General features: G+C 62.8%; 56 protein-coding genes, 1 tRNA gene and 2 other RNA genes (1 of these 59 only partly in view). 27 read left to right on the top strand and 32 right to left on the bottom strand.

The window, feature by feature from the left end:
* Nucleotides 1-73 precede the first annotated feature (73 nt).
* The 8 genes from queG to CKO11_RS02205 form a co-directional block, all read right to left on the bottom strand.
* On the bottom strand, nucleotides 74-1123 hold the full coding sequence (gene queG, locus CKO11_RS02170; protein WP_223632364.1) for a tRNA epoxyqueuosine(34) reductase QueG: 1050 nt from the start codon (nucleotides 1121-1123) through the stop codon (nucleotides 74-76).
* 103 nt (nucleotides 1124-1226) lie between these two features.
* A complete protein-coding gene (locus tag CKO11_RS02175) occupies nucleotides 1227-1892 on the bottom strand; it encodes a glutathione S-transferase family protein (RefSeq protein ID WP_223632366.1) in 666 nt (221 codons plus the stop codon).
* Nucleotides 1893-1972: 80 nt separating this feature from the next.
* Nucleotides 1973-2305, bottom strand: a complete 333-nt coding sequence (locus CKO11_RS02180; protein ID WP_223632368.1) for a TfoX/Sxy family protein — start codon at nucleotides 2303-2305, stop codon at nucleotides 1973-1975.
* Nucleotides 2305-2904: a recombination mediator RecR gene (gene recR, locus CKO11_RS02185; RefSeq protein ID WP_223632370.1), complete on the bottom strand. Its 600-nt coding sequence runs from the start codon at nucleotides 2902-2904 to the stop codon at nucleotides 2305-2307. The genes CKO11_RS02180 and recR overlap by 1 nt, the downstream gene beginning before the upstream one ends.
* A 1-nt stretch (nucleotide 2905) precedes the next feature.
* Nucleotides 2906-3250 carry a YbaB/EbfC family nucleoid-associated protein gene (locus CKO11_RS02190; protein WP_223632373.1) on the bottom strand — a complete coding sequence of 115 codons (345 nt, stop codon included), beginning with the start codon at nucleotides 3248-3250 and terminating at the stop codon, nucleotides 2906-2908.
* An 18-nt stretch (nucleotides 3251-3268) separates the two neighbouring features.
* Nucleotides 3269-5041 carry a DNA polymerase III subunit gamma/tau gene (locus tag CKO11_RS02195; RefSeq protein ID WP_223632376.1) on the bottom strand — a complete coding sequence of 591 codons (1773 nt, stop codon included), beginning with the start codon at nucleotides 5039-5041 and terminating at the stop codon, nucleotides 3269-3271.
* A gap of 86 nt (nucleotides 5042-5127) precedes the next feature.
* An RNA gene (gene ffs / locus CKO11_RS02200) (signal recognition particle sRNA small type) lies at nucleotides 5128-5226 on the bottom strand.
* Nucleotides 5227-5269: 43 nt separating this feature from the next.
* Nucleotides 5270-5962 carry a metal-dependent hydrolase gene (locus tag CKO11_RS02205; RefSeq protein ID WP_223632377.1) on the bottom strand — a complete coding sequence of 231 codons (693 nt, stop codon included), beginning with the start codon at nucleotides 5960-5962 and terminating at the stop codon, nucleotides 5270-5272.
* Between the two features lie 164 nt (nucleotides 5963-6126).
* Between CKO11_RS02205 and gatC the strand changes: the two genes are divergently transcribed.
* The 8 genes from gatC to rpmG all read left to right on the top strand — a co-directional run bounded on the left by gatC (nucleotide 6127) and on the right by rpmG (nucleotide 11411).
* Nucleotides 6127-6414: an Asp-tRNA(Asn)/Glu-tRNA(Gln) amidotransferase subunit GatC gene (gatC, locus tag CKO11_RS02210; RefSeq protein WP_223632379.1), complete on the top strand. Its 288-nt coding sequence runs from the start codon at nucleotides 6127-6129 to the stop codon at nucleotides 6412-6414.
* Nucleotides 6411-7889 (top strand): Asp-tRNA(Asn)/Glu-tRNA(Gln) amidotransferase subunit GatA, encoded by a 1479-nt coding sequence (gene gatA / locus CKO11_RS02215; protein ID WP_223632381.1) that lies wholly within the window; start codon nucleotides 6411-6413, stop codon nucleotides 7887-7889. The genes gatC and gatA overlap by 4 nt, the downstream gene beginning before the upstream one ends.
* Nucleotides 7890-7900: 11 nt before the next feature.
* The gene (locus CKO11_RS02220) at nucleotides 7901-8578 is read left to right on the top strand and encodes a hypothetical protein (RefSeq protein ID WP_223632383.1); all 678 of its coding nucleotides are present in this window, start codon (nucleotides 7901-7903) and stop codon (nucleotides 8576-8578) included.
* Nucleotides 8575-9264 carry an N-acetylmuramoyl-L-alanine amidase gene (locus tag CKO11_RS02225; RefSeq protein ID WP_223632385.1) on the top strand — a complete coding sequence of 230 codons (690 nt, stop codon included), beginning with the start codon at nucleotides 8575-8577 and terminating at the stop codon, nucleotides 9262-9264. Before CKO11_RS02220 ends, CKO11_RS02225 begins: the two co-directional genes overlap by 4 nt.
* A 171-nt stretch (nucleotides 9265-9435) precedes the next feature.
* An RNA gene (gene rnpB / locus CKO11_RS02230) (RNase P RNA component class A) lies at nucleotides 9436-9836 on the top strand.
* Nucleotides 9837-9925: 89 nt separating this feature from the next.
* Entirely contained in the window at nucleotides 9926-10312 is a 387-nt protein-coding gene (locus CKO11_RS02235; protein WP_223632387.1) for a DUF302 domain-containing protein, read from the top strand.
* Nucleotides 10313-10389: 77 nt separating this feature from the next.
* Nucleotides 10390-11100, top strand: coding sequence for a DUF533 domain-containing protein (locus CKO11_RS02240; RefSeq protein WP_223632390.1), 711 nt, complete (start codon nucleotides 10390-10392; stop codon nucleotides 11098-11100).
* 143 nt (nucleotides 11101-11243) lie between these two features.
* Entirely contained in the window at nucleotides 11244-11411 is a 168-nt protein-coding gene (gene rpmG / locus CKO11_RS02245) for a 50S ribosomal protein L33 (RefSeq protein ID WP_011750518.1), read from the top strand.
* Nucleotides 11412-11484: 73 nt separating this feature from the next.
* On the opposite strand, the gene CKO11_RS02250 is transcribed toward rpmG, so the two are convergent.
* The 4 genes from CKO11_RS02250 to CKO11_RS02265 form a co-directional block, all read right to left on the bottom strand.
* A complete protein-coding gene (locus CKO11_RS02250) occupies nucleotides 11485-12201 on the bottom strand; it encodes a hypothetical protein (protein WP_223632392.1) in 717 nt (238 codons plus the stop codon).
* 69 nt (nucleotides 12202-12270) lie between these two features.
* Nucleotides 12271-15336, bottom strand: a complete 3066-nt coding sequence (locus CKO11_RS02255; RefSeq protein ID WP_223632394.1) for an efflux RND transporter permease subunit — start codon at nucleotides 15334-15336, stop codon at nucleotides 12271-12273.
* Nucleotides 15333-16382 (bottom strand): efflux RND transporter periplasmic adaptor subunit, encoded by a 1050-nt coding sequence (locus CKO11_RS02260; RefSeq protein WP_223632396.1) that lies wholly within the window; start codon nucleotides 16380-16382, stop codon nucleotides 15333-15335. The genes CKO11_RS02255 and CKO11_RS02260 overlap by 4 nt, the downstream gene beginning before the upstream one ends.
* The gene (locus CKO11_RS02265; RefSeq protein ID WP_223632398.1) at nucleotides 16379-17455 is read right to left on the bottom strand and encodes an efflux RND transporter periplasmic adaptor subunit; all 1077 of its coding nucleotides are present in this window, start codon (nucleotides 17453-17455) and stop codon (nucleotides 16379-16381) included. Before CKO11_RS02265 ends, CKO11_RS02260 begins: the two co-directional genes overlap by 4 nt.
* A 212-nt stretch (nucleotides 17456-17667) precedes the next feature.
* Between CKO11_RS02265 and CKO11_RS02270 the strand changes: the two genes are divergently transcribed.
* The gene (locus CKO11_RS02270) at nucleotides 17668-19650 is read left to right on the top strand and encodes a vWA domain-containing protein (RefSeq protein ID WP_223632400.1); all 1983 of its coding nucleotides are present in this window, start codon (nucleotides 17668-17670) and stop codon (nucleotides 19648-19650) included.
* Between the two features lie 124 nt (nucleotides 19651-19774).
* Here the strand turns inward: CKO11_RS02270 and CKO11_RS17480 are convergent, their stop codons facing one another.
* Nucleotides 19775-19906, bottom strand: a complete 132-nt coding sequence (locus CKO11_RS17480) for a hypothetical protein (protein ID WP_263298379.1) — start codon at nucleotides 19904-19906, stop codon at nucleotides 19775-19777.
* Nucleotides 19907-19962: 56 nt separating this feature from the next.
* On the opposite strand from CKO11_RS17480, the gene CKO11_RS02275 reads away from it, so the two are divergent.
* On the top strand, nucleotides 19963-20331 hold the full coding sequence (locus tag CKO11_RS02275; RefSeq protein WP_223632402.1) for a helix-turn-helix domain-containing protein: 369 nt from the start codon (nucleotides 19963-19965) through the stop codon (nucleotides 20329-20331).
* Here the strand turns inward: CKO11_RS02275 and CKO11_RS02280 are convergent.
* From CKO11_RS02280 to CKO11_RS02290, 3 genes are all read right to left on the bottom strand, one after another.
* Nucleotides 20328-21554, bottom strand: coding sequence for an MFS transporter (locus CKO11_RS02280; RefSeq protein ID WP_223632404.1), 1227 nt, complete (start codon nucleotides 21552-21554; stop codon nucleotides 20328-20330). The two genes, CKO11_RS02275 and CKO11_RS02280, sit on opposite strands and share 4 nt — an antisense overlap.
* A 28-nt stretch (nucleotides 21555-21582) precedes the next feature.
* The gene (locus tag CKO11_RS02285; RefSeq protein WP_223632406.1) at nucleotides 21583-22038 is read right to left on the bottom strand and encodes a MarR family winged helix-turn-helix transcriptional regulator; all 456 of its coding nucleotides are present in this window, start codon (nucleotides 22036-22038) and stop codon (nucleotides 21583-21585) included.
* A 123-nt stretch (nucleotides 22039-22161) separates the two neighbouring features.
* Nucleotides 22162-23136, bottom strand: a complete 975-nt coding sequence (locus CKO11_RS02290; protein ID WP_223632409.1) for an MBL fold metallo-hydrolase — start codon at nucleotides 23134-23136, stop codon at nucleotides 22162-22164.
* 201 nt (nucleotides 23137-23337) lie between these two features.
* Here CKO11_RS02290 and CKO11_RS02295 point away from each other — a divergent pair, with 201 nt between their 5' ends.
* From CKO11_RS02295 to CKO11_RS02310, 4 genes are all read left to right on the top strand, one after another.
* Nucleotides 23338-24018: a dihydrofolate reductase family protein gene (locus CKO11_RS02295; protein WP_223632411.1), complete on the top strand. Its 681-nt coding sequence runs from the start codon at nucleotides 23338-23340 to the stop codon at nucleotides 24016-24018.
* A 4-nt stretch (nucleotides 24019-24022) separates the two neighbouring features.
* The gene (locus tag CKO11_RS02300) at nucleotides 24023-25396 is read left to right on the top strand and encodes an MFS transporter (RefSeq protein ID WP_223632413.1); all 1374 of its coding nucleotides are present in this window, start codon (nucleotides 24023-24025) and stop codon (nucleotides 25394-25396) included.
* 116 nt (nucleotides 25397-25512) lie between these two features.
* Nucleotides 25513-25890, top strand: coding sequence for a DUF2255 family protein (locus CKO11_RS02305; RefSeq protein ID WP_223632416.1), 378 nt, complete (start codon nucleotides 25513-25515; stop codon nucleotides 25888-25890).
* Nucleotides 25891-25975: 85 nt separating this feature from the next.
* Nucleotides 25976-26743, top strand: coding sequence for an SDR family NAD(P)-dependent oxidoreductase (locus CKO11_RS02310; RefSeq protein ID WP_223632419.1), 768 nt, complete (start codon nucleotides 25976-25978; stop codon nucleotides 26741-26743).
* A 53-nt stretch (nucleotides 26744-26796) separates the two neighbouring features.
* Here CKO11_RS02310 and CKO11_RS02315 read toward each other — a convergent pair whose 3' ends face one another.
* Genes CKO11_RS02315 through CKO11_RS02325 form a run of 3 tightly spaced genes read right to left on the bottom strand, consistent with a single transcriptional unit; the run spans nucleotide 26797 to nucleotide 28995 of the window.
* Complete coding sequence (locus CKO11_RS02315) at nucleotides 26797-26940, bottom strand: hypothetical protein (protein WP_223632421.1); 144 nt, start codon at nucleotides 26938-26940, stop codon at nucleotides 26797-26799.
* A gap of 27 nt (nucleotides 26941-26967) precedes the next feature.
* A complete protein-coding gene (locus CKO11_RS02320) occupies nucleotides 26968-28122 on the bottom strand; it encodes a MalY/PatB family protein (protein WP_223632423.1) in 1155 nt (384 codons plus the stop codon).
* Between the two features lie 3 nt (nucleotides 28123-28125).
* Nucleotides 28126-28995 (bottom strand): DUF3737 family protein, encoded by an 870-nt coding sequence (locus tag CKO11_RS02325; protein ID WP_223632425.1) that lies wholly within the window; start codon nucleotides 28993-28995, stop codon nucleotides 28126-28128.
* 484 nt (nucleotides 28996-29479) lie between these two features.
* Between CKO11_RS02325 and CKO11_RS02330 the strand changes: the two genes are divergently transcribed.
* Nucleotides 29480-31867 carry a calcium-binding protein gene (locus tag CKO11_RS02330; protein ID WP_223632427.1) on the top strand — a complete coding sequence of 796 codons (2388 nt, stop codon included), beginning with the start codon at nucleotides 29480-29482 and terminating at the stop codon, nucleotides 31865-31867.
* Between the two features lie 27 nt (nucleotides 31868-31894).
* Here CKO11_RS02330 and CKO11_RS17605 read toward each other — a convergent pair whose 3' ends face one another.
* The 3 genes from CKO11_RS17605 to CKO11_RS02340 all read right to left on the bottom strand — a co-directional run bounded on the left by CKO11_RS17605 (nucleotide 31895) and on the right by CKO11_RS02340 (nucleotide 32865).
* The gene (locus CKO11_RS17605; RefSeq protein WP_411741981.1) at nucleotides 31895-32158 is read right to left on the bottom strand and encodes a DUF6538 domain-containing protein; all 264 of its coding nucleotides are present in this window, start codon (nucleotides 32156-32158) and stop codon (nucleotides 31895-31897) included.
* A gap of 100 nt (nucleotides 32159-32258) precedes the next feature.
* Nucleotides 32259-32334, bottom strand: a tRNA-Ala gene (locus CKO11_RS02335).
* Between the two features lie 201 nt (nucleotides 32335-32535).
* Nucleotides 32536-32865 (bottom strand): TIGR02300 family protein, encoded by a 330-nt coding sequence (locus CKO11_RS02340; protein ID WP_223632429.1) that lies wholly within the window; start codon nucleotides 32863-32865, stop codon nucleotides 32536-32538.
* Between the two features lie 105 nt (nucleotides 32866-32970).
* Between CKO11_RS02340 and CKO11_RS02345 the strand changes: the two genes are divergently transcribed.
* From CKO11_RS02345 to CKO11_RS02355, 3 genes are all read left to right on the top strand, one after another.
* On the top strand, nucleotides 32971-33669 hold the full coding sequence (locus CKO11_RS02345) for a M48 family metallopeptidase (RefSeq protein ID WP_223632430.1): 699 nt from the start codon (nucleotides 32971-32973) through the stop codon (nucleotides 33667-33669).
* Between the two features lie 55 nt (nucleotides 33670-33724).
* Nucleotides 33725-34402, top strand: coding sequence for a GntR family transcriptional regulator (locus CKO11_RS02350; RefSeq protein ID WP_223632431.1), 678 nt, complete (start codon nucleotides 33725-33727; stop codon nucleotides 34400-34402).
* An 81-nt stretch (nucleotides 34403-34483) separates the two neighbouring features.
* Nucleotides 34484-34987, top strand: coding sequence for an acyl-CoA thioesterase (locus CKO11_RS02355; protein ID WP_223632432.1), 504 nt, complete (start codon nucleotides 34484-34486; stop codon nucleotides 34985-34987).
* Between the two features lie 76 nt (nucleotides 34988-35063).
* On the opposite strand, the gene ilvD is transcribed toward CKO11_RS02355, so the two are convergent.
* The 7 genes from ilvD to CKO11_RS02390 all read right to left on the bottom strand — a co-directional run bounded on the left by ilvD (nucleotide 35064) and on the right by CKO11_RS02390 (nucleotide 42733).
* A complete protein-coding gene (gene ilvD, locus CKO11_RS02360; RefSeq protein WP_223632434.1) occupies nucleotides 35064-36899 on the bottom strand; it encodes a dihydroxy-acid dehydratase in 1836 nt (611 codons plus the stop codon).
* Between the two features lie 78 nt (nucleotides 36900-36977).
* A complete protein-coding gene (locus CKO11_RS02365) occupies nucleotides 36978-38174 on the bottom strand; it encodes an acetyl-CoA C-acyltransferase (RefSeq protein ID WP_223632436.1) in 1197 nt (398 codons plus the stop codon).
* Nucleotides 38175-38185: 11 nt separating this feature from the next.
* Nucleotides 38186-38953, bottom strand: coding sequence for a 3-hydroxyacyl-CoA dehydrogenase (locus CKO11_RS02370; RefSeq protein ID WP_223632437.1), 768 nt, complete (start codon nucleotides 38951-38953; stop codon nucleotides 38186-38188).
* Between the two features lie 124 nt (nucleotides 38954-39077).
* Nucleotides 39078-39863 carry a FadR/GntR family transcriptional regulator gene (locus tag CKO11_RS02375; protein WP_223632439.1) on the bottom strand — a complete coding sequence of 262 codons (786 nt, stop codon included), beginning with the start codon at nucleotides 39861-39863 and terminating at the stop codon, nucleotides 39078-39080.
* A gap of 127 nt (nucleotides 39864-39990) precedes the next feature.
* On the bottom strand, nucleotides 39991-40659 hold the full coding sequence (locus CKO11_RS02380; protein ID WP_223632442.1) for an OmpA family protein: 669 nt from the start codon (nucleotides 40657-40659) through the stop codon (nucleotides 39991-39993).
* A 104-nt stretch (nucleotides 40660-40763) separates the two neighbouring features.
* Entirely contained in the window at nucleotides 40764-41714 is a 951-nt protein-coding gene (locus CKO11_RS02385; protein WP_223632445.1) for a methylated-DNA--[protein]-cysteine S-methyltransferase, read from the bottom strand.
* An 83-nt stretch (nucleotides 41715-41797) separates the two neighbouring features.
* A complete protein-coding gene (locus CKO11_RS02390; RefSeq protein ID WP_223632449.1) occupies nucleotides 41798-42733 on the bottom strand; it encodes a Hint domain-containing protein in 936 nt (311 codons plus the stop codon).
* Nucleotides 42734-42894: 161 nt separating this feature from the next.
* On the opposite strand from CKO11_RS02390, the gene nth reads away from it, so the two are divergent.
* Both nth and CKO11_RS02400 read left to right on the top strand, forming a co-directional pair.
* Nucleotides 42895-43539: an endonuclease III gene (gene nth / locus CKO11_RS02395; RefSeq protein ID WP_223632451.1), complete on the top strand. Its 645-nt coding sequence runs from the start codon at nucleotides 42895-42897 to the stop codon at nucleotides 43537-43539.
* A complete protein-coding gene (locus CKO11_RS02400; RefSeq protein WP_223632453.1) occupies nucleotides 43536-44522 on the top strand; it encodes an adenosine kinase in 987 nt (328 codons plus the stop codon). Before nth ends, CKO11_RS02400 begins: the two co-directional genes overlap by 4 nt.
* A 57-nt stretch (nucleotides 44523-44579) precedes the next feature.
* Here the strand turns inward: CKO11_RS02400 and CKO11_RS02405 are convergent, their stop codons facing one another.
* Complete coding sequence (locus CKO11_RS02405; RefSeq protein ID WP_223632456.1) at nucleotides 44580-45398, bottom strand: sulfotransferase family protein; 819 nt, start codon at nucleotides 45396-45398, stop codon at nucleotides 44580-44582.
* 148 nt (nucleotides 45399-45546) lie between these two features.
* Here CKO11_RS02405 and CKO11_RS02410 point away from each other — a divergent pair, with 148 nt between their 5' ends.
* From CKO11_RS02410 to CKO11_RS02420, 3 genes are all read left to right on the top strand, one after another.
* Nucleotides 45547-47121, top strand: coding sequence for a DUF5928 domain-containing protein (locus CKO11_RS02410; RefSeq protein ID WP_223632459.1), 1575 nt, complete (start codon nucleotides 45547-45549; stop codon nucleotides 47119-47121).
* 11 nt (nucleotides 47122-47132) lie between these two features.
* Nucleotides 47133-47516 carry an HIT domain-containing protein gene (locus tag CKO11_RS02415; RefSeq protein ID WP_223632462.1) on the top strand — a complete coding sequence of 128 codons (384 nt, stop codon included), beginning with the start codon at nucleotides 47133-47135 and terminating at the stop codon, nucleotides 47514-47516.
* A gap of 90 nt (nucleotides 47517-47606) precedes the next feature.
* Nucleotides 47607-47783 (top strand): zinc-finger domain-containing protein, encoded by a 177-nt coding sequence (locus CKO11_RS02420; protein ID WP_223632466.1) that lies wholly within the window; start codon nucleotides 47607-47609, stop codon nucleotides 47781-47783.
* Nucleotides 47784-47822: 39 nt separating this feature from the next.
* On the opposite strand, the gene CKO11_RS02425 is transcribed toward CKO11_RS02420, so the two are convergent.
* Nucleotides 47823-48203 (bottom strand): hypothetical protein, encoded by a 381-nt coding sequence (locus CKO11_RS02425; RefSeq protein ID WP_223632469.1) that lies wholly within the window; start codon nucleotides 48201-48203, stop codon nucleotides 47823-47825.
* A gap of 178 nt (nucleotides 48204-48381) precedes the next feature.
* Here CKO11_RS02425 and polA point away from each other — a divergent pair, with 178 nt between their 5' ends.
* From polA to cydX, 4 genes are all read left to right on the top strand, one after another.
* A complete protein-coding gene (gene polA / locus CKO11_RS02430; protein WP_223632472.1) occupies nucleotides 48382-51240 on the top strand; it encodes a DNA polymerase I in 2859 nt (952 codons plus the stop codon).
* Nucleotides 51241-51626: 386 nt separating this feature from the next.
* On the top strand, nucleotides 51627-53210 hold the full coding sequence (locus CKO11_RS02435; protein WP_223632475.1) for a cytochrome ubiquinol oxidase subunit I: 1584 nt from the start codon (nucleotides 51627-51629) through the stop codon (nucleotides 53208-53210).
* A gap of 4 nt (nucleotides 53211-53214) precedes the next feature.
* Nucleotides 53215-54372, top strand: a complete 1158-nt coding sequence (gene cydB, locus CKO11_RS02440; RefSeq protein WP_223632478.1) for a cytochrome d ubiquinol oxidase subunit II — start codon at nucleotides 53215-53217, stop codon at nucleotides 54370-54372.
* Nucleotides 54373-54384: 12 nt separating this feature from the next.
* On the top strand, nucleotides 54385-54504 hold the full coding sequence (cydX, locus tag CKO11_RS02445; protein WP_223632481.1) for a cytochrome bd-I oxidase subunit CydX: 120 nt from the start codon (nucleotides 54385-54387) through the stop codon (nucleotides 54502-54504).
* Between the two features lie 127 nt (nucleotides 54505-54631).
* Here cydX and CKO11_RS02450 read toward each other — a convergent pair whose 3' ends face one another.
* Nucleotides 54632-54702 carry the final stretch of an anti-sigma factor domain-containing protein gene (locus tag CKO11_RS02450; protein ID WP_223632484.1) on the bottom strand. It continues 607 nt past the right edge of the window, so the window shows 71 of its 678 coding nt (coding positions 608-678); its start codon lies off the right edge, out of view; its stop codon occupies nucleotides 54632-54634.

Genomic DNA, 54702 nt, shown 5'->3' on the forward strand with positions numbered 1-54702 from the left:
GGGCAGGGGGCCGGGGGGCACGGGATCGGGGCGCATGGCGCGAAGCTACAGGCTCGCGCCGCAAAGGAAAGGGCTATTGCGCCGCGTCGGCTGCAAGGCGGCCATGCGCCCAGCGCGCGGCCTCGGCCACTGTCGGGTCCGGATCGTCAAAAAGCGCGCGCACCGGGGGGATCAGAGCGGGCAGGCCGGAATTGCCCGCCGCATAAAGCGCATTGCGCACCATCCGATCGCGCCCGATGCGCTTGATCGGGCTGCCCGCGAACTGCGCGCGAAACGCGGCATCATCGAGCGCCAGCAAATCGGCCAGGGGCGGCGTGCCTTGGCGGTTGGCATAGCCGATTTCGCGCGCCTCTTGGGCGAATTTGTTCCAAGGGCAGGCGGCCAAGCATTCATCGCAGCCATAGATGCGATTGCCCAGCAACGGGCGTAAATCTTGATCGACCGGCCCGCGATGTTCGATCGTCAGATAGGAAATGCAGCGCCGCGCATCCATTTTGTAAGGTTCCGGAAATGCCCCTGTGGGGCAAGCCTCCAGACAGGCCCGGCAAGAGCCGCAATGGCTGATTTCGGCCGTATCGGGGGGCAAGTCGGCGGTGGTGAAGATCACCCCCAAAAACAGCCAATTGCCCAAATCGCGCGCCAAAAGATTGGTGTGCTTGCCCTGCCAGCCCAAGCCTGCCGCTTGCGCGAGCGGCTTTTCCATCACCGGGGCGGTGTCGACGAAAACCTTGATCTCGCAGGGCTCTTGTTCAATCAGCCAGCGACCCAGCCGTTTGAGCCGGCGTTTGACAAGGTCGTGGTAATCCTTGCCCTGCGCATAGACAGAGATCACGCCCCCCTCTTTCACCTGCGTTGCAGCGCGGGGATCTGTTTTCGGGGTGTAATTCTCGGCCAGCAGGATGATCGAGCGCGCCTCGGGCCACAGCGCGGCCGGATTGGCGCGCCAATGCATCCGCTCGGCCATCCATTGCATCTGGCCATGATAGCCCGCCCCCACAAAGGCCGAAAGCGCCTCTGGCAGATGCGGCACCGCATCGGGGCGGGTGATGCGCATCTTCGCAAACCCTTCAAAAAGGGCGCGCTTTTCCAGCCGTGTTTTCAGATCCGTCAGTTGTGCCTCCATCGGGCGGGGCAGGGGGCGCTGCCCCCTCGGGCCTGCGGCCCTTCACCCCGGGGATATTTCGACAAAGTCGAAGGGCTGAGGGCTAGGATGGGCCCGGCTGGTATCAGAAATCAAGCTCGGCATATTGCGGCGAGGGGGGCATGCCCGGCAATTGATCGGCCAAAAGCGAGCGGAAGGCCGGGCGCGACTTGATTTTCGCATACCATTGCTTCACGACATCCGAGCGGTGCCAATCCACATCGGAAATGTAGTCAAGGCAGCTCAGATGCGCGGCGGCCGCGAAATCGGCCAAGGTCATCACATCGCCCGCCAGCCACCGCCGCTGATCAAGCAGCCAAGCCATATAATCGATGTGATATTTGGTGGCGGCGAGCCCCTCTTTGACGGTCTTGCTGTCGGGATAGCCCTTCTTTTGGACTTTCTTCCAGACCCGCTCTCCCATCACTTTGGTGGTGACTTCCGCGTTGAACTTGTCATCGAACCACGCGCACAGGCGGCGCACCTCATAGCGCGCCTCGGGCTCGCGCGGCATCAAGGCCGGTTCGGGGATCATTTCATCCAGATATTCGCAAATCGCCTGACTTTCGGCAAACAGCCGGTTTTCGTAGCGCAGCACCGGCACCTTGCCCGCCGGGTTGCGGCGCAAGAAGTCGCTGTTTTGTTCCCAGTAGCGCTCTTCGACCAGCTCCACTTCGATCTTCTTTTCGGCAAGCGTCAGGCGGACCTTGCGACAAAAGGGCGAAAGGGCAACGTGATAAAGGCGGTTCATCGGCAACATCCAAACAGGTGTTTTGCACCTGATACCGGCGGGGGCGGGGCGGATCAATGCTTCTTGGGGCGGGGTTAACCTTATCCCTTTCGTTTGCGCGCTTTCGGCTTGGGCAGGTGAAGGTGTGTTTCCATCAAGGAAATCAAGCCCCAAAGCCAATCCGCGTCTTCCCATTGATCAGCGGAAATTGCGTAGTGCGGCTTTGCGCCCTTGTAGGGCGGGGCCTCATCGGGCGTGCCCAGATAGCTGCGCGCCTCGGGCAATTGTTTGACGAAAAGCGTGTCATCGCAAATGAGCGCGACGATTTTGCCGCCCGCATAGATGCCATATTCGCCAAACATCTTGCGCGCGGTGACGCCGCGCCCTTCAAGCTGTTCCAAAAAGAAGGCGATCGTGTCCGGGCTTGTCGCCATCACACCGCCCGCCGTGCGCGCAAGGCCGCCGAGATGGTGCCATCGTCAAGGTAATCCAACTCCCCGCCGATCGGCACGCCTTGGGCAAGCGAGGTGACGCGGGCCTGTGTCGGTTCCAGCGCTTCGGCGATATAATGTGCGGTGGTTTGCCCCTCGACCGTGGCATTCAGCGCCAAGATCACTTCGGCCACACCTTCCTCGGCGACGCGGGCAACCAGCCGGGGAATGCCCAATTCCTCGGGCCCGATCGCATCAAGGGCCGAGAGCGTGCCGCCCAAAACGTGATAGCGCCCCTTGAAGGCGCCGCCGCGTTCCATCGCCCAAAGATCGGCCACATCTTCGACCACGCAAATCTCGCCGATGGCGCGGGCGGGGTTTTCGCAGATCTCGCAGGCCCCGCCCACGGCGATATTGCCGCAAACGGGGCAATCGCGCGCGGTTTCCGCCACGCGCGCCAGCGCCGCCGCCAAAGGGGCCATCTGCCCTTCACGGCGGCGCAGCAAATGCAACACGGCACGTCGCGCCGAGCGAGGGCCAAGCCCCGGCAACCGCGCCATCAGCGCGATCAACGCCTCGATCTCGTCGCGGCTGCCGGTCATCTTAGCCGGGGAAATTCATGTCGGCGGGCAGACCCAGATCGCCCATCAGCTTGCGCTGTTCTTCGCCCGCCTTGTCTTGCGCGCGCGCTTGCGCGTCTTTCACGGCGGCGATGATCAGATCTTCGACCACTTCCTTTTCCGAGGGCACGAAGATCGACGGGTCGATATCCAGACCGGTCAATTCGCCTTTGGCGGTGACACGCGCCTTGACCAAGCCGCCGCCAGCCTCGCCCTCGACGATCATCCGGCCAAGCTCTTCTTGCAGTTCAAGCATCCGCTCCTGCATTTCCTTGGCGGCCTTCATCATCTTGGCCATGTCACCCAACTGGCCCAAACCTTTCAGCATTCTGTCTCTCCTCGATTGTCAGTTGTCCTCGAAAGGATCCCATTCGTCTTCCACCTCGGGCAGGGCTTCGGCGGCCTGTTCGGCCTCCAACTCTGCGGCAAGGGTGATCTGTTCGAAGCTGGCCTGCGGAAAGGCGGCAAAGATTGCCTGCACCACCGCATTTTCGGCCCGCGCCTCGGCTTCGGCGGCCAGTTTCGCGGCGTTTTCCCGCTCAAATATCGTGGGCTGCCCCCCCTCGGCCACGACCGAAACGCCCCAGCGCGCCCCGGTCCAGCCTTGCAGACGTTGCGCCAAGGTCTGCGCCAGATCGCGCGGGGCATCGGGGGCGGGTTCAAATTCGATCCGGCCCGGGGTGTAACTGACCAGCCGCACGCCGCGTTCGACTTGGTGTTTCAAAAGGCCATCGCGCATACGCCCGATCAATTCGACCACATCTTCAAAGGTCGCGTAACGCGCCAGCGCCGAGGTGGCGGGCTGCGCGGCCAAAGCCGTGGCGCCGGACAGATGCAAGGGCCGCCCGCCCAGCATGTGCCGGGTCGTGGCTTCGGCGCGGGGTCCGCCGCCGCCATTGCTGCCGCCCTGTGCGGGGCCTGCACCGCCCGCACCGCCAGCCCCCCCCATCACCTTGCGCATCAGCGTTTCGGGGTCGGGCAGATCGGCCACATGGGTCAGCCGAATAAGCGCCATTTCCGCGGCCATCATCGTATGGGGCGCGCCGGCCACCTCTTCAATCGCCTTGAGCAGCAATTGCCATAACCGCGACAGCACCCGCATTGGGATCGCTTCGGCAATCGCTTGTCCGCGCGTGCGTTCTTCGGGCGGCACGGTCGGATCATCGGCCGCTTCGGGGGTGATTTTGATCACCGAAACCCAATGCGTGATTTCCGCGAGATCGCGCAGCACCGCCATCGGGTCCGCGCCATCGCTATATTGCGCGCCCAGTTCCGTTAGCGCGGCGGCGGCATCGCCTTTCAGGATATAGTCGAACAGGTCAAGCACACGGGCCCGATCCGCCAGCCCCAGCATCGCGCGCACCTGTTCGGCGGTGGTTTCGCCCGCACCATGGGAAATGGCCTGATCGAGCAAAGACATCGCGTCGCGAACCGAGCCTTCGGCCGCGCGGGTGATCAGCGCCAGCGCGTCTTCGGCAATCGCGGCATTTTCCAGCCCCGCGATCTTTTGCAGATGGGCGATCATCACCTCTGGCTCGATCCGGCGTAAATCAAACCGCTGGCAGCGGCTCAGCACCGTTACCGGCACTTTACGAATCTCGGTCGTGGCGAAGATGAATTTCACATGCGCTGGCGGCTCTTCGAGCGTTTTCAACAAGGCGTTGAAGGCCGAGGTCGACAGCATATGCACTTCGTCGATGATATAGACCTTGTAGCGTGCGGACGCTGCCCGGTAGTTCACGCTTTCAATGATTTCGCGAATGTCGCCCACCCCGGTGCGCGAGGCGGCGTCCATTTCCAGCACATCCACATGCCGACCTTCGGCAATCGCACGGCAATGTTCGCATTCAAGGCAGGGCTCGGTTGTTGGCCCGCCGGTCCCATCGGGGCCGATACAATTGAGCCCCTTGGCAATGATCCGCGCGGTGGTGGTTTTGCCGGTGCCGCGAATCCCCGTCATGATGAAGGCTTGGGCGATCCGGCTGGCCGCAAAGGCGTTTTTCAGCGTGCGCACCATCGCCTCTTGCCCGATCAGATCGGCAAAAGTGGCGGGGCGGTACTTGCGGGCAAGAACCTGATAGCCCGAGGTGTTTTCTGCGGGGCTTTCGGCGTCGGACATGGGCGCTCCTGAATTGCCCGCGCAGTCTAGCGAGGCCGTTGGCCAAGTCAAACCGATGCCGGCGCCGGTTCTACAGGAAAGGGAAAGGGTGAGAGGTTGGACAGCGACCCAAGCGGGGCTCGTTGCGGCTGCTTCCTTCCGGACCTGACCGGGTTGGCGAGGCGCTCGCCCGCGCCAACCTCTCACGGCGTCATATAGTGCCCGCCGCTTTCCCTTGCAACCCTTCGATCACAGCGTGATCGGCGCCATCACTTCGGGTTCGATCACCTGCACATTGGGCAGCGCTTCGACAAGCGCCGCGGCCGATTGTTCCAGCAGCGGGAAGGTGCGGTAATGGCACGGGATCACGGTTTTGAAATCAAAGTATTTCTGCGCGGCCCAAGCGGCGGCGCGCATATCCATGGTGAAATGCCCCCCCGCCGACAAGATGCCGATATCGGGTTTGAAATATTCGCCCATCCACTGCATTTCCGCGCTGATGCAAGTGTCGCCCGACAGATAAATCGTATGACCTTCGCCTGCGATCATATAGCCCGACTCGGCCCCGGCATAAATCGGCCCGGTCGGCCCGCTGATCGACGAGGAATGCACCGCCGGCACCATCGTCACCTTGGCGCCGCCCAGATCGACCGTGCCGCCCTTGTTGAAGCCGACGCCGTCAATGCCGTCATGCGCTTCCCAGTGGCTAACGATGTCATAGATGCCGACGACGGGCACCTGAAGCTCTTTTGCCAAGGCCAGCGTGTCGGCGGAATGGTCGCCATGGCCATGGGTCAGCAGGATATGCGTCGCCCCGGCCAAAGCCTCGGCGCGTTTGTCCTCGGGAAAGACCGGGTTCCCGGTCAGCCACGGGTCGATCAAAATAACAGCCTGCTCGATTTCGAGCCGAAAGCCGGAATGGCCAAGCCAGGTCAGTTTCATGTCATCCTCTTTCTGTCACTTCAACGAATCTACGGCAGGCAAGCTAGCGCGCTTATGTGACAAGGGAAGGGGCGCAGGCGTCACAGGGGCTGGTGGGAAGCCGCGCTTGAAAGCGCCCGCCCCGGACGCTAAACCCGCATCAAGACAAGCGGAGACACCCACCCATGTCCATCGACATTGATACCGCCCGCAAGGTGGCGCATCTGGCGCGCATCCGCGTGGCCGAAGACGACCTGCCGAAACTGGCCGAGCAACTCTCGGGCATCTTGACCTTCATGGAACAGCTCAACGAAGTCGACGTGGAGGGCATCGAGCCGATGACCTCTGTCACGCCGATGCGGCTTAAACGCCGTGTTGATGAGGTGACCGACGGTGATTACCCCGAGAAAATTCTCGCCAATGCCCCCGATGCCCGCGAGGGCTTCTTTGCCGTGCCGAAGGTGGTGGAATGAGCCTGAACAAACTGACCATTGCCGCCGCCCGTGATGGGTTGAAGGCGGGCGAGTTTACTTCGGTCGAACTGACCGAAAGCTGTCTGTCGGCGATTGAGGGCGCGGATGCGCTAAACGCCTATTGCGCCAAAACGCCCGAGATTGCGCTGGAGCAGGCCAAAGCCGCCGATGCACGGCTCAAGGCGGGCGATGCGCCTGCGCTGTGCGGCATTCCGCTGGGCATCAAGGACCTGTTCTGCACCAAAGGTGTGGCCTCTCAGGCCGCGTCGCGTATTCTTGAAGGCTTCAAGCCGGAATACGAATCCACCGTGACGCAAAACCTGTGGGATTCGGGCGCGGTGATGCTGGGCAAGCTTTCCATGGACGAATTCGCCATGGGGTCCAGCAACGAAACCGCCTGCTATGGCCCGGTTGTGAACCCGTGGAAGGTTGATGACCGCAAGCTGACGCCCGGCGGCTCGTCGGGCGGGTCGGCGGCGGCTGTTGCGGCGGACCTGTGCCTTGGCGCGACCGGCACCGATACCGGCGGTTCGATCCGCCAACCGGCGGCCTTCACCGGCATTGTGGGCATCAAGCCGACCTATGGCCGGGTGTCGCGCTGGGGCGTGGTGGCCTTTGCCTCTTCGCTTGATCAAGCCGGGCCGATGACCAAATCGGTGCGCGATGCGGCGATCATGCTGGGCACGATGGCCTCGAACGACGTGAAAGATTCGACCTGTGTCGATTTCCCGGTGCCCGATTTCGAAGCGGCGCTGACCGGCGATATTCGCGGCAAAAAAATCGGTATTCCGAAAGAATACCGCATGGACGGCATGCCCGCCGAGATCGAAAAGCTTTGGAACGATGGCGCGGCAATGCTGCGCGACGCGGGCGCCGAGATCGTCGATATTTCGCTGCCGCACACCAAATACGCGCTGCCCGCTTATTATGTGATTGCGCCGGCAGAGGCCTCGTCCAACCTCGCGCGCTATGACGGGGTGCGCTATGGCCACCGCGCGACTCTGTCGGCGGGCGAGGGCATCGTCGATATGTATGAAAAGACCCGCGCCGAGGGCTTTGGCCCCGAGGTGCAGCGCCGGGTGATGATCGGCACCTATGTGCTCAGCGCCGGGTTCTACGATGCTTACTACAACCGTGCGCGCCGCGTGCGCGCGCTGATCAAGCGCGACTTCGATCTGGCCTTCGAGGCCGGGATCGACGCGATCTTGACGCCCGCCACGCCCTCGTCGGCCTTTGGGCTGGGCGAGATGAAAGACGCCGATCCGGTGGAAATGTATCTCAACGACGTGTTCACCGTGACGGTGAACTTGGCCGGTCTGCCGGGCATTTCTGTGCCGGTGCGCCTGGATGCCAAGGGCCTGCCGATGGGGCTGCAACTCATCGGGCGCCCGTGGGGCGAGGGCGATCTGCTCAATCAGGCGATGGTGCTTGAACAAGCGGCGGGCTTCACGGCGAAGCCCGAAAAGTGGTGGTAAGGAGTGTGCCGATGCGCAAATCGGTGGTGTTTGGTCTGTCTGCGCTGGCGTTGATCGCCTGCGATCCGGTGGTGCCCAATTCCGGCGCGGGTGTCGGCTTTGGCGATTACCAGACCTACTTGCGCATGCGCGAGGCGGAATTACGCGGCGAACCGGCCCCCGCTGCCGCACCGGCTCCCACCACCTCGGCCCCTGCGGCCCCGGGCGGGGCCTATGGCCGCACAGGCTATGGCGCGACGCCGGTGACCTCTGCCGCTGGTCAGGCGCAGGCGGCCGCGGCGCCAGACGCTTCGGACGGCTCGATCGGGGCGCAGACGCTGGCCACCTTGCGCGCCACATCGCCCGCGGGCGAAACCGCTTCGGCCGCCCCGGCTTCCACCGATCCGGGCGCGCCGCTTGATGCAATGGCCCCGGGGGGGGCTGCGGTGACCCAAGGCGCGGCGGGACCGAATTTGGCGGCCTATGCGCTTTCGGTGCGCAATGCCTCGGGTCAGCCGGTCTACAAGCGTAGTCGCTTGAAGTTGACCAAGACCGAGCGTGCCTGCGCGAAATACTTCTCGCCCGATCTGGCGCAGATGGCGTTCTTGGAACGTGGCGGGCCGCAGCGCGATCCGGGCAATCTGGACCCTGATGGCGATGGGTTCGCCTGTGGCTGGGATCCGCGCCCGTTTCAGGCGGCGCGACAGTGACAGACGCCCCCGCCTCGCCCAATTTCACCGCGCGGCGCGGGGGCGCGCAGCCCGAACTGATCGTTTTGCATTATACTGGCATGGAAAGTGCCGCGGCTGCGCGCGCGCGGCTATGTGATCCGGCCGCCGAAGTGTCTGCCCATTGGCTGATTGCCGAGGATGGCACGATCGAGGCTTTGGTGCCCGAAGAGATGCGTGCATGGCATGCGGGCGCAGGCGCTTGGGCAGGGCGCGAGGATGTGAATTCCCGCTCCATCGGCATCGAACTGGCCAATACGGGCGATGCCCCCTTTCCCGAGCCGCAAATGGCGGCTTTGGAACGCTTGCTCGCAGAAATCATGGCGCGCTGGGCGATTGTGCCCGAGGCGGTGATTGCCCATTCGGATATGGCGCCGGGACGCAAATGCGACCCCGGCCCGCGTTTCGATTGGGCGCGGCTTGCCCGCCAAGGGCTGGCGGTGATGCCCGAGGCCGGCGGGATGGCCCCGCCGGTGGCCGAGGCGGGCTTTCTGGCGATGGCCGAAACATTCGGCTACCCTGAAGCCCCCTTTGAGGTGTTGCTCGACGCGTTTCGGCTGCGGTTTCGGCCACGGCATGTGGGCCCGCTTGATGCCACGGATATGGCACTGATCACCGATCTGGGCCTGCGCTTTGGGGCTGATGGGGGGGCGTGGCGGTCAAGCTAGGCGGGGCACTGCCCAGTCCTGCTGACGCCCCCGGGATAGTTTCGCAAAGTCGACGGTAAAAACGCCTGCCCTCGACTTTGTCCAAATATCCCGGGGGTGAATTTGGCGAAGCCAAAGAGGAGGCAGCGCCCCATTGACCTGCGCCCCCCGCGCAGCGTAAGGCAGGCACGCGCGGAGGACCGGATGACCGCGGCGGCCCATAGCTCCGTTTTGCGGATAGCTGGGCGGTCGAGGAAAGTCCGGACTCCATGAAGCAACGGTGCCGGGTAACGCCCGGCGGGGGCAACCCTAGGGAAAGCGCCACAGAGAACAGACCGCCTTCGCTTGCGGGGGTAAGGGTGAAACGGTGGGGTAAGAGCCCACCGCGGGACTGGCAACAGGACCGGCACGGCAAGCCCCACCGGGAGCAACGCCGAATAGGGACCGCGCGCCAGCGCAAGCTTGGTAGGGGAGCTTCGCCCCGAGCGGTCCGGGTTGGCGGCTTGAGGCTGCGGGTGACCGCAGGCCCAGAGGAATGGTCATCCACGGGGGCAACCCCGGGACAGAATCCGGCTTACAGGTCCTCCGCGCATATTCGCTTCGTGATCGAAGGTGGTTCCGCCACGCCCTTGAAGCCTTGCTGTTTCGGGCCACCTGAGGGGCAGCAAAAACGGAGGCTGCGATGCGCTACACACTCAACCGTATTTTGGAAAACACCGCTTTTGAAGAGGCCGAGGCCCGCACCCGCGCCGCGCTAACTGCGCGCGGCTTTGGGGTAATCACCGAAATCGATGTTGCCGCGACGATGAAGGCAAAGCTGGATCGCGAAATGACGCCTTATAAAATTCTGGGCGCTTGCAATCCGCCGCGCGCCTTCGAAGCGCTTCAGGCCGATCCGCGTATCGGGGCGATGCTGCCGTGCAATGTGATCGTGCGCGCGGTTGAAAGGGGCGTCGAGGTCTCTGCCGTTGATCCGGTTGCCTCTTTCGCGCAGGTCGAGGCCGAAGGCGCGCGGGCCGTCGCCGCTGAGGTGCGCGAGATTTATGTGGACCTGATCGCCAACCTGTAACGCGCACGGAAACCATTGGCCTTTGGCCAGAATGCGCGCAGTATTCGCCTGCGTTTCAGTTCATATTGGGGGGAGAGATGAGCTTTGTAAAAACACTCGCCACGCTCGCGGTGGGCTTTGCCGCCGCCAAGGGCGTGCAGAAGTTTCAGCAAATGGGCGGCATGGACGGGATGAAAGAGGCTCTGCGTCAAGCCGATCAGCCCGGCGGCATGGCCGAGCAGATGGGCGCTTTTGCGCAGCGCATGGGCGTGCCGGGCGGGCAGGAAACCGTGCGCGATATGTTTGCCAAATGGGCGCCCCAAGCCGCCGCGATGACCGAGGCGGCCGAGGCGAATTTTGGCAAGATGATGGGCACGATGACCGGCGCCGCGACCACCGGGGCCAAGAGTGTCTCGGACATGCTGGGCGCAGCGATGACGGACCCGATGGTGGAGGCTTCGGCCGAATCGCAAGCCAAGTTGATGATCCGGGCGATGATTCAGGCCGCCAAAGCCGATGGCGTGATTGACGATGCCGAAAAGGCCGCGATTTTGGCGCAACTTGGTGAGGCCACCGAAGAAGAGATCGCCTTCGTGCAAGCGGAGCTGGATGCGCCCATCGACGTTGACGGTCTGGTGGCCGATGTGGGCGACGCGGCCAAGGTGCAGGTCTATACGGCGGCGGTGATGGCCATTTCGGTCGATACAGAGGCCGAAAAGCGCTATCTGGCCAATTTGGCGGCGGCGCTTGGCGTGGATGCCGAAACCGTCTTGCAGGTGCATCGCGCCATGGGCAAACCGCTGGTCTGAGCCAAACCGTGCATGCAGGGCAAAAGCTTTGCGAAAAAACACCACGCGCCACGCCTTTGCGGTTGACTCCGGGGCGTGTCTGGCTAAAAGGCGGGCTTCAAGGATTTGCGGGTGCATGGGTGCCCGACGCTGGGAGACTGAAAATGGCGAAGCCGACGACGATCAAGATCCGTCTGAACTCGACGGCGGGCACCGGGCACTTCTATGTGACCAAGAAGAATGCCCGCACCATGACCGAAAAGATGACCGTGAACAAATACGATCCGGTCGTGCGTAAGCATGTCGAATACAAGGAAGGCAAGATCAAGTAAGATCTGCCGCATTCCTGATGCAAGGGCCGTCCTTAGGGGCGGCTTTTTGCCGTTTTGTCCCCGGTATTTTGGCTCAGGCCAAAAGCAAGACGGTCAGCGAAAAAGTGCCCACGAAAACCGCACCGGCCAGCACCCAAGGCGTGGGGGGCGGCGGCGGCGGATCATGTGGCGGCGGATGCAGCGCCATATCGCGGCGGGTGTCGGGCTTGCGCTTGGCCTCGGCGTCGCCGCTTGGGCTATCGTCATCTGCGGCGGGATCGTCGCCGTCTTGCGCGGTGCCCTTGTGGCCGTGGTGCCCGCCCAGCGTTTGCGGCAGATGCGGGCTATGCGGATCAAAGCTGTCGTCGGGGGTATGATCGATCGCGGCGGCGGGCGCATCGGGGCGCGGCTCGCGCCCGCGTGTCGGATGGGGCAGGGCGCGGGTGGCGGCCTGTTGCGCCAAAAGCGCCTGAAGTGGCGCGGTTTCCACCCCGAGCATCTGCGCCGCGATCAGCGAGCCGGGGGCAGCGGAACCTGCGCCGGGTTGGGCGGCGGTGGTGGCGCTGGCCAGCGTGGTTTCAGGCAGCGGCAAGGTCGCGGTGCCCGCGCGGGTTTGGGCCTGTGATGGGGGGCTTGCCCCCGTGGCACTGCTGGCGGGTGTGGTCGGCGGCGGCGCGCCCGAACTGGCGCGGGGGGCGCTCTGCGCCGTGGGCAGCGTTGTGCCGGTGGGCTGCGTCGCGCGCGCGCCCTGCTGCGCTTCCGCCCCATGCGGCAGGGGCAGGGTGGTGGCCGGGGCAGTCGTCGTTGGCACAGGCTTTAGCATAACACACGCACTCAGACAGTGAATGTCTTAGGCTTGCAGAAAAGGGTGAACGAGAGGTTAAATCGGCTCTGACGGGGCGGGCCTGGCCGTTTTCTCGGGCGGTTTTACCCCGAAAATCACGCAATAAAGCGCAGGCGCAAAGACCAGCGTCACCAGCGTGCCCGCGATGATGCCCCCCATCATCGCAAAGGCCATCGGCGCCCAGAAGACCTCGCGTGAGATCGGGATAAGCGCGAGCGAGGCCGCCGCCGCCGTCAGCAAAATGGGCCGGGCGCGGCTGTCAGAGGCCTCGAACACCGCCTGCCAATGGCTATGCCCGGCGGCCAGAAGGTCTTGCACCTCGGCCATCAAGATCAACGAATTGCGGATCAAGATGCCCGCCAACGCCAGCACCCCCAAAATGGCGACAAAGCCCAAAGGCTGACCCGAGGGCAGCATCGCCGCCACCACGCCGATCAGCCCCAAGGGCGCGACGGCCAGCACGATGAACATCAGCCGGAAGCTTTGCATCTGCACCATGACCAAGGTCAGGATGACCAAGACCATCAGGGGCACCACGGCCACGATGGGGGCTTGGCTTTCGCTGCTGCTTTCTGCCACGCCGCCCGCCTCGATGCGATAGGCGGCGGGCAGGGTTGCGACTTGGGCGGCTATTTTCGGGGCCAGTTCGGCGGTGATCGTGGCCGGTTGCGCCTGCGCGGTGACCGAGGCTTTCACGGTGATCGTCGGCACCCGGTTGCGCGCATGCAGCACTGGCGCCTCCATCTGCCAGTCAAGATGCGCAAAACTCAGGAGTGGCACCGGCACCCCGGCCGGTGAGGGCAATTGCAAAGACGACAGCGATGCGAGCGAGGACCGATCCGCCGCCGTGCCCCGCGCCACCACATCCACCAGGGTCTGGCCTTCGCGCAATTCGGTCACGGTTACGCCTTCAAACAGCGTTTGCAGCGCTTGGGCGACATCCTTTTGCGTCAGCCCCAATTGGCGCAGGCGTTCTTGATCCAGCACGACGCGGGCGACGCGCACCGGCTCGCCTTCATCGATGGTGATATTGCCCAGCCGCCCGTCCTGCGCGAGCAGCCGCGCAAGGCTTCGTGCCTCTGCCAAAAGGCGGGCGCGATCGGGCCCCATGATCCGGTATTGTACCGGCTTGCCCACCGGCGGGCCCAGCTCGATCAGCTTGGTGAACACATCGACGCCCGGCATCTGTTGGCCTTTGGCGATCAAGGCTGCGCGTAAGGCGTTGCGATCCTCTAGCCCCTCGGTCATCACCACGATCTGCCCCATGAAGGGCGCGGGCGTCGGCGTGTCGAGTGACAATAGGAACCGCGGCGCAGACCGGCCGACATAGGTGGTCCAATATTGCGCTTCGGGCCGGGTGGCGAGCCAATCATCCAGTTCGGCCATTGCGGCATCGGTGGCGGCAATGGCCGAGTTTTGGCGCAAGGTGACATCGACCAGCAACTCGGGCCGGTCCGAGGCGGGGAAGAATTGCTGTTCAATATGGCGCATGCCGTAAAGCGCGGTGGCAAACAGGGCGACCGTGGCCAGAATGGTGATCCATTTCGCCCGCATGGCGGCGCGCAAAAGCGCGCGAAATGCCCGGCGCAGCGGGCCGGGGCGGGCGTCGTGATGCGGCAGATGCCGGGGCAGCACAGTGGCGCCGATCAGCGGCGCGAACAGCACGGCGACGACCCAGCTCAGCATCAGCGAAATCGCAATCACGTAAAACAGCGACAGCGTATATTCGCCCGCCTGCGACGAATTCAGTCCGATCGGGATGAACCCGGCCACGGTGACCAAGGTGCCCGACAGCATCGGAAAGGCAATCGAGGTCCAGGCGTAAGAGGCGGCCTTGGCGATCTTGTCGCCCGCCTCAAGCCGCGCGATCATCGTTTCAATCGCGATCATCGCATCATCGACCAAGAGCCCCAGCGCGATAATCAGCGCGCCCAGCGAAATACGCTGTAGCGTGACCCCCATCGCGTCTAAAATCACAAAGGTCAGCGCCAGCACCAGCGGGATCGACAGCGTCACCACCAGACCCGCCCGCCAGCCCAGCGACACAAAAGAAACGATCAACACGATCGCCACCGCCTCGGCCAGCGCGCGCAGGAAGTGGTTTACCGAATCCTCCACCACCTTGGGCTGATCGGCCACTTTGTGCAGGTTGATCCCAACCGGCAATTCCGCTTCGACACGGGCCATCAAGGCGTTCAGATCGGCCCCGAAATCAAGGATATTGGCGCCTTGCTTCATGCCGATGATCAGCCCCACGGCGGGCGCGCCCTTATAGCGAAACAGCGATGAGGGCGGATCGGCAAAGCCCGCGCGCACCGTGGCCACATCGGCCAGGGTGAAAAAGATTTCCCCTACCCGCAGCGGTGCGGCGGCCAGAGCCTCGGCATTGGCAAAGCGCCCCGACATGCGCACTGCGATCAATTCATCCTCGGTGCGGATCACGCCCGAGGGCACGATGGCATTTTGCGCGCCGAGCGTGGCCAAAACCTCGGCTTGATCAAGGCCAAGCGCGGCTAGCTTGCGTGCGGAAAATTCGACATGCACCACCGGGTCTTGGGTGCCAATCAATTCCACCTTGCCCGCCGCAGGCAGTGTCAAAACCGCCGAACGGACCTCTTCCACCCGGTCTTTGACCTCTTGCGGGGTAAAGCCATCGGCGGTGAAGGCGTAGATCGAGCCATAAACATCACCGAAATCGTCGCTGATTGCATAGCCCGCGAATTCTGCGGGAAATTGCGGTGTCAGATCCGACATCATATTGCGGATCTTCAGCCATGTCTGGGTAACGGCGGCCCCGCGTGTTTCGGGTGTCAGTTCCACATAGACGACGGCGCGGCCCGGAAAGGTTTCTGAGCGGGTGAACTTCAGGTTCTCCAGCTCTTGCATCTTCTTTTCGATCCGGTCGGTGACCTGTTCGCGCGTTTCTTCCGCCGTGGCGCCGGGCAAAACGGCGGTGATGAACATCACCTTGATCGTGAAAGACGGGTCTTCTTCGCGCCCAAGGTTGGTATAAGACAGCACCCCTGCGACCAGCGAGACGATGATCATATACCAAACCATCGAGCGATGGCGCAAAGCCCAGTCTGACAGGTTGAAGCTCATGGGGTGACCCTTTCGCCCAGCGGCTGATCTGGCGCGACCGAATGGATGCCCCGGATCACCACTTCATCGCCTTCTTGCAGACCCTGTGCGATCACCACGCGCGCCCCGATCTCACGCCCCAAGGTGATGGCCACCGGCTCGGCTTTGCGCCCTTGGCCCACGCGCCAGACCATTTTTTGCCCGTCGCGTTCCCATAGGGCGGCGCGTGGCAGTGTCAGCACCTCGGCAGAGGGCAGATCAAGCCGTGCGGTAATCAGCGCCCCCAGCCGAAAGCCTTGCCCCGCGTCCGCAAGCGAAATCCGCAACCGATGCGCACGGGTCGATGCATCGGCGACCGGCTCCACCAGCCGCAAATGGCCCTGTGTCACCAGCGCATCCTCATATCGGGTCGAAATCGTGAACCGCGCCGCATCTGGCAAGATCGCCAAAACCTCATCAGGCACATCGATCACCGCTTCGCGCCCGGCGGCGGTGGCCAGCCGCAAGACCGGGGTGCCCGGCGTGACCACGGTGCCCGGTTCGGCCAAAACAAGGCTGACCACCCCGGCCGCCGGGGCGCGCAAAGTGCCAAAGGCGGCGGCGTCGCGGGCGCGGGCCAGATCGGCGCTCGCGGCCTCGACGGTGGCACGCGCGGCAGTATCTTTGGCCTGTGCGGCTTCAAGGCTGGCTTTCGGGGCCACACCGCGGCGATGCAATTCCTGCGCGCGCTCCAGACTTTGCGCGGCAAAGGCGGCCTGTGCTTCGGCGGCGGCCAAGGCGGCCTCGGCTGCGGCGACATCTTCGGCCAAGGTGATTTGATCCAGCGTCGCCAGCACATCGCCCGCCTTGACCATATCGCCAAGGTTCACCGGGCGCGTCGCGATCCGGCCCGAGGTTTGAAAGCCCAGCGTGGTTTCCACCTCGGCGGCAATGACGCCGGGAAACTCGCGCGCGGTCATCGCCGCGCCGGTCACGATTTCAGAGACCACCGGGCGCGGCGGCGGGGCGGTTTCCGCCCGCGCTGCGCAGGGCAGGGCCAAAAGCAAAAACACAAGCAGCGCTTTCATGGGGCCTCCGACATGTGCACGACCCGGCCGGGATAAAGCAGATGCGCGCCCTGCGTCACCACCAGCGCCCCTTCCGACAGCCCCTCCGATATTTCGATCCGGTTGTCGGTGTAGCGCAGCACCCGTACCGGGGCGATTTCGGCGCGCTGGGTTTGCGGGTCCACGGTCCAGACCGCGGGCTTTCCCTCATGGCTGACCAGCGCCGACCATGGCAGCGCGATGGCCGAGCCGAAGGGAAGATCGACCACACTGACCACCGCGGTGCCCAGCCCCGGCGGGACAAGGCCGGGCGCGCCGCTCAGCCGCGCCTTGACCCGCACCGTGCCGGTTGCGCCTGCGACCAGCGGCGCGATTTCGGTGACCACCGCCTCGCGCGCGGGCCCCGGCCCTTCGACCGGGCGCAGCGTCACCCTGCGCCCGTCAAAGCGGTCAAGTGCAGCAAAATCAGGCACGTAGAACACCGCCTCGCGCGCGCCATCGCGGGCAATCGTCAGCACCGTCTGCGCCGCGCCGACGATCTGGCCGGGTTCGGCATCGCGGTTGGTGACAATGCCATCGGCAGGGGCATGGAGCGTGCAATCTTCAAGCGTTTGGCGTGCCTTGGCGAGTGCGGCGCGCGCCTGATCGCGTGCGGAACGTGCGGAAAGCGCGGCTTCTGTTGCCGCATCAAGCGCGGCTTGCGTGGCCGCGCCGCGCAGCGTGAGTGCGGCGGCGCGCGCGCGGGCCTGTTCAGCCTGTGTCAGCATCGCTTCGGCTGCGGCATCTTGGGCCTGTGCCGCGCGCAACGCGGCGGCGGCCTGAGTCGCATCGATCTGGGCCAATACCGTGCCTTTGGTGACGCGCTGCCCCACTTCGGCGGTGATCGACAAAATCCGCCCGCCCGCGCGAAAGCCCACGGGCACCGCCTCTGCCGCCGCAATCGTGCCCGAAAGCTCTATATGTATCAGTGCGGGTCCGGTGTGTGCGGTCACGACCTTGACCGCAAGCGGGCTTTCGGCATGGCCCGGAAGCGCCGCGGCAAGCCAAAGCGCAAGGCCCAACCGGGCAAGGCGGTGCGGCAAATGACGCGGCATCAACGCTCCTTTTCAAATCGTGCCCCCTTGATTTCGGATTTTTCCGATTCGGGGAAGGCTTGCGGCCCGGGCAGGCGGAAAACGCCCGGTCATTTCGCGCGCGCCTTGGCGGCATTGGGGGAATTCCGGACTTGATCAGGGCAGGGAACCGGGCAAGGGTGCGGCCTGCCCGCTGCCGTGCATTTTGCAGCGCCTTTGCCTTTGGAGAATTCATGCTGCGTTTTTTGGCCCTTTTGCTTTGCCTTTGTCCGTCCGCCCTGTTCGCGCAGGCCCCCCCGTCACAAAGCGCGGCACCGCCCGCAACGATCCTTGTTTTGGATGGTTCTGGCTCGATGTGGGGGCAGATCGATGGGGTCAGCAAAATCGCCATCGCGCGCGAGGTGATGGCGGGCCTTGTCACCGGCCTGCCCGCCGATCAGGCGCTGGGACTGATGTCTTATGGTCACCGGCGCAAGGGCGATTGTTCGGATATTGAACTGATCTTGCCGCCCGGCACGGATCGCGGCGCGATTTTATCCTCGGTGAATGCGATCACGCCAAAGGGCAAAACCCCGCTGTCGGATGCCGTGGTCGCCGCAGCCGAGGCGCTGCGCTATACCGAAGAAACCGCCTCTGTGATCCTTGTGTCGGATGGGATCGAAACCTGTGACCGCGACCCTTGCGCCGTGGGCCGCGCGCTTGAAGCGGCAGGCGTCGATTTCACCGCCCATGTGATTGGCTTTGACGTGGCCGCTGATCCGGCGGCGCAGGCGCAGTTGCGGTGCTTGGCGGCGGAAACCGGCGGGCTTTACCGCGATGCGGGCAATGCAGCCGAATTGGGCCAAGCGCTGGAAGAGGTTGTGGTGGCAGAGCCGCCCAAAGCGGTGGAAGCCAAGCTGAGCTTCCGCGCGATCGAGGGGCCGCAGGGCCCGGTGATCCGCGAAGGGATCGCTTGGACCATCGTCTCCGATACCGAGGGCACGCTTTTGTCGGGGTATCCGATGCCCGAACCGGAATTGACCCTGACCGAAACCACCGGCAAAGCCACGGTGGTCCGTATGGCGGATGAAGCGGTGGCCGAAGCCAGCTTTTCCGTGCCCGTTGCCGGCGGGCCGCAAACCATCACGCTTGTCTTGCCTGAATTCCTGCCGCCTGCGAGTGTTTCGGGCCCGGCAACCGCACCGGCTGGCAGCCGCATCAAGGTCGATTGGACCGGGCCGGATGGTGTGCATGACAAGGTGATGATCATTGCCACGGGCACAACGGATGACCCGCATCACGATCACGCCTTTACGTCAGAGGGCACCCCGGTTGAATTGCGCGTGGCCACCACGCCGGGCCAATATGAGCTGCGCTATGTGATGAATGCGACGAACAAGGTTCTGGCGCGCCAGCCGATCACCGTGACCGCCGTCGAAGCCACGCTGGAGGCCCCCGACACCGCGCCTGCGGGCAGCGATCTTGAGATTGGCTGGACCGGCCCGGATGCCGATCGTGATTACATTGCCTTGGTCCCCGCCGGGGAAGATTATCGCGCGCGGCTCACCTATGCCTACACCGGCAATGGCAACCCCGCCCGTTTGCGCGCGCCCGCCGCGGCTGGCGCCTATGATCTTGTTTATGTGCTCAACGCCAATGGCGCGCGCGAATTGGTGCGCCGCCCGATCCATTTGGAAAACGTGGGGGCAAGCTTCACCGCGCCCAGCACCGCCGCCCCGGGCGAAAAGATCACCGTTGGCTTCACCGGGCCGATGGAAGATCGCGATCTGATCATCGTTGTGCGCGCCGATACGCCAAATCCGAAAGAGGAAGAAACGGGCTATCCGCGCAAGGGCAGCCCCGTAGAGCTGACCATGCCGCTGGCCCCGGGGGATTATGAAATCCGTTACATGCTGGGCGGGCGGCATGGCGAAGTGATCGCCACCGCGCCGATCACGCTGACCTTGCCGACGGCAACGCTGAGTGCGCCCGCAGGCCCGGTCGCGCCGGGAAGCGCCTTTGAGGTGGCGTTCACCGGCCCGGCCTTTGCCAATGACCGCATCGCGATTGTGCCCGCCGGTGCCGAGGCGAAAGCCGAGGTGGAAAACACCCGCGCCAACCGGGGCAACCCCGCCAAGCTCAAAGCGCCAAAAACGCCGGGCAGCTATGAGCTTGTCTATGCTTTGGGCGGCAAATACGGCCCGGTTCTGGCACGCGTGCCGCTGAACGTGCAGTAGGCCCATCAAAAAGGCGCGCAGACTTGGGCGCGATGAGGTCTTACCTTATCGCGCCCTTTCTCCGCAGCCGCGCTCGCAAAAGCGCTAGGTGCGCGACGTTTCTTGTCGCGGATCGGCTTGTGTTTCAGCCTTGCGCCACGGCCGATGCCTCGATCCGGTCAAGAAGTTCATGCAGGGCAACCGCATCGGCAAAACGCGGCGCGGTGCGCGCGCCGGTGCGGATGTCTTGGGCAAGCCGTGCGTAAATGCCTGCCACGTTGCGCGCGCCGGGGAATTCGGGCAGGCCCGCGATCTGCGACGGTTCGGGCGTAAGTGGGGCGAGTTCTTTTTCTTCGCCGCGCGCTGAATTGGATCCATGAGAACCTGACCCAGTCGGTGCGGGTGCAAGATATGGCGCGCTGTGCGGGGATGAGCGATGCCGCGTTCAACCGCCATTTCCGGGCCGCAACGGGCATGAGCCCGCTACAATATCAAAAGACGCTGCGGTTGCAGGCGGCACGGCGCGCGATCTTGGCGGGGTCAGAGGTGGCGCGGGCGGGCTTTGCGGTCGGCTATCAAAGCGCGTCGCAATTCAGCCGCGAATATGCGCGGCTTTTCGGCCTGCCGCCCTCGGCCGATGCGCAGCGGTTGAAAGACAGCCTGACCTTGGCCCGCAGGCGCATGGCACGGGCCGGGCGCTAGCTGTTGGCAAAGGCGATGGCTCTTTCATGCCGCCAAAGCCACAGCGCGACCAAAAGGCACAAAAGCGTCAGCCCACCAAGGCTGAGGTAAAGCGGTGCAATCCCCCAATGCAGCGCCAGTTCAATGCCAAGCATCGGGCCAATGATCCCGCCCACATCGCCTGCCGATTGAAAAACCGCCACGGCGGGGGCGTGCTGGGCCTCGGTCGTGGTATCCCCCAAAAGCGCCATCATCGCCACGGTGATGAAGTTGTAAGATAGCCCCGTCAGCACCGAGCCAAAGAACAAAAGCCCCACGCTTTGCGCCTGTGCAAGGCAGAAAAACCCAAGCGCGAGCCCAATGAGGCAAGGGAAAAGCAGGGTTGAGCGTAGCCGCAAACGGTCTAGCACCGAGCCAAAGGCAAAGGTGAACAGCGCCGCCGCCCCCACCATGAAGGTCATGGCAATGCTTGAGGTGCCTTGGGCATCGAGCCCAAAGACGGACATGCCGCGCTCTTGCACCAAAAGCACCAGCGTCGACAGAAGCGCCCCCTGCACAGTCAGGAAAACGAAGAAGCTGTAGATCCAGCTTGCGATCAACGCCACGCGATGGGGCGAGGTGAAAAGCGAGCGGTAGCTATCCTGCGCCAATGTCTTGCGCGCCCCCGGTGGTTCGGGCGGACGACTGCGCCCGTCGAGCAAAAACGCCAGCCCCATGCCAAACGCGCTGACTGCCGCCCCCACCAAAAAGGCGGCATTGTTTGAATAGGTATCTGCGAGCACCCCGCCTAAGATCAGCCCGCCGGGGATGGAGGCGTTGAAGGCGGTTCGAAACGCCGCCGTGCGTTTGCCCCGGTTGGTGTGGTCAGAGCCCGCAAGCACCGCTGCCTGCGCGCCAATCACCAAAAATGCCATCCCGATGCCGTTCACAAACCGCCCCGCCAGCAACCAAGCTGTGGGCCATGCAGAGACCAGCGCGACAGAAAACATCACCATCCCCACAGCCTCGATCGCAAGCGCCCCGGCCATCGTCAGCCGTGGCCCAAGGCGGGCGTAAAGCCCACCCGCCACGAAGTTGAACAACAGCCGCGAAACCCGATTGGCCGACAAAATCACCCCAATCATGAACCCGGGGATGCCAAGCTCGAGCCCCAGCGCGGGCATGATGGGAAACACAAGCCCCGCCCCAATCCCCCCGGCCAAGGTGATCGCGGCAATCAAAAAGCTTTGCGACAAACGCGGCATTGCGCGGTCCTTTCGGGTGAAGCTTAGGTCAAGTCTCCATCAGCCGATGCAAAAGCGGCAAAGCCGCCAAGACCTTCTTTTGCTCTTCGGGCCGCAGCCGGTCCTCGATCCGCCGCAAAAGCCAATCCATCCGCTGCGCGCGCCCCAAAGTCAGCCAGTCTTGGCATTTTGGGGTCAGAGATAAGAGCATTTTGCGCCCGTCTTGCGGGTCGGGCTGGTGGGTGATCATTCCCACCGTCTCCAACGCGGCGATGATCGCGCCCATCGATTGCGGGCGCATCCCTTCGGCCCGGGCAAGGTCCGACACGGTGGCCTGCCCTTTTTCTTCCAGCCGTAAGATGGCCGAGATTTGCGACGGCGTCAGATCGGCGGTGTCCGAATGTTCCCACAAGCGCCGCCGATAGGCCCCAAAAAGGCTGCGCAACTCGCGGGCCAATGTGTCGGTGTCGCCGTGGCCTGATTGGGGGGCTGGTGTCGTGGTCATAGACCGCGCATATACGCAAACAGTTAAACTGTGAAGTTTGGCTTCGCAGTTTGTGCATCAAAGCTGCGTGAATGGGCCTGCGCCGGGCTAAACTGAGCGCAACGCCAGCCCGGGGGCGCGCAGTTAGCCGTAGCTTGCCCCGGGATCGAGCGCGATGAAGCGGGCAGGGTCGATTCCGGCCGCCTTGACATGTTCCAACAGCAAATCGCGCGGTTCTTCGCGCGGCTCATCGGTAAGCTGAAACGTGCCCCAATGTATGCCATAGGCTTGGCGCGCGCCGACATCCTCGAAGATCTTCACCGCCTCATCGGGGCCAACATGTTGGGGCTCCATGAACCAACGCGGCGCATAGGCGCCAATCGGAATAAGCGCGATATCGGGGCTGCCGTGGCGCGCGCGGATCTCGCGGAAAATCGCGCCATCGCCATAGCCGGTATCGCCCGCGAACCAAATCTGCCCGGCAGGTGTCTTCATCCAAAACCCGGCCCAAAGCGCCATGCGCCGGTCCCGCAGCCCACGCGAGGACCAATGGTTGGCCCGCGTCAGCGTGACCGAAACGCCGCCCGAAAGCGCAACGGTTTCGTGCCAATCGGCGGTGGTGAGGCGCAGCGTCTTGCCCGCCTTGCGCGCCGTGGCATCGGTGCCCAGTGGCATCACCATATGCGGCGCATCGCGGCGATGCAGCTTGCGCAAAGTCGCTAAATCAAGGTGGTCATAGTGATTGTGGCTTAAAAGCACCGCGTCAATCTTGGGCAGATCGTCAAAGGCAATGCCCGGAACGGTGGTGCGTTTGGGCCCGGTGATCCCAAAAGGCCCCGCCCGGCGCGACCAGACCGGATCGGTCAGTATGTTCAGCCCCGCCACTTGGATCAGCACCGTGGCATGGCCCACCATGGTGATCCGCGGCGCGTCGCTGCGCGCGGGCGGTCGGGCAGGGGTGATCGGGACCGATTTGGGCCACTGCGCCCGCTCGCCCGCCCGGTGCCAGCGCCAAATATCCAAAAGCGACCGATCCGGTGAGGGCTGCCCCGGCGAGTGGAACCGAAGGCCATCAAAATGATCGGTGATCGGGCCGGAATGGTAAGGGGTGCTGGGCATGGGCGTCCTGTTCGTTGCTGCTTGTCAGATAGGCCGACGGGCTAAGCGCAGCAACGGCACGGGCCGGGTTTATTGATGAGCAGGGCTCATAGAAGCTTGTCGCTTTCATGCATTCCCCCGACCCGGCTTGCGGCCTAGCTCTAGCGCGAAGAGATGACGCATCAACAAAGCCACCCCAAGCGGTGGCATAGGAAGGCCCGAATGTCCCGCCCCGAAATCATCTGTCACATGCTGACCACTTTGGACGGACGGCTAAAACCCGAGCGCTGGCCCTATACCGTCGAAGCACTGCTGGCCGTTTATGACCCGATTGCCGCCAAGCTGGAGGCCGAGGGCTGGATCGCGGGGCGCCGCACGATGGAGCATTACCTGCCGCATGGGGACCCGCAGGTGCAAGCCGCGCCGCAGTCGCGTGCGGACCACATCGCGGACCACGCAGGCCGCCGACTTGGGATCGCCTTTGACCGCAGCGGGCGGTTACGCCCCGAAAGCGGGGATCTGGATGGCGAGCATCTGGTGCTGGTGGTCTCAGACCGGGTGCGCCAAGCACATGTGGATGATCTGGCGGCGCGCGGCGTCTCGGTCATTTTCTCAGGCCCCGATGGCGAGGATATCGCCGGAGCGCTGACGCGGATTGGCACCGCCTTTGGGGTGACGCGGCTCTTGCTTGAAGGCGGGGGAGAGATCAACGGCGCCTTTTTGGCGGCGGGTGTGATTGAGGAAACAAGCACGCTTCTTTACCCGATCATTGATGGGCTGGCGGGCGAAGCGGCAATTTATGACCATCGCGGCCCCTTGCCCGCGCAGGCTTTGGAGTTGCTCTCGGTCGAAACGCTGCCCGATGGCGTGGTGTGGCTGCGCCACCGTGTGAAGCGGGGCTAAGCCGATGACCCCTCACGCCGAAGCCCCACCCGTTTTGACGCCCATTTTGCCGCTTGTGATTGTGGCGGCAGCCACCTGTCTTTCGCTCATCGTCTTCACCCAACCGCTCACCACGCTCGAGGCGATGACGCAGGCGCTTTCCCTTGGCGCGGCCGAACAGGCTTGGGTGATGAGCGCCATGCCCTTGGGTGCGGCCTGTGGGCTGCTGACCGCGGGCGCTTTGGGTGATACGACCGGGCGCCGTCGCACCTTTTTGGGCGGGCTCTGGCTTACCGCCATCGCCTCGGTCTTGGCGGCGGTTTCGCTCAATGGGCCGATGCTGATTGCGATGCGCATTTTGCAAGGCTTGGGCAGTGCGGGCATCATGGCCTGCGGACTGGGTCTTTTGGGGCAAGTCTATCACGGGGCCGCGCGGCAACGCGCTGCCGCGATTTGGGCGGCGGGTCTGGGCGCTGGCGTGGCGCTGGGGCCGATCCTTGCCGCGCTGTTGCTGCGCCTTGGCGGCTGGCCCGCGATGCATTGGCTCATTGCTTTGGTGTCCGCCAGTTTGGCGCTGACCGCCGCCGCGCGACTGCCAGAAAGCGCGCGCACGGGTGCCAAGGTCGATCTGGCGGGAAGCCTTGTTTTGATGCTGGGGCTTGGTGCGTTGCTTTACGCGCTGACCGAGGCGCGGCTGGGCGCGACCCCGATGGTGGGGGCCATCGCCACTGCGGGTGTGGTGCTGATGACGATTTTCGTGGTCATCGAACGGCGGGTGCCGAACCCGATCTTGCGGGTCGATCTGTTTGGACGTGTGGATTTTCTGGGCGCGACGCTTGCCGCCTTTGCCTCTGGTGCGGGCGTGCTGGCGCTGATGTCGCTTGTCCCCACGGTGCTGGTGCGCGGCTTTGGCGAAACGCCCTTTGAAGCGGCCTTGATCTTGCTTGCTTGGTCGGCGGTGACGGTTTTTGCCGCCCTTGGAACGGGCTATTTGCCCAAAGGGCTTACCGCCCGCCAAAGGGCGATTGGCGCGATTTTGGGCTGCACCTTGGGCCAGCTTTTGATGCTGCGCGCGGCGCCCGGGGCCAGTTGGGCCGCTGTGCTGCCGGGGCTTTTTGTGGCCGGGGTGTCAAACGGGCTTTTGAACACCGCGCTTGGCCATGCGGCGGTGGCCACCGTGCCGCCCGAACGTGCCGCGATGGGCTCTGCCGCGAATAATACCGCGCGCTATTTGGGCTCGGCGCTCGGGATCGCGCTTATTTCGGTGCTGATCGCGGGGCGCGACGGGGCGGCTTTCTTTGCCGGTTGGCATGTCGCGGTTTTGGCCAGCGCCGGGCTGAGCCTTTTGGGTGTGCTCGCACTTGCCGCCCTACGCGGCAAAGCGCATCCGGTTTCATGAGCCACATTCATAGCCGCCGTTAAGAACAGCGCGCTAATCCGCGCCGTCGATCGCCCTAACTCTGTTTCAGACGCGGCGGGCACACGCCCCAGCCCTTTGACAGGTAAGAGGATATCATGAGCAAGCTCTGGAGCGCAGAGGAACAGGCGCAGATCGCGGGGACAGAATCCTTCCGCATCGCGCCCTATCGCGCGGATGGAAAGACCCCCGGCACGCCGACCTATATTTGGTTTGTGCAAGTGCAGGGGCGGCTCTTTGTGCGCGCCTATTCGGGCCAAAGCTCAAGCTGGTTTCAAGCCGGGCTGGCACAACGCGCTGGGCAGATGGTGCTGGATGGCAAGGCGGTCGATGTGACCTTTGCCCCGGTGGACCCCACGCTCACCGACCCAATCGACGCCGCCTATCGCGCGAAATACACCACCAGCCGCTACCTTGCGCCGATGATTTCGGCGCGCGCCCAAGCGGCTACGTTAGAAGTGCTGCCCCGCGCCTAAACGGGCCAGACCTCCTTCCCCATTCAAACAGCACCGGCGCGCCCTTTGGCGCGGCTGGCTGCGCATATCCAAGAAAGGACAGATCATGCAAAAGATGCTTGAAGGAAAAACCGCTATCGTCACCGGGGCCAGCCGGGGGATCGGCAATGCCATCGCCACGCTTTTTGCCGAAGAAGGCGCGAATGTCGTGATCACCGCACGCCACGAAAAAGGTGTGAACGAGGCTGTCGAGGCCATCAAGGCCGCAGGCGGCACGGCGATTGGCCTTGTGGCAGATTCCGCCGACCCGGAGGCCCCGGCCCGCGTCTTTAATGCCGCGATTGAGGCCTTTGGTCAGGTCGATATCATGGTCAACAATGCCGGTGTGGGCGAGATGTATGCGGTGGAAAAAACCACCGATGACCATTTTGAAAAGATCATGGGGATCAACCTTGTCGGCCCATTCCGCTATTGCCGCGAAGCGGTGAACCATATGCTGCCGCGCGGTGAGGGGCGGATCATCAATGTCTCTTCGGTGAACGGTATTTTGCCGATTTGCGGCGTGGCCTATACCTCGACCAAAGGGGCCATCAATACGATGACGAAGAACATCGCAATTCGTCTTTCGGGCACGAAAATCCGCGTCAATGCGATTGCGCCGGGCGTGACCGAAACCGATGCCGCACGCGCTTGGGCGGCGGGCGAGCAAGAGGGCGGCGGCGAGATGCTTGAGTTTTCGGACAAATACACAAACACCACCGTGCCCTCGACCGAGCCGCGCGATCAGGCCTATGCCGCGCTCTATCTGGCCTCGGAAATGGGCCGCGCAGTCACCGGCCAAGTGATCCAAGTGGATAACGGTCAATTCCTCTGATCGGGCCACAAGGCAAAGCAAAGGGGGCGCAGAGATCACTCTGCGCCCTTTCTTTATGTCTGGGATAAAGGCTCTCGCCACTTTATGCGCCGGGCCGTCATCACAACGGGCCGGCCTTTTGCCAGCACCAATTTCGCGATTTCGCGCCCGAAGCCGGTCGAACAGCCGGTGATGAACCAAACGGGCGTGTCCGTCATGATATGTCCTTTCCGTTGAGGGGATCTTTAGCCCAGCGCCTTGGCAAGCCGGGTCAGCCCGTCTTCCAAGCACGCCCGTGGGCAAGCCATGTTGAGCCGCAAGAAACCTTCGCCCGCCGCGCCATAGGCGGTGCCAGCGGTGAGCCGAAGCAGTCCTTTGTCTTGCACCTGCGCGGCCAGCGTCTCGGCGCTTTGGCCATAGGCGCGGGCATCGAGCCAAGCCAGATAGGTCGCCTGCGGCGGGGTGAAGTGCAGCTTGGGCAGGTGGGCGGCCAGATACTCCGCCACAAAGCGGCTGTTCTCGGCCAAATAGTCCACAAGCGCCGCATGCCACGCGGCCCCCTCGGTATAGGCCGCAATGGTCGCGGCAATACCAAAGGGGTTCACATCGCAAACCTCATGCACATTCAGCGCCTTGTCGATACGCCCGCGCAAATCGGGATCGGGCGCGACGATGGAGGCTATTTGCAGCCCGGCCAAGTTGAACGCCTTGCTCGCCGCCAAACAGGTAACGGAATTGGCCGCCACCTCCGGCCCTAGCGCCGCGTAGCACTGATGGCGGTGCCCCGGCATCGTCAGATCGGCGTGGATCTCATCGCTGACCACAGTGATGCCGTGATGCGCGCAAATCTCATGCAGGCGGCGCAGTTCCTCCGCACTCCACACCCGACCAACCGGGTTGTGCGGGTTGCACAGCAAAAGCGCGCGGCAATCGGGGTGGGCGGCGCGGCGCTCCAGATCGACGAAATCCATCTCATAGCGGCCATCGCGCAGGATCAGCGCGTTTTCCTCGACCCCGCAGCCCATATTTCGGATCGACGAAAAGAAGCAGTTATAGACGGGCGGCTGCAAAATGACCCGGTCGCCGGGGCGGGTCAGGGCGCGCAAAATCGCCGTCACCGCAGGCACCACCCCCGAGGTCACAAGCATGTCTTCGCGCGCAAACTGGTGACCGTGGCGGCGCGCTTGCCAGCCCGCAACCGCGTCATAATAAGCCGCAGGCAGATGCGCATAGCCAAAGACCCCATGCGCAACGCGGGCGTGCAGCGCCTCCACAACCACAGGCGCGGTGCGGAAATCCATATCCGCCACCCACATCGGCAGCACATCAGCGGGAGTATCATCCCATTTGGCGGCCCCCGAGCCGCGCCGCTCGACCAGTTCGTCAAAATCGAAGGGCATGGCTTAGCGCGCTGCGGTTTCGATTTTGCACGCACCGGGGTTGCGGCAGTTTTCATCCAAGATCACTTCGCCAATACGCGGCGCGCGGATATGGCCGCCCGCCGGGTTTTTGACCGAGGTGACGGACGTGGTGATCTCTGCCTGCAGCGTCGAATATTCAAAGGCCAAATCGGCGTTTTCATCCATCCGGCAGTTTTCCATTACAAGATCGGTCGCGTAGCAAAGCGGCTGCGTGCCCCGGATCGTGCAATTCACCAGCCGCAGGTTTTTTGAATGCCAGCCAAGGAATTCGCCATCGAGCACACAATCGGTAACGGTGACATTTTCCGCCCCCCAAAATGCGTCTTTCGAGGCCAGATGCGAATTGCGCACGGTGACATTGCGCGCATCTTGGAAAGAATAATTGCCCTGAAGCGTCATCCCCTCAACCTCAAGGTCGATGCCATTCATCAGCACATAGTCGGCCCCATCCAGAACGACATTGCGCAGCTTTACCTGCTCGCAGTTCCAAAGCGTTTCCGCTGCATCGGGGAAGCGGCAGTTTTCCACCGTCAGGCCCCGCATCCGGCGAAACATCTTGGGCGCTTCAATCGTGCAGCCGCGCATCCGTATATTTTCGGAATACCAAATCGCGGCGCGGGCGCCGGGGCGGAACAGGCTGTGTTCTACCGTCACCCCATCGCAATGCCAAAACGGATATTTGCCCGCAAATTCGCCATTGCGGACCAAAAGGTTTTGCCCGTGCTTGAGCGCGGATTCCCCAATGCCGATGCGCAGCGCTTCCAACACCGTGTCATGAAGCGCATAAAGCGGGCGCTCCCCTTCAAAATACTGGTCGGTGATCGTGGCAGGGAAGCTAGCTTGCGCGGTCATTTTTGGGCTTTCTGTTCAGATATCGGAGCGCTTGGCGTCTCCGATAGATATTCTGGCAAGGGCGGCAGGATTAGAGCGGGGCATTGGCAATCGCTCATGAGCAGGGCTCATCAATTCTGCGCTGCCCTTCCGTGCGCCGCATGGGCTTGATGATTTGACGCGCGCCGGGAAGGCCGCCGAGCGACCAGGACCGCCATCGCGCAGCGTGACGGCGCCTGAGTAGCGGGCCCTCAATATCAATCGCCCCGCATAGGCGGGGCGCGAGACTTTTGCGCTGAACCCTGCCGCCAATTCCGAACAGATCCGTTTGCCGTTAAAAAATTATGCGGCTGAAATACTTATTTGGGTGTGCGAAAATATTGGAATGATTGCAGCATAATAAGCTGAAGAAACTTATATTGACGCAAATCATAGCTAAAATCGGAATATGGTATATAATTCGCTAATTTCGGATGTTTTCACTGTGCATTGAAAGGCGATTCCCATGACGTATCAGCTCTTTCCCTTGACCGAGACGGTGCGGGTCCCGTCCGATGGTGTCAGCGAACAGCGTGACCCGGTGATTGCGTCGCTAGCGGATGGGGGCGCAATCTTGGTCTGGTCCGAACGGCGCGATCCAGATATGGCCTACGGCTATGACATTCTTGCCCAGAGATACGATGACCAAGGCAATGCGGTCGGTGCGGCGCAACTGATCCACAGCGGTGGGGATGATGCCTTCGATTCCACCCCGATGGTGACCGGGCTCGAAGGGGGCGGTTACGCGATTGCTTGGCGCGATGATGCCAACTTGGACATGCATGCCGCGACCTTCGATGCCGCGGGGGTGCTGCAAGCTGAGGTGGCGCTCGACCTGCCCGATCATCAGGTGCTTGAGGATGGCACCACGGCCGACGTCCGGGCTTCTGATCCGGGGTATGGGCGCAACGGGCTCACGGCGCTTGAGGGGGGCGGTTTCGCCCTCGTGTGGGACACGAATTACGCCGGGGCTTTGGCGGTTTATGGCGGAGCGAGCGCGATCCATGCTGCGACCTTTGGGGCCGATGGTCAGATACTGGCCGCGCCCTTTCAGGTCACGCCCTGGATCGGCAATCCTTCCTACACTACGGATCCGGTGAATTTCACCTATGGCGCAACGGCGTTGGCCGACGGTAATTTCGTCGTGCTGACCCGTGTCGGTAGTGGCACCGAAGGCAATGACAGCGGTGAGGCCTCGATCGGCCTACAGATCTTTACCGCGCAGGGGGCGGCGGCGACCGGTCTGTTCTTGGCCAGTGCCGATGCCGATGAACGGCTGTCGACGCCCTCTATCGCGACACTGGCCGATGGCAGCTTTGTTGTCGCTTGGGTCAGTGACGATGATACGATCTGGCGGCGCTTCGCGGCCGATGGCACCGCGCTGACCGGGGATGTCAGTGTCGGACAACGGGGCGAGACGCCCAATGTCGTAGCGCTGGACGATGGCGGCTTCTTGCTCACTTTCCGGTCAGTTTCGGGCTATAACCCTTCTTATCGTCTTTACGCGCAACGCTACGATGCCGATGGCGCGGCGGTGGGCGATGTTCTTGTTGTGGCCGCCAGCGGCGATGCGGGGCAGACCTATTTCACCGGGGCCCCAGATTTCGTGACTTTGGGCGACGGCACATTGCTGGGCATTTGGGCTGGTCATGATTCTTGGACCGGGGGCGGATCGGATGCCCTGCTGCGCCATTACATGGCCGAACGTCTCGGAACGGCCGGGAATGACGATCTGACCGCCGCAGAGGGGGCAACGGCGATCTTTGCGGGCGACGGCAATGATCGGGCCACCGGATCGGGCGCGGATGATGCCCTGTTCGGCGCGGCGGGCCATGATTGGCTTGATGGGGCGGCTGGCAATGACAGCTTGGATGGTGGCACTGGTGCAGACACGCTGCTGGGCGGTGCGGGGGATGACACGCTTGCCCCCGGTGCGGGGGATGACCATGTCGATGGCGGGGCAGGCGATGACCTGCTGATCATCGATGCGGTCAGCACCGAGGTGACGGTGCAGGGCCCCGACGATACGCTGGTCCTGATTTCGGCCGAGGGCAGCGACACGATCACGGGCATTGAAAACGTCCAGTTCACCGATACCGTCTTGGATCTTGCGGCGCTGCGGGCGCTGCGCGATCTGGAACTGATGGGCACAGATGGCGATGACACGCTGACCGGCGATCACGGCAATGACCTGCTGGAGGGCGGCTCTGGGAACGATCGCCTGATCGGCAATGCAGGCGCCGACACGCTGGATGGCGGGGACGGGCGCGACACGCTGTCGGGCGGCGACGGCGATGACTTCATCTTCGGGGGCGCCACCGCAGCCGACCGTGGCGACGTGATCTACGGCGGTGCGGGCCATGACAGCGTCGACGGCGGCTACGGCAATGATGAGCTGAACGGCGGCACCGGCAATGACACGATGGAAGGCAATTACGGCGCCGACACCTTGATCGGCAACGACGGGGACGATTTCCTCACCGGTTCGGTCTATTCGGATCTGATCTTTGGCGGCGACGGGCTCGACTTCATCAACGGGGGCTTCGGCAATGACCGGGTGAACGGCGGCGCAGATGCCGACCGGTTCTACCACACCGGGATTGCAGGCCACGGGAGCGACTGGATTCAGGACTTCTCCTCGGCTGAGGGCGATCTGTTGCAATATGGCGGCGCCGGCGCAACCCGGAACCAGTTCCAGGTCAACTTCGCCGAGACCCCCGCAGGGACCGAGGCCGACGAAGCCTTTGTCATTTACCGCCCGACGGGTCAGATCCTTTGGGCCTTGGTCGATGGCGCGGCGCAGGACAGCATCAATATCTTGATCAATGGGCAGAGCTACGACCTCTTGGCGTGATGCGAAACCGGTCAAGCCGCAGGAGGCCTATATCGTTAGGCGACCTGCGGCGCGCCGCATGCAGCGCGTCGATCTGGATCTGTCGCGGCTTGCCGTCCTAATGTGCTGCAAAGGAAATGAGCGATGGGCGCAGGCTGAAGGGATGACCCGACGCACGGCTTCTGCGTAGTCGCGGGTTTTCAGGGAGAAGGTTTCTTCTCGCTTGCCATAGGTTGCGGCGATGTCTGTGGGGACGGCTGCGCGGTGGTAGTAGACGGCTCCGCGACGGTACAGTCGGGTGTGTCCTGGCATCTTCGTAAGGCGCTCCACTGTAACACCTCAGCGTAACACCCTTGGAAAATAGCTCTTCATTTTCAGCAAGTTATTGTTCTTGTTGATTTATGAGGAGATTTGGTGGAGCCAAGGGGAGTCGAACCCCTGACCTCTTGAATGCCATTCAAGCGCTCTCCCAACTGAGCTATGGCCCCACCTGAGGTCTGCAATCCGCTGCGCGTCTTGCGTGGGGGGTCTATACGGGCAGGCCACGGCGGGCGCAAGAGGAATTTCGACCCCCGTGGCGAAAAAATTTGCGCTGGCCTGCGGGCTTGCGCCAAACCCGTGTGGGCAAAGGAAAAGGCGCGAGGTTGCCCCCGCGCCCGGTCCCGTTTGACGGTGCTGATCCCTGAGGCTCAGCTTTCGTCCTCGTTGCTGGCGACATCCGCGATGTCGTCCAGCGAGACGTTGTCATCCTCGTCATCTTCCAGCAGGTCGTCGTCAAGATCGACGTCGCCGCTGTCTTCGTCCAGATCTTCTTCGGTCAGATCCTCGACATCCACCTCGGTCTCGCGCGGTGCTGCCTTATCGGGCACCATCACACGACCACGGCCCGCAGCGGTCAGGCTTTCAAGCGTGAAGCTGTTGCCGCAGACCGGGCAGGTCATCGGGTCTTTGGTCAGATCGTAGAACCGGCTCGCGCAATGCGGGCAGAGGCGCTTGACGCCCCATTCCTCTTTCGGCATGGAAGTCTCCTGGCAGGCTCTTTCGCACAGAGTCGCAGCCGATTGCCACAACCGCCGCGGGGTGTCAAAGCCTTTTCGCGCCCTTTTGTTCCAAACTATGGCCCGATGACCGAGAGCCCGCTTGTTCTGCCCGACCTGCCCGGCGTGCCGGTGGTGCTGCGCCGTTCGGCGCGGGCACGGCGGTTTTCTTTGCGGGTCAGCCGCATTGACGGGGGGGTGACGCTGACCTTGCCCGCCCGGGCACGGCTGTCCGAGGCGGTGGCCTTTGCCCAGGCGCAAACCGATTGGCTGCGCGGCGCGCTGGCCAAGCTGCCCGCGCTGCGCCGACCGGGGTTCGGGGATCTGCTGCCTTTCGAGGGGCGCGACCTGCGCATCGAGGCGGCGCGGCTGCGCGCGCCCAAGGTGGAGGGGGACTGCCTTTTGGTGCCCCCGGGGGAAGACCGGCTGGGCGCGCGGCTTGAGACATTCCTGAAACATTGCGCACGCGCGCGGCTTCAAGAGGCCAGCACCCGTCACGCCGCCGCGCTGGGGCGGCCCTTCAAGCGCATCATCTTGCGCGATACTCGCTCGCGCTGGGGGTCTTGCGCGGCGGATGGATCGCTCAGCTATTCATGGCGGCTGATCATGGCCCCGCCCGAGGTGTTGGATTACGTCGCCGCGCATGAGGTGGCGCATCTGGCACAGATGAACCACTCCCCGGCCTTTTGGGCCGAGGTGGCGCGGCTGATGCCCGATTACGCGCCGCATCGGGCGTGGCTGAAGCGGCACGGGGCGGCGTTGCAGGCGATCCGGCTGCGCGACTAGGGCGCGGGACATTGCGCCTCATTGACGGGCGCGGCATTTGTGATCACAAACGCGCATGGCTGAAACGAGTCCCCGTCCCCCCCTTGCAACACCCGCCAAATCGCCCCCGGCGGAAGCTGCGGCGCATGACCGGCTTTACCGGGTTTTGCGCCAGCAAATCCTTGTCGGGGAATTGCTGCCGGGGCAGGCGTTGACGCTGCGCGGGCTTGGCAAGCAATTCGGCCTGTCGATGACCCCGGTGCGCGAGGCGTTGCGGCGGCTGGTGGCCGAAGGGGCGCTGACCTTGTCCTCTTCGGGGCGGGTGGCGACGCCGGAATTGACCAATGAGCGGATCGAGGAATTGGCAGCTTTGCGGGCTTTGATTGAGCCCGAACTGGCCTCGCGCGCTTTGCCGCGTGCCCACCTTGCGCTGATCGACCGGCTCTCGGCGATCAATACGGTCAATGCTGAAGCCGTGGCCAAGCGCGATGCCGTGGCCTATATCCGCACCAATTTGGAATTTCACCGCACGCTTTATTTGCGCGCGCAGGCGCCCGCGATGTTGGCCGTTTTGGAAACGGTCTGGCTGCAATTGGGGCCGACGATGCGCGCGCTTTACGAAAAGGTGCCCCGCAATGAGCCCCCCCGCCATCACCGGCTGATTTTGGCGGCGCTGCGCGCGGGCGATGAGCCGGGGCTGCGGCTTGCGATCCGCACCGATGTGACGCAAGGCTTGCGCCATCTGACGGGCTAGAGCGCGCTTCGTCGCAGCCAGGGCGGTGGAAACACTGGCGACAAAGGGCTAGTCAGGGGCAACAAAATTTACGAGGCCGCCATGACGAACACGATCACCGATTCAGAACGCAAGACGCTGGAGATGACGGTGCTGATGACGCCCGATCTTGCCAATTTCTCGGGCAAGGTGCATGGCGGGGCGCTTTTGAACTGGCTGGACCGCGTCGCCTTCTCGCTCGCCTCGCGCTATTCGGGCCGGTATGCGGTGACGATTTCAGTCGACCAGGTGATTTTCAAAGAACCGATCCATGTGGGCGAATTGGTGCGGTTTCGCGCCAGTGTGAACCATACCGGGCGTTCGTCCATGGAAATCGGCATCCGAGTCGAGGCGGAAAATATCCGCGAAGGCACGCGGCGCCACACCAATAGCTGCTATTTCACCATGGTGGCGGTCGATGAAACGGGCAAAACCGTGCCAGTGCCTCCGCTCAACCCCGGCACGGAGACCGAAAAACTGCGCTGGAAAGCAGCCGAATTGCGCAAGGCGCTGCGGCGCGAGCACGAACAACAAATGGAAGATGCGGCGCAGGGCAAATCCGAGTAAGCCCGCCAAGCCCCAGCCCTAAAAAGCAAAGGCCCCGCTTTGGACGGGGCCTTTTTCTATTGTTCGGGGCGGGCGCTTACTTCGGCAAGATCCGCACGCCGCCCTTGGCCGCCGAAGAGGCCAGAAGCGCGTAAGCTTTGAGCGCGGTCGACACAGCACGAGTGCGCGGCGCGGCGGGTTTCCACGGCAGCGGGCCTTTGGCGGCACGGCGCGCTTCCAGCACATCATCAGCCACGGCCAGTTGGATGGTGCGGTTCGGAATGTCGATTTCGATCGTGTCGCCGGTTTCAACAAGACCAATCAGCCCACCTTCTTCGGCTTCCGGCGAGACGTGCCCAATCGACAGGCCCGAGGTGCCGCCCGAAAAACGCCCATCGGTCAACAGGGCGCATTTTTTGCCCAAGCCTTTGGATTTCAGGTAGCTCGTCGGGTAGAGCATTTCTTGCATGCCCGGCCCGCCGCGCGGTCCTTCAAAGCGGATCACGACCACTTCGCCCTCGGTCACCTTGCCGGTCAAAATGCCGGACACGGCATCGTCTTGGCTTTCGAACACCTTGGCCTTGCCGGTGAATTTCAGGATCGAGTCGTCCACGCCCGCGGTTTTCACGATGCAGCCGTTTTCGGCGATATTGCCAAATAGCACCGCCAAACCGCCGTCTTTCGAATAGGCATGCTCGGCCGAGCGGATCACGCCGGTTTCGCGGTTGCGATCCACCTCTTTATAGCGGTTTTGCGTCGAAAACGCCTCTGTCGTGCGCACGCCACCCGGCGCGGCGCGATAAAAGCTGTCCACCGCCGGGTCATTGGCGGTCATCACATCCCATTTGGCGATGGCTTCGCCCATCGAGCTGCTGTGCACGGTGCGGCAATCGGCATGCAACAGGCCCGCGCGGTTCATCTCGCCCAAGATCCCCATGATGCCACCGGCGCGGTGCACATCTTCCATATGCACATGCGACACGGCGGGCGCGACCTTGCACAGCACCGGCACTTTGCGCGACAGACGGTCGATATCGTCCATGGTGAAATTCACCTCGCCCTCATAGGCGATGGCAAGCAGGTGCAGCACGGTGTTGGTCGAGCCGCCCATGGCGATATCAAGGCTCATGGCGTTTTCAAACGCCTCGAACGTGGCAATGTCGCGCGGCAGAAGGCCCGCTTCTTCGCCCTCGTAATGGCGCTTGGTGATTTCGACGATCTTGCGGCCCGCTTCTAAGAACAGCTCTTTGCGGTCGGCATGGGTGGCCAGCATCGAGCCGTTGCCCGGCAGCGCCAGACCCAGCGCCTCGGCCAGACAGTTCATCGAATTGGCCGTGAACATGCCCGAGCAAGACCCGCAAGTGGGGCAGGCGGCGCGTTCAATCTCGGCCACTTGGTCATCGGTATATTTGTCATCGGCGGCGGCCACCATCGCGTCGATCAGGTCGATGTCATGGGCGATCACATCGGGGTTGATCTTGCCCGCTTCCATCGGCCCGCCCGAAACGAAGATCACCGGGATGTTGAGCCGCATCGCCGCCATCAACATGCCGGGGGTGATCTTATCGCAGTTGGAAATGCACACCATCGCATCGGCGCAATGGGCATTGACCATATATTCGACGCTGTCGGCGATCACCTCGCGAGAGGGGAGCGAATAAAGCATCCCATCATGGCCCATCGCGATCCCGTCATCGACGGCGATGGTGTTGAACTCTTTCGCAACGCCGCCCGCCGCCTCGATTTCGCGCGCGACCATCTGGCCAAGGTCCTTCAGATGGACGTGGCCGGGCACGAATTGCGTGAAAGAGTTGACCACCGCGATGATCGGCTTGCCGAAATCGCCATCTTGCATGCCGGTGGCGCGCCACAGGCCACGGGCGCCGGCCATATTGCGGCCATGGGTGGATTTGCGGGAACGATAATGCGGCATGGGGTCCTCCGGGCGGCATAGGTTGCGCACCTTCTAGCGCAGCCCGGAGGGGAATGCCAATGACGAAGCCTTGCGGCGTTACGCCATCAGCTCTACCGCCATCGCCGTGGCTTCGCCGCCGCCGATGCAAAGTGTTGCCACGCCGGTTTCCAGCCCATGGGTTTTGAGCGCGGCCAAAAGCGTGACCAGCACCCGCGCGCCAGAGGCGCCGATGGGGTGGCCAAGCGCGCAGGCCCCGCCGTGGATGTTGACCCGCTCATGCGGCAGATCAAGCGCCTGCATCGCCGCCATGGCGACCACGGCAAAAGCCTCGTTCACCTCGAAAAGGTCCACCTTGGCCAGATCAAGATCGCATTTCCCGGCCAGCGTTTTTAGCGCGCCGATGGGCGCGGTGGGGAAAAGGTTTGGCTTATCGGCATGGGTGGCATGGCCCAGCACGCGCGCAAGTGGGGTGAGGCCGCGCCTTTCCGCCTCGGAGGCGCGCATCAGCACCAACGCCGCCGCCCCGTCCGAAATCGACGAGGAATTCGCCGCCGTCACCGTGCCATCTTTGCGAAAAGCGGGTTTGAGGGTGGGAATTTTGTCCAGCCGCGCCTTGCCGGGTTGTTCGTCGATGGCCACCACCGTGTCGCCCTTGCGGCCTTGCAAGGTCACAGGGGCAATTTCTCCCGCAAAATACCCCGCCTCAATCGCGGCTTGCGCGCGGGTGAGCGAGGTGATCGCATATTGGTCTTGCGCCGCGCGGCTCAAACCGAAGCTTTCGGCGCAATCCTCGGCAAAGGTGCCCATCAGGCGGCCCTTGTCATAAGCGTCTTCTAGCCCGTCAAGGAACATGTGATCGAGCACCTGTCCATGGCCGATCCGGTAGCCGTCGCGCGCCTTGGGCAAAAGGTAAGGCGCATTGGTCATGCTCTCCATACCGCCCGCCAGCACCACTTGGGCCGTGCCTGCCGCAAGCAGATCATGGCCGAACATCGCCGCTTTCATGCCCGAGCCGCACATCTTGTTGATGGTGGTGGCGCCCGTGGCAAGGGGCAGCCCTGCGCCAAGGCTGGCCTGCCGGGCAGGGGCTTGGCCTTGGCCTGCGGGTAAAACGCAGCCCATGATCACCTCTTCCACCGCCGCGGAGGGCAGCCCGGCGCGGGCCACCGCCGCCGCAATCGCCACCCGGCCCAGATCGGCGGCGGACGCCGTGCTTAGAGCGCCTTGAAATCCCCCCATCGGTGTGCGCGCCATGCCAACAATGACAATCGGGTCCGTTTTCGTCTCTGCCATGTCTGCGCCCCTTATTTCGCGGCCATGCGCAAAGCGCCATCCAGCCGGATCACCTCGCCATTGAGCATCTGGTTTTCGCAAATATGACGCACCAAGGCGGCATATTCGCCCGGATCGCCCAGACGCGGCGGAAAGGGGACAGAGGCGCCAAGACTGTCTTGCACCTCTTGCGGCAGGCCCGCCATCATCGGGGTGTGGAAAATGCCCGGCGCCACGGTGACGACGCGAATGCCATGGCGCGCAAGTTCGCGCGCGGCGGGCAGGGTCAGCGCGGCAACGCCCCCCTTTGAGGCCGCATAGGCCGCTTGTCCGATCTGCCCGTCGAAGGCCGCGATCGAGGCGGTGTTGACGATCACGCCCCGCTCCCCGCCCGGGCCGGGGGTGTTTGCCGCCATCGCCTCGGCGGCAAGCCGCAGCATGTTGAAGCTGCCCACAAGGTTGATGGAAATCGCCCGGGCGAAGCTGTCAAGCTTATGCGCCCCTTCGCGGCCCAAGATCTTTTCGCCGGGGGCGACGCCCGCGCAATTCACCAGCCCGTCAAGCCGCCCGAATGTGTCTTGCGCCAAGGCGATGGCGGCTTTCCCATCCGCCTCTTGCGTGACATCGGCGCGGCAAAATCGGGCCTGTGGGCCGAGGGTTTCGGCGGTGGCCATGCCCGCCTCGGCATTCACATCGACCAACACCACCGAACCGCCCGCGCGCACAACCATCTGCGCGACAGCCGCGCCCAGACCCGATCCGCCGCCGGTCACGGCGAAGGTCTTGCCTTCGATCTGCATGTTATCCTCCCTTGGGCCTCTCCCTTGCCCTAGGGTCAAATCTACCGGGGCCGGGGCGCGAGACAACCGCGAAGGGCGGGGCGCGACGTAACGGAATTTTCTGGCTTCACGCGGCGCGGGGCGCTTAGGCCTCCGGTTTTGCGGCTTTTTCGCTTTGATGTTGCAGGCGCAGCCGCGCCAAAGCCTCATGGCGTTCGGCCTTGCGCTGCTCGGCCAAGGCCACTTCGACAAAATCCATATGCGCGGCCACCGCGGCCCGGGCCGCCGCCCCGTCACGCGCCTGAATCGCGGCATTGATACCGCGATGCTGTTCCAAAAGCGCATCGCGGGTGGAGCGATTGCGGAACATGATCTGGCGGTTATAGAACACGCCCTCGGCCAAAAGATCGAACATCGAGCGCATCATATGCAGCATGATGATGTTGTGCCCGGCTTCGACGATGGCCATGTGAAATTGCGCATCGAGCCGCGCTTCATCGGCGGGATTGCGCTTGGAGTGCACCGCTTCCATACGGGCAAAAAGCGTGTCGATCACCTTAAGATCGGTGTCCGAGCCCAGCCGCGCGGCGCGCTCGGCCGCCATCCCTTCCAGATCGCGGCGAAAGGCCAGATAATCGAAAACGGCTTGGTCATTGCGGGCGAAAAGCTCGATCAGCGCAGGCGAAAAGGCATGCCCCAGCACTTCGGCAACAAAGATGCCAGAGCCCGCCCGGGTGGTCAAAAGACCGGCGTCTTGCAGCTCGGCCACCGCTTCGCGCAGCGACGGGCGCGACACCGCCAGCCGCTCCGACAATTCGCGTTCAGAGGGCAGCCGTTCGCCGGGGCGCAGCACGCCTTGCAAGATCAGGTTCTCGATCTGGCGCACGACGGCCGAGGCCAGCTTTTCGGATTCAATCTTTTGAAACGGCATGTCTCCCCCTCGCGGTCAGAAACTATGACCAATGCCAAGGGCGGGCAAGATAGAAAGCCGGGCCCGTGGGATGGCCCGGCTTTTGCGGTGGTGGATTTCAGGGCGCGTTGGGCCGCGCCAGACTGGCTTAGCGGTTCGGGCGAATGATGAATTCGACGCGGCGATTGCGCGCCTTACCCTCGGCCGTGTAGTTCGAGGCAACCGGTTGATCTTCGCCCCGGCCATAGGCCACGACGCGTCCGTGCGGCACACCGGCGCCCACCAGAATATCGGCCACAGCGCGTGCGCGCGCTTCCGACAGGCGTTGGTTATAGGCGGCCTCGCCATCGGCGTCGGTATGGCCGATCACCTCCACCGTTGTATCGGGATAGCGGTTCAGGCTGCCCGCCAGTGTATAAAGGTCGCGCTGCAAATCGGGGCGCACGCTGGCGCTGTCGGTTGCAAACAGCACGTCTTGCGGCATGGTCACGACCAATTCGCTGCCGGTGTTGACGACCGAGGTGCCATTGGTGTCCAGATCGCGGCGCAATTCCTGTGCCTGACGGTCCAACTGGTTGCCGATCGCGCCGCCGATCAGGCCGCCGATCATCGCGCCCGCAGCGGTTTTGGCCAGCCGGTCGTCGCCATTGCTGGTGGCGCCGATGGCGCCGCCGATCAGCGCGCCGGTGATCGCACCGGACCGGGTGTTGGCATTGGGATCGGGATTGCCGTTATAGCCTTGGCTATAAGGGTCGGTGCAGGCGCCCAGCGCGAAAAGGGACGCACTGGCGGCCAGAAGAAGCGGGGTTTTGGTCATGGTCTGCCCTGTCGTTACGCGGCCTTGCGGCCATTCCACCTATCATACCCCGGAAAACGGCGCGGGTTCCATGCTCGTGCTGCGTGCGGGCAAGTTTTCGCGCATCACTTCTGGGCGAGCGGTGCCGCGTCGGTGCTGGCGGCGTCGCGGCGCGCGGCCTCGCGGGCCAAAATCGCGCGCTTGATGCCCAGCCCCCAATGATAGCCGCCAAGGCCGCCCGATTGCCGCAAAACCCGGTGGCAGGGGATCAACAACGCAACCGGGTTGCGCCCCACCGCAGTGCCCACGGCGCGCGCGGCTTTGGGCGCACCGATCTGCCGGGCGATCTGGGCATAGCTGGTCACCGCGCCCGGCGGCAGGGCCAGAAGCGCCTCCCAGACCTTCAGCTGGAAAGGCGCGCCGGTCAGCGCAAGCGTTGCGCTGCCGCGCCCTTCCAGCGCGACATCGGCAAGCGGGGCGACCGATTGCGGATCTTCTTGTAGCCGTGCGCCGGGCCAGCGGCGCGCCATATCCGCGAACGCCGCGTCAAAGCCGATTTCGGCGGTAAAGGCCAATCCGCAAATGCCCCGATCTGTGGTGAACACCAGCGCCTCGCCAAAAGGCGAGTCAAACCGGCCCCAGCGGATGACCAGCCCCGCCGCGCCATTGGCAAAGCGGCCCGGTGTCATCGCCTCCCAGCGCAGCACCAGATCATGCAGCCGCGAGGCGGTCGAAAGACCCGCCGCCGCCGCCACGGTGCCGAGCGGCAGGTTCTGTGCCAAAAGATCCCGCGCAAGCGACAGCGACAGATATTGCGTGTAGCGCTTCGGCGAGACCCCGGCCCATGCGGTGAAAAGGCGTTGAAAATGTGCGGGCGATAGGCCCAGCCGCGCCGAAAGCTCTGCCAAGGAGATATGCGCAGGCCGCCCTGCGGCCAAAGCCTCGGCTTGGGCCGCGTCGATCTCGGCGATGGCGCGCGCGATCACACGATAATGGTAGCGGTCTTCCAGCGCGGTTTGCGTGGGGGCCGTGAGCGGGGCCGCAGCGGACGCGGAAAGGGGCGGGCAATCGGGCATGTCTGGTCTCCTTCGCCCAGATTAGCCCGGCGGAAGACCGATGCGCGACCCGAAAGCTGCGCAATCGCGTCACCTGTCCGTGCTTAGGCGGCCAAGCGGCGCGCGCGCGCGATCCGTTCGCGGCGGAACATCGCCACTTCCCAATCTTCCAGCCAAGCGCGGGCCGGATTGGCATGGCCAGCCGCCACGCGGGCAGTCAGCGCGCCGCGCATCCGGTCGGGCAGCAGAGAAAGATAGGCCGCATCGGCATGCACGGTCGACACCCACATCCCTTCGGCCAGCACCACTTCGGGGGTAGGGAACAGCATGGAATAAAGTTGTTGGCGGCCCGGCCCGGCCTCGGCCTTGGGCAGGGCATGTTTGGCCTTGGCGAACATTTCGCTTTCGCCAAACCACAATTCCAGTTCGTGCCCGGCCAGCAAGACACCTGTGCCGGGCGACAGCAGCACATCGCGTTCGGGCAGGGCGGCGCCGAAACATTCGGTGGCCAGAACCAGCGGACGCGTTTCTTCGGGCGCGCGGCGCGGCATGGTGTGCAGCCCGACCCAAAGCAGCGATTGATACCCGTTGTCGCGCGTCAGCACGCGGTCGCCCGGGCGCAGCCAGTCGATCGGCGTGGGGCCGTCGGCGGTGGCGATCATCGTGCCGGTGCCAAGCGCGGGAATCGCGGCAATTTCTTCTGGGCTGGCGGCGCGGGCGGGCAGGGCAAAGGGCTCTGCCTCGGGGTATTCGGCGCCCGGTTCCAGCAGGTCCGAGGGCATGAACAGGCACAAGACCCCGTCGATCTCGATCCGGTCGAGCCGCAAGGTGCCCCCTTCGGGCTTTTCCAACAGCAGCGGCACATCGGCGGTCATCGTGCCTTGCCGCAGCGTGCTGCCCAGCGGGTCTTTCAGCGCGGCACCGCTTTCGTCATGGGTGATTTTCCACATCATCGTTTCGGCATCGAAATCATGGGCCAGCGACCACGTCTTGCGCTCGGCATCGAAACTTAGAACCGAAACCGGATAACCGTCTTCCATAATACCTCCTGCCGCAATTCGCGCCGACTCGATCTTCAGTGTTTCCGATCACGGCAAACGAAGCGTTAACAAGGGCGGCAAATCGCCCCCATTTCTCGGAAATCGGTTAACCCGGCGTGCAGGCCCTTGCCGGAACGCCAAGGGGCGGGCAGAAGGGGGGCATGGTGGCACAACTGGATTACGCCCGGATGCAGGAGGTCTTCCGCCGGTTTTCGGCGGCTGAGCCGCATCCAAAGGGCGAGCTTGAACATACCAATGCCTTCACGCTTTTGGTGGCGGTGGCGCTTTCGGCGCAGGCGACCGATGTGGGGGTAAACAAGGCCACGCGTGCGCTGTGGCCGGTGGCCGATACGCCCGAAAAGATGCTTGCGCTGGGCGAAGAGGGGCTGATCGCGCATATCCGCACGATCGGGCTTTACCGCAATAAGGCCAAGAACGTGATCAAGCTGAGCCGGATCTTGGTGGAAGACTATGACGGGCAGGTGCCCAGTTCCCGCGCCGCCCTGACCCGCTTGCCCGGCGTGGGCCGCAAAACCGCCAATGTCGTTCTCAACATGTGGTGGGGGCATCCGGCGCAGGCAGTCGATACCCATATCTTTCGTGTCGGCAACCGTACGGGCATTTGCCCGGGCAAGGATGTCGAGGCGGTCGAACGTGCCATCGAAGACAATGTGCCGGTGGAATGGCAACGCCATGCCCATCACTGGCTGATCTTGCACGGGCGGTATATTTGCACCGCCCGCAAACCCCGCTGCGCCGATTGCCTGATCCGCGATCTGTGCCGTTTCGAGGAGAAAACCGAATGAAAAAGCACCAAGTTGTCGGCATCGGCAACGCCATCGTTGATGTGATTGCACAATGTGATGACGCCTTTTTGGAGGTGAACGGCATCGATAAGGGCGTGATGCAACTGATCGAGCGCGACCGCGCCGAACTGCTTTATGACGCGATGAGCAACCGGACCGAGGCGCCCGGCGGCTCGGTCGGCAATACGATCGCGGGGCTGGGCAATCTGGGGCTGAAAACCGCCTTCATCGGGCGTGTGGCCGATGATGCGCTGGGCCATTTCTACGAGGCGGCGCTGAATGGCGAGGGCACGGCTTTCCCGAACCCGCCGGTCAAGGGCGCCGATCTGCCCACCTCGCGCTCGATGATCTTCGTCACCCCGGACGGGGAACGCTCGATGAACACCTATCTGGGCATTTCGGCTGATCTGTCGACCGAAGACGTGCCGCTTGAGGTGGTCGAAGACACCGAAATCTTGTTCCTTGAGGGCTATTTGTTCGACAAGGATCACGGCAAAGCCGGTTTCCTGAAGGCCGCGCAGGGCTGCCACCGGGGCGGCGGGCGCGCGGGGATTTCACTGTCGGACCCGTTTTGCGTGGACCGGCACCGCGACAGCTTCCGCCGTTTGGTGAAAGAGGAAATGGATTTCGCGCTGGGCAATGAACATGAATGGGCCTCGCTCTACCAGACCGATCTGGACAGCGCGCTGAAACAGGCCGCCAGCGAATGCGGTTTGGTGGTTTGCACCCGCTCGGGCGCCGATGTGGTGCTGATCCGTGGCGAAGAACGGGTGGAGGTGCCGGTGCACCGCGTGGTGCCGGTCGATGCCACGGGCGCGGGCGATCAATTCGCGGCAGGCTTCCTTTATGGCTATGCCATGGGCAAACCGCTTGAAGTGGCGGGCCGGATGGGCTGCGTCGCGGCGGCGGAAGTCATCAGCCACTACGGCGCGCGGCCTGAGGCGGATATTCTGGATATGTTCCGCGCCGACGGGCTGGTGTAACCGCGCCACCGTCCACCGTGCGACAATGACAAAGGGCGCCGTCTTGGCGCCCTTTCCTTAATCGCCAAGCTTGGCATGAACCTCGGCCAGATCGACCTCGCCCACCGGCATTTTGTTGTCCGGATCATCGAAGTCGTATTTGAAGAGTTGGAAATCCTTCTTGTAGATTTCCCACACCAGATGGCGCGACAGATCGTCGAAATAGTCGCTCACCTTGTGGGCGCGTTTCGGCCCATGGCCTTCGCTTTCGTTGAAGCGCGGGATCGTGGCAAGGTCGACCGGATGCGCGGTCTCGATATTGTCGAGCACGACCTGCATCCCCTCGTTGAATTTCTCGGTGAAGAAGATGTGGTCGTATCGCCCGCCATTGACGATGAAGGTTGAGATATGCCCCGACATGGCCGACCAGTGGATGTCTGGTTCCATCGGGCGGCGCCAGCGGATCGTGTCACGCGCGAACAGCAAGAAGCGGCGGAACGATTTTACCTGATCGAAATCGAAATTATCCTCGGGGCTGCCGACTTCGATCCCGTATTTCTGGATCAATTGCGGCACAAGGTTGCCCCGGTAGCGCTTGCCGTTCCTTTGAATGCCCGCGATCTTGTCAAAGAACGAACTGAGGATCCGCGCATAGGGGTTGCGCACGCAGGTGAAGGCGTAGCTTTTATGCGCTTTGACGTTTTGCTCGATCACGTCTTGGCTTTCGGGCTGGCTCCATTTGTGCAGCCCCGATGTGCTGTCATGGATGTCACCGTCGAAAAACCGGCCATGATCGGTGTAGAACATGATCTGCCCGATCGACGAGCAGGCACATTTCGGAACGACGCGATAGACGACGCTTTCGCTTTCGGTCATCCAAGTCCCGGGAAACCCCATGAGAACAGCCTCCAACTTCGATGCAATGACCTTACGCACCGATCTTTTGAGAATTCCTTCCCATGAAGCAAAGAAGCTCTGTTTTTTCAATGCCCTTTGGCGCTATTACGGCAGATAACGACAAAACCGCGGACGAGCTGTTTTAAAAATGGCAAAAATCGCCTTCATCCTGTTGACCCACAAAGATCCGGACGGGGTCATTGCGCAGGCCGAGCGGCTGACCTCTGCGGGGGATTTCGTGTCGATCCATTTCGACGCACGCGCCAATTCTGCCGATTTTGAGAAGATCCGCGCCGCGTTGGCCCCAAACCCTTCGGTGACCTTTGCGCGCAAGCGGCGCAAATGCGGCTGGGGCGAATGGAGCCTTGTGGCCGCCACCTTGGAGGCGCTGAAAGCCGCTCTTGATGCCTTTCCGCAAGCGACGCATTTTTACATGTTGTCGGGCGATTGCATGCCGATCAAAAGCGCCGAATTCGCGCATCAATTCCTTGATGCGGAAGATGCGGATTATATCGAAAGCTTCGATTTCTTCGCGTCAGACTGGATCAAGACCGGCTTTAAGGAAGAACGGCTGATCTACCGCCATTGGTTCAATGAACGCACCCAGCCCAAGCGGTTCTACACCGCCTTCGAAGTGCAAAAGAAATTCAACCTCACGCGCAAGATCCCCGATGACATCGAGATGATGATTGGGTCCCAATGGTGGTGCCTGCGGCGGCGCACCATTGAATGGGTGCTCGATTTCACCCGAAAACGCCCCGATGTGATGCGGTTTTTTCGCACCACATGGATTCCGGATGAGACCTTTTTTCAGACCATCGTGCGCCATGTCGTGCCCGAAACCGAAATCCGCAGTCGCACGCTGACCTTCTTGATGTTTAGCGATTACGGCATGCCGCTGACCTTCTATAATGATCATTACGATCTGCTTGTGGGGCAGGATTACCTGTTTGCCCGCAAGATCAGCCCCGATGCGACGGAGTTGAAAGACCGGCTGGGCGATTTGTGGCAACAAACCGGGGTCAGCTTCGATATCTCGAACGAGGGGCGGGCGCTGTTTGCCTTTTTGACCGGGCGGGGCCGGATTGGGCGGCGGTTCGCGCCACGCTTTTGGGAACGCGAAGCGAGCCTTGGGCGCGAGCGCACGCTTTTGATGATCGTGTGCAAGAAATGGCATGTCGCCAAGCGTCTGGTGGAACAAATCCGCGCCCATACCGACTTGGCGGCGGTGGAATATCTGTTCAACGAAGAGGGCGGCCTGCCCGATCTGGGCGGGATCGAACGCACCGTCGATAAGCGTAACCGCCACCGCCGGGCGTTGCTGCGGATGCTGTTTGACTATTATCAAAACGACCGTCTGGTGATCTGCCTTGATCCGGCAGCGCTGGATTTGATGCAGGATTTCACCTCTGACAAATGCACCACGCGGGTGCTGGAGGTGGAATGCGACTTTTCGGATGATTACCTGATTGGCCACGCCCGCCGGGTGGGGCTGGCCGCAGAGCGCACCGCGCGCGAGGTGCTTGACCGGCTCTTGCCGACGATCCGCTATGACCTGCAACATGAAAGCGATCAGATGCGCGATGCGCAATTCCCGGTGTTTTTGCACATGCGCCAGAACGCCAGCCCCGAGGAAAACGCGCATCCCTTGGCGCAGTTTCTGGGCATCGATCTGGAGCTTGCGCATCAGATCGCGGCAACCGATTATCTGTTCGTCGATTGAGGAGAGACACCTTGGCCTATGTCTATGACGATACGAATATCTTTGCCCGCATCCTGCGCGGCGAAATCCCCAACAAAACGGTCTATGAAACCGATCACACGCTGGCTTTCGCCGATATTGCGCCCAAGGCACCCACCCATGTGCTGGTGATCCCCAAAGGGCCCTATGTCACCTATGACCACTTCTGCGCCGAGGCGAGCGCGGATGAGATCGTCGATTTTTCGCGCGCGGTCGCGCATGTGGTGAAGCTGGTGGGAGCCGAGGCGCATTCCGGCGGCAAAGGCTTCCGTGCGATCACCAATGCGGGGGAAAACGGTGTGCAGGAAGTGCCGCATTTCCACCTGCATATTCTGGCCGGGCGCAACATCGGCCCGATGATCTTGACCCACGACTGAGACCTCCCGCCGCAGGAGGCGCTTGCCCGGCGGCGGGTTTTTCGCATAGATCGGTGCAACCCATCCGGCGCAGCATGCAGGGAGCTTGCCATGACCAAAACCCCCGAGACCCAGACCGTAACCAGTTGGAAAGTGGCCTGTGACGGGGGCGAAGGCGGGCATCCGCGCGTCTGGCTGACGATCCCGCATGATGAAGGCCAGGTGGTCTGCCCCTATTGCGGCAAGACCTTCGTGATCGACCGCGAACACGCCCACGACGGTCACTGAGGCAAGGCCAAAATCCCGGCCTGCCTTTGCGGATCATGCCTAGCTGATTGGGATTGCGGCTTCTCCGCAGGGGAGTGCGGGCTTGCCGGTCGTGTTTTCTAGGAATTCGGGGACCCGGTTGCCCGACCACATTTCGATGCGATTGCCGTCGCTCAGCGTGCCATTGCCGGTGGCGGTGCCGGTCCAGCGATCTTGATAGGTGAAATAAACGCGCCCGCTTGCGCCGTTTGAACAGGTCACATCGGCTTGTCCGGCGCCAAACCAGTTGCGCTCGGTCCAGGTGCCGCCGCAGGTCTCCCCATCGGACAAAGCGCCCTTTAACACACCTGCGCCGCGCCCGATGGCCCGGCCGGCAAACCACAGCCCGCTATCCCCGACACAGGCCAGAATGCGGGCGCAATTCTCGACCGTTTCGGTCATTTCGCACGGTGCACGCAGTTCCGTTTCTGCAGTGCGTTTTTCTACGGGATCGGGGCGTGCGAGGCGCAACTCTTGTGCAGCGGTTGCGTTTGTCAACAAGCAAAGACTGGCGAGCGCTGGCGTGAGAGAGCGTAACATGGCAATAACCTTTTAAAATGCACTGACGGGAGACAAGCATATGAGCAGCGGTTTCGGCAAGGGATGCCATCTGCATCTGATCGACGGCTCGGCCTTTATCTTCCGCGCCTATCATGCGCTGCCCCCGCTCACCCGCAAGTCAGACGGGCTGCCCGTGGGGGCCGTCGCTGGCTTTGCCAATATGATTTACCGCTATATCGAAGAGGCCAAGGGCGATGACGCGCCCACCCATGCGGCGGTGATCTTTGATTATAGCTCCAAGACGTTCCGCAACGAGATTTACCCCGCCTACAAAGAAAACCGCCCCCCGCCGCCCGAGGATTTGCGCCCGCAATTCCCGCTGACGCGGGAGGCGACCAAGGCGTTCAACCTCGCCTGCCTTGAGATCGAGGGCTACGAGGCCGATGACATCATCGCCACTTTGGCCCGGCAAGCGCGCGAGGCGGGCGGGCGCGTCACGATCATCTCATCGGACAAAGACCTGATGCAATTGGTCGGCAATGGCGTCGGCATGCTGGATGCGATGAAAAACCGCGACATCGGCCCCGAAGAGGTCGAGGCGAAATTCGGTGTCCGTCCGGACAAGGTGGTGGATGTGCAGGCTTTGGCTGGGGATTCGGTCGATAACGTGCCCGGCGCGCCCGGCATTGGCATCAAAACCGCCGCGCAACTGATTGCCGATTACGGCGATCTGGAAACGCTTTTGGAACGCGCCAGCGAGATCAAACAGCCTAAGCGGCGCGAAACACTGCTGAACTTTGCCGATCAGATCCGGGTGTCGAAACAACTGGTGACGCTTTGCGAAACGGTCCCGCTTGATTTCACGCTTGAATCGCTGGAGGTCAAAGACCCAGATCCCGACACGTTGATGGAGTTCCTCAATCAGATGGAATTCCGCACGCTGACAAAGCGGGTGGCCGATAAATTCGGGCGGGAGGCGCCGGTCGCCAGCACGGCTTCTGGCGACAAGGCGGCCTCCGCTTGGGGCGATGGGGCCGCGCCGCAGCCGCGGCTGGACCCCCAAGCGGTGCCCGATGCGCCCATCGATCCGGCGGCCTATACCGTGGTCACGGATGCCGAAACGCTTGAGACTTGGCTGGCCGAGGCGCGCGCCACCGGGGTTCTGGCAGTGGATACCGAAACCACGTCGCTTGACGAGATGCAGGCCGAACTGGTGGGCGTGTCGCTGGCCACCGCGCCGGGCAAGGCGTGCTATATTCCGCTGGCCCACAGCTCTGGCGGCGATGATTTGTTCGGTGGGGCCGAAAAGGTGGCGGGGCAGATGGATTTTGACGCAGCGCTGAGGCTGCTCAAGCCCATTTTGGAAGATGCGGCGATCCTGAAGATCGGCCAGAACATGAAATATGACTGGAAGATTTTCGCCCGTTACGGCATCCGCGTTGCGCCCTTTGATGACACGATGCTGATGTCTTACGCGATGTTCTCGGGGCTGCATGGCCACGGGATGGACGCGCTGTCGGAAGAATATCTGGGCCACCGCCCGATCCCGATCAAAGAGTTGATCGGCGCAGGCAAATCGCAGATCACCTTCGACAAGGTGGCGATCGACAAGGCCGCCCCCTATGCGGCCGAAGATGCCGATATCACCTTGCGGCTTTGGCGTGCCTTCAAGCCGCAACTGTCGCGCGCGCAGGTGACCACGGTCTACGAAACGCTCGAACGCCCGTTGGTGCCGGTGCTGGCCGAGATGGAAATGGCGGGCGTGAAGGTCGATACCTCGGTGCTGTCGCGCATGTCGAACGTGTTCGCGCAGCGCATGGCGGGGCTGGAAGAGGAAATCCAGTCCCTTGCGGGCCAGCCCTTCAACGTGGGCTCCCCCAAGCAATTGGGTGAAGTGCTGTTTGACGTTCTGGGCGTGCCCGGTGGCAAAAAGGGCAAGACCGGCGCCTATGCGACCGGGGCCGATGTGCTGGAAGACATCACCACGATGGCGGATCACAAACATGCGGCGGAACTCGCCGCGAAGGTGCTGGATTGGCGGCAAATCTCAAAGCTGAAATCCACCTACACGGATGCGTTGCAAACGCATGTAAACCCCGATACGGGACGCGTGCACACCTCCTATAGCATTGCGGGGGCCAACACCGGGCGGCTGGCCTCCACCGATCCGAATTTGCAAAATATCCCGGTGCGGTCTGACGAGGGCCGCCGCATCCGCGAGGCGTTCATCGCGCCCGAGGGGCAAAAGATCGTCGCGCTTGATTATAGCCAGATCGAGCTGCGCATCTTGGCCCATGTCGCCGACCTGCCCGAGATGAAGGACGCCTTCCGCCAAGGCATCGATATTCACGCGATGACGGCGTCGGAAATGTTCGGTGTGCCGGTGGAGGGGATGGACCCGATGATCCGCCGCCAAGCCAAGGCGATCAACTTTGGCGTCATCTACGGTATTTCGGGCTTTGGGCTTGCGCGCAATCTGCGCATTCCGCGATCCGAGGCGCAGGGCTTCATCGATCGCTATTTTGAGCGCTTCCCCGGCATTCGCACCTATATGGATGAGACGGTTGCCTTCGCCAAAGAGCATGGCTTTGTGCAAACGCTCTTTGGTCGGAAAATCCACACGCCCGAGATCAACGCCAAGGGCCCCGGCGCGGGCTTTGCCAAACGTGCGGCGATCAACGCCCCGATCCAAGGCGCGGCGGCCGATATCATTCGGCGCGCAATGATCCGCATGCCGCAAGCGATTGCGGATCTGCCCGCGCGGATGCTGCTGCAGGTGCATGACGAATTGATCTTCGAGGTCGAAGACGGGGCGGTGGATGCGCTGATAGATGCCGCCCGCAAGGTGATGGAAGGCGCGGCAGAGCCTGCGGTGAAGCTGTCGCTGCCACTGGTTGTCGATGCGGGGCAGGGCGCAAGCTGGGCCGAAGCGCATTAATCTGGCGCCGAAAACGAAAGACTCACCTCGTCTGACGCCGTGGCCCTGCGCTGCGGCGTTGCTATTTGATGCACCAAAATGAAGGCGCGCGCCTGCGACAAAATCTCCCGCGCAAAAATATTTTTTGCGATTTTATGTCCTTTTGGGCGTGAAATACATTCCGAAAGCTGCATAAAATATCTATCTTTCAAGCACTTCGATCCCAAAAGTGACACAGTCACATTCTTTGCGCGCTCAGTAAGCAATTGATCTAAGTCAATTTTTTATGTGGGACATTTTGCCCACCTGCGACAGCCCGCGCAGGCGCGACAGCGCGCCGCAGGGTTCATAGCTCGAAAGACCGCCTGTACGGGACAAGGCGGACGAACCAGTTGGAGAGGACGACAATGGAGTTCGGACTTGTGGAGCTGTCTCGGCTGCAATTCGCAGCGACAGCGATGTATCACTTCCTATTCGTGCCCCTGACACTTGGGCTTTCAATCATGCTCGCCACGATGGAGACGGTCTATGTCATGACCCGTCGTCCGATCTGGCGGCAGATGACGAAGTTCTGGGGCACACTCTTTGGGATCAACTTTGTGCTCGGCGTGTCGACGGGCATCACCATGGAATTCCAGTTCGGCATGAACTGGAGCTATTACAGCAACTACGTGGGCGACATTTTCGGGGCGCCGCTCGCGATCGAAGGGCTGATGGCCTTCTTCCTTGAGGCGACCTTCGTGGGGCTTTGGTTCTTTGGGTGGGAAAAACTCCGCCCGCGCGCGCACATGTTTGTGGGGTGGTGCGTGGCCATCGGCTCGAACTTTTCGGCTTTGTGGATTTTGATTGCGAATGGTTGGATGCAGAACCCGGTGGGGGCCGAGTTCAATCCGATGACCATGCGCATGGAACTTGTTGATTTTTATGCTGTTCTCTTTAATCCGGTGGCGCAGGCGAAATTCGTGCACACGGTTTCGGCGGGCTATGTGACGGCGGCGATCTTCGTCGTCGGCGTGTCGTCGTGGTATTTGCTGCGCGGTCGCCATATCGATCTGGCGCGGCGCTCCGTCGCGGTGGCTTCGGCCTTTGGTCTGGCGGCTTCGCTTTCGGTGATCGTGCTGGGCGACGAGTCGGGCTATGAAGCGACCCACAACCAAAAAATGAAGCTCGCCGCGATCGAGGGCATGTGGGAAACCGAAGAGGCCCCGGCCTCGTTCAACCTGTTCGGCATCCCCGATCAAGAAGCGCGCGAAACCAAATATGCGATCAAGATCCCGTGGGCTATGGGCATGATCGGCACGCGCTCGCTGACCGAAGAAATGCCGGGCATCAAGGAATTGGTCGAAGGCTCTGAACAGCGCATTCGGAATGGTCTGATCGCCTATGACGCGCTGATGGACATTCGCGCCAACAAGGGCGATGTGACGCCCGAAGTGACCGCCGCCTTTGAAGATCATTCCGATGATCTGGGCTATGCGATGCTGCTGTCGTCGATGGTCGAAGACCCGATGACCGCCACCGATGAACAGATCGAGGCGGCCGCGTGGAAAACGGTGCCCGGCGTGGCGCCGATGTTTTGGACCTTCCGTCTGATGGTGGGCTTTGGCTTCTTCATGCTGGGGATGCTGACCTATATGTTCTGGGTGACCAACTTCCGGGGGGGCAATTATCCGAAACTTGCGCTGAAAACGGCGGTCTTCATCATTCCGATGCCGTGGCTCGCGGCCGAAATGGGCTGGTTCGTGGCCGAATTCGGGCGTCAGCCGTGGACCGTGGACGGGCTTTTGCCCACCGCGCTTTCGGCCTCGCATCTGTCGGTGTGGGATCTGGCGGTCACGCTCGGCGGTTTCGTGGCGCTTTATACCACGCTTTTGATCATCGAGATGAAGCTGATGCTGGCTGCGATCCGCAAGGGCCCGGTGCAAGACGTCGAGGCGGTCGCCGCCTGGAACGCCAAGCACGCCCCTGTTGCAGCTCAACCTGCGGAGTAAGACCATGATCTTGCATGAACTTCTAAACTACGAAATCCTTCGTGTGATCTGGTGGGTGCTTCTGGGCGTTTTGCTCATCGGCCTTGCTGCCACCGATGGGTTTGACATGGGCGTGGCCGCGCTTCTGCCCTTTGTGGGCAAATCCGATGCCGAACGGCGCGTGGTCATCAACACGGTGGGGCCTGTCTGGGAAGGCAACCAAGTCTGGCTGATTTTGGGGGGCGGCGCGATCTTTGCCGCTTGGCCACCGCTTTATGCGGTCAGTTTCTCGGGCTTTTATCTGGCCATGTTCTTGGTGCTTGCGGCGCTGATCCTGCGGCCTGTCGGGTTCAAATACCGCAACAAGCGGGAAAGCCATGTCTGGCGCACCCGGTGGGATTGGGCGCTGATGATCGGGGGCGCTGTGCCCGCGCTGATCTTTGGCGTGGCGGTCGGCAATGTGCTGCAAGGCGTGCCCTTCTCGCTTGAAGACAGCCTCTTGCCGATCTACCCGGGCAACTTCGTGATGAAGCTTTTGGGCCTTCTCAACCCGTTCGCGCTGTTTGTGGGCGTGGTGTCGCTCAGCATGCACCTGTCGCATGGTGCGTCTTGGCTGGTGCTCAAGACCGAGGGCGCGGTGCAGGCGCGCGCGCGCCGGTTCGGCACCTATGCCGGTCTGGTGGCGATCCTCACCTTCGCGCTGGCGGGGGCTTGGCTTGCCTTTGGGGTCGAGGGCTATCGCTTCGTGACCGCGCCTGATCCGGCAGGCCCGTCGAACCCGCTTTTGTCCGAAGTGGTGCGTGGCGGCTCGTGGCTGGATGCCTATGCGACGCGTCCGTGGATCGCCATTGCCCCGATCATGGGTGTGGTGGGCATGGCGGCGCAGGTGCTTTTGATGCGCGCCTGGAGCGGCTGGTCGGTCGTCGCGGGCAAAGTGGGCATTTTCGGCATCATCTCGACGGTGGGGCTGACGATGTTCCCCTTCATCCTGCCCTCGTCGCTGAACCCCACCGCGTCGCTGACCGTGTGGGATAGCTCGTCGTCGCATATGACGCTGTTCATCATGCTGGTCTGCACGATCATCTTCTTGCCGATGATCCTTGCCTACACCGCCTGGGTCTACAAGGTGCTGTGGGGCAAGGTCACCCAAGAAGATGTCAGCTCCAACCCCAACGCTTACTAAGAGGTCTGAAACATGTGGTATTTTGCCTGGCTTCTGGGGCTGCCGGTGGCGGTGATGTTCGGCGTCATCAACGCGATGTGGTTCGAAATGCAGGAAGATCGGCGCCGGTTAAACCCTGAAGGCGACGACTGACAACCAGTTCCGGCGGCGTGATTGCGCGCCGCCGGGCCCCGAGGGTTGCGTCCCTTCGCATCGTCGGGTCAAGGGCCGTCCGGGGGCATCCGGGCGGCCCTCGTCTTTGAGGGGCAGGTCTTGGGCGTTAAATCCGGCGCAATTCGGCCTTTGCCACCAGCGGGCCGGTGGCCACGCCTTCGGGCGCGCCGCCGCGCG

Origin of the sequence: Rhodobacter sp. TJ_12, from assembly GCF_020023995.1 — a bacterium.
Taxonomy (GTDB): Bacteria; Pseudomonadota; Alphaproteobacteria; order Rhodobacterales; family Rhodobacteraceae; genus Rhodobacter.

Excerpts from the sequence above, each read along its gene's own strand:
- CKO11_RS02380 (WP_223632442.1), bottom strand. The coding sequence starts at position 40,659 with ATGACCAAAACCCCGCTTCTTCTGGCCGCCAGTGCGTCCCTTTTCGCG.
- CKO11_RS02295 (WP_223632411.1), top strand. The coding sequence starts at position 23,338 with ATGTCCCGCCCCGAAATCATCTGTCACATGCTGACCACTTTGGACGGA.
- CKO11_RS02300 (WP_223632413.1), top strand. The coding sequence starts at position 24,023 with ATGACCCCTCACGCCGAAGCCCCACCCGTTTTGACGCCCATTTTGCCG.
- CKO11_RS02320 (WP_223632423.1), bottom strand. The coding sequence starts at position 28,122 with ATGCCCTTCGATTTTGACGAACTGGTCGAGCGGCGCGGCTCGGGGGCC.
- CKO11_RS02260 (WP_223632396.1), bottom strand. The coding sequence starts at position 16,382 with ATGAAAGCGCTGCTTGTGTTTTTGCTTTTGGCCCTGCCCTGCGCAGCG.
- CKO11_RS02325 (WP_223632425.1), bottom strand. The coding sequence starts at position 28,995 with ATGACCGCGCAAGCTAGCTTCCCTGCCACGATCACCGACCAGTATTTT.
- cydB (WP_223632478.1), top strand. The coding sequence starts at position 53,215 with ATGATCTTGCATGAACTTCTAAACTACGAAATCCTTCGTGTGATCTGG.
- CKO11_RS02285 (WP_223632406.1), bottom strand. The coding sequence starts at position 22,038 with ATGACCACGACACCAGCCCCCCAATCAGGCCACGGCGACACCGACACA.
- CKO11_RS02180 (WP_223632368.1), bottom strand. The coding sequence starts at position 2,305 with ATGGCGACAAGCCCGGACACGATCGCCTTCTTTTTGGAACAGCTTGAA.
- CKO11_RS02385 (WP_223632445.1), bottom strand. The coding sequence starts at position 41,714 with ATGCCCGATTGCCCGCCCCTTTCCGCGTCCGCTGCGGCCCCGCTCACG.
- CKO11_RS02405 (WP_223632456.1), bottom strand. The coding sequence starts at position 45,398 with ATGGGGTTTCCCGGGACTTGGATGACCGAAAGCGAAAGCGTCGTCTAT.
- CKO11_RS02190 (WP_223632373.1), bottom strand. The coding sequence starts at position 3,250 with ATGCTGAAAGGTTTGGGCCAGTTGGGTGACATGGCCAAGATGATGAAG.
- CKO11_RS17605 (WP_411741981.1), bottom strand. The coding sequence starts at position 32,158 with ATGCCAGGACACACCCGACTGTACCGTCGCGGAGCCGTCTACTACCAC.
- polA (WP_223632472.1), top strand. The coding sequence starts at position 48,382 with ATGAGCAGCGGTTTCGGCAAGGGATGCCATCTGCATCTGATCGACGGC.
- gatA (WP_223632381.1), top strand. The coding sequence starts at position 6,411 with ATGAGCCTGAACAAACTGACCATTGCCGCCGCCCGTGATGGGTTGAAG.
- gatC (WP_223632379.1), top strand. The coding sequence starts at position 6,127 with ATGTCCATCGACATTGATACCGCCCGCAAGGTGGCGCATCTGGCGCGC.
- CKO11_RS02355 (WP_223632432.1), top strand. The coding sequence starts at position 34,484 with ATGACGAACACGATCACCGATTCAGAACGCAAGACGCTGGAGATGACG.
- CKO11_RS02390 (WP_223632449.1), bottom strand. The coding sequence starts at position 42,733 with ATGGAAGACGGTTATCCGGTTTCGGTTCTAAGTTTCGATGCCGAGCGC.
- CKO11_RS02280 (WP_223632404.1), bottom strand. The coding sequence starts at position 21,554 with ATGCCGCGTTTGTCGCAAAGCTTTTTGATTGCCGCGATCACCTTGGCC.
- CKO11_RS02400 (WP_223632453.1), top strand. The coding sequence starts at position 43,536 with ATGAAAAAGCACCAAGTTGTCGGCATCGGCAACGCCATCGTTGATGTG.
- CKO11_RS02195 (WP_223632376.1), bottom strand. The coding sequence starts at position 5,041 with ATGTCCGACGCCGAAAGCCCCGCAGAAAACACCTCGGGCTATCAGGTT.
- CKO11_RS02350 (WP_223632431.1), top strand. The coding sequence starts at position 33,725 with ATGGCTGAAACGAGTCCCCGTCCCCCCCTTGCAACACCCGCCAAATCG.
- CKO11_RS02310 (WP_223632419.1), top strand. The coding sequence starts at position 25,976 with ATGCAAAAGATGCTTGAAGGAAAAACCGCTATCGTCACCGGGGCCAGC.
- CKO11_RS02205 (WP_223632377.1), bottom strand. The coding sequence starts at position 5,962 with ATGAAACTGACCTGGCTTGGCCATTCCGGCTTTCGGCTCGAAATCGAG.
- CKO11_RS02345 (WP_223632430.1), top strand. The coding sequence starts at position 32,971 with ATGACCGAGAGCCCGCTTGTTCTGCCCGACCTGCCCGGCGTGCCGGTG.
- CKO11_RS02220 (WP_223632383.1), top strand. The coding sequence starts at position 7,901 with ATGCGCAAATCGGTGGTGTTTGGTCTGTCTGCGCTGGCGTTGATCGCC.
- CKO11_RS02365 (WP_223632436.1), bottom strand. The coding sequence starts at position 38,174 with ATGGCAGAGACGAAAACGGACCCGATTGTCATTGTTGGCATGGCGCGC.
- cydX (WP_223632481.1), top strand. The coding sequence starts at position 54,385 with ATGTGGTATTTTGCCTGGCTTCTGGGGCTGCCGGTGGCGGTGATGTTC.
- CKO11_RS02240 (WP_223632390.1), top strand. The coding sequence starts at position 10,390 with ATGAGCTTTGTAAAAACACTCGCCACGCTCGCGGTGGGCTTTGCCGCC.
- queG (WP_223632364.1), bottom strand. The coding sequence starts at position 1,123 with ATGGAGGCACAACTGACGGATCTGAAAACACGGCTGGAAAAGCGCGCC.
- CKO11_RS02330 (WP_223632427.1), top strand. The coding sequence starts at position 29,480 with ATGACGTATCAGCTCTTTCCCTTGACCGAGACGGTGCGGGTCCCGTCC.
- CKO11_RS02305 (WP_223632416.1), top strand. The coding sequence starts at position 25,513 with ATGAGCAAGCTCTGGAGCGCAGAGGAACAGGCGCAGATCGCGGGGACA.
- CKO11_RS02270 (WP_223632400.1), top strand. The coding sequence starts at position 17,668 with ATGCTGCGTTTTTTGGCCCTTTTGCTTTGCCTTTGTCCGTCCGCCCTG.
- CKO11_RS02265 (WP_223632398.1), bottom strand. The coding sequence starts at position 17,455 with ATGCCGCGTCATTTGCCGCACCGCCTTGCCCGGTTGGGCCTTGCGCTT.
- CKO11_RS02425 (WP_223632469.1), bottom strand. The coding sequence starts at position 48,203 with ATGACCGAAACGGTCGAGAATTGCGCCCGCATTCTGGCCTGTGTCGGG.
- CKO11_RS02340 (WP_223632429.1), bottom strand. The coding sequence starts at position 32,865 with ATGCCGAAAGAGGAATGGGGCGTCAAGCGCCTCTGCCCGCATTGCGCG.
- CKO11_RS02410 (WP_223632459.1), top strand. The coding sequence starts at position 45,547 with ATGGCAAAAATCGCCTTCATCCTGTTGACCCACAAAGATCCGGACGGG.
- CKO11_RS02375 (WP_223632439.1), bottom strand. The coding sequence starts at position 39,863 with ATGCCGTTTCAAAAGATTGAATCCGAAAAGCTGGCCTCGGCCGTCGTG.
- CKO11_RS02175 (WP_223632366.1), bottom strand. The coding sequence starts at position 1,892 with ATGAACCGCCTTTATCACGTTGCCCTTTCGCCCTTTTGTCGCAAGGTC.
- CKO11_RS02370 (WP_223632437.1), bottom strand. The coding sequence starts at position 38,953 with ATGCAGATCGAAGGCAAGACCTTCGCCGTGACCGGCGGCGGATCGGGT.
- CKO11_RS02315 (WP_223632421.1), bottom strand. The coding sequence starts at position 26,940 with ATGACGGACACGCCCGTTTGGTTCATCACCGGCTGTTCGACCGGCTTC.
- nth (WP_223632451.1), top strand. The coding sequence starts at position 42,895 with ATGGTGGCACAACTGGATTACGCCCGGATGCAGGAGGTCTTCCGCCGG.
- rpmG (WP_011750518.1), top strand. The coding sequence starts at position 11,244 with ATGGCGAAGCCGACGACGATCAAGATCCGTCTGAACTCGACGGCGGGC.
- CKO11_RS02255 (WP_223632394.1), bottom strand. The coding sequence starts at position 15,336 with ATGAGCTTCAACCTGTCAGACTGGGCTTTGCGCCATCGCTCGATGGTT.
- CKO11_RS02435 (WP_223632475.1), top strand. The coding sequence starts at position 51,627 with ATGGAGTTCGGACTTGTGGAGCTGTCTCGGCTGCAATTCGCAGCGACA.
- CKO11_RS02290 (WP_223632409.1), bottom strand. The coding sequence starts at position 23,136 with ATGCCCAGCACCCCTTACCATTCCGGCCCGATCACCGATCATTTTGAT.
- ilvD (WP_223632434.1), bottom strand. The coding sequence starts at position 36,899 with ATGCCGCATTATCGTTCCCGCAAATCCACCCATGGCCGCAATATGGCC.
- CKO11_RS02235 (WP_223632387.1), top strand. The coding sequence starts at position 9,926 with ATGCGCTACACACTCAACCGTATTTTGGAAAACACCGCTTTTGAAGAG.
- recR (WP_223632370.1), bottom strand. The coding sequence starts at position 2,904 with ATGACCGGCAGCCGCGACGAGATCGAGGCGTTGATCGCGCTGATGGCG.
- CKO11_RS02420 (WP_223632466.1), top strand. The coding sequence starts at position 47,607 with ATGACCAAAACCCCCGAGACCCAGACCGTAACCAGTTGGAAAGTGGCC.